Origin of the sequence: Lentibacter sp. (genome assembly GCF_965658795.1) — a bacterium.
Lineage (GTDB): Bacteria > Pseudomonadota > Alphaproteobacteria > Rhodobacterales > Rhodobacteraceae > Lentibacter.
In genome coordinates this window covers 110,713-165,476 of record NZ_CBFHTG010000002.1, presented here as the reverse complement: position 1 = coordinate 165,476, position 54,764 = coordinate 110,713, and the positions used below count along the sequence as shown (strand labels likewise).

Here is a 54,764-nt window from a genome sequence, read left to right as displayed (position 1 = left end):
GATGAGACCGTGCTGGAGCTGCCCGAGGGCAGCGAAGTCACGCTGCGGCTTTATGGGGCTGCTGGCGAAATCACGGTGAACGAAACGGTTTCGGCACAGCTTGACGCGGTGTCGTCGGTGGCTGCGCCTGAGCAGGGCTTTGCTGTGGTGCGCGATGGGGCGCTTGAAATTGCGGGCGCAGGCGGGCGGCGCTGGGATATTGTTGCGCTGCCTGACACTGCGCCGAGGGTTGAGCCGATGGGGCCTGCAGAGACGGCTGCGGCGGGCACGTTCTCGATGCCGTTTGAGGCGCTGGATGACTACGGGGTTGCGGGCGGCGAAGCTGTGATTGCGCTTGATCTGGCGCGGCTGGACCGGCGCTATGGTCTGACGCTCGCCCCTGAGAGCGAAGCCTCTCTCATCGTGCCTCTGCCCTTGCCTGTCACAGGGGCGCGCAATGACTTTGAAGAAACTTTGTTGGAAGATTTCTCCCAGCATCCATGGGCCAACCTGCCTGTGACAATCACCTTCAGCGCCACCGATGAGGCGGGCCAGACGGGCACAAGCGGGCCGGTTGAGATCAGCCTTGCTGCGCGCAAGTTCTTCAATCCGGTGGCTGCAGCTGTGGTCGAGCTGCGCCGTGACCTGCTTTGGAACCGTGACAACGGCCCGCGCATTGCGCAGCTTTTGCGCGCGATTTCCCATGAGCCGGATGATCTGTTCAAGCGCGAGACAGATTATCTGCGCCTGCGGGTGATCTTACGGCGTCTGGAAGCCAAGATCGCCTATGGCGGGCTGGATGATGACACGGTCTCCGAGCTTTCGGCCGCACTTTGGGACTTGGCGCTGAACTTGGAAGACGGCAATCTTTCGGACGCTTTGGAGCGGATGCGCGAAGCGCAAGACAAGCTGGCAGAAGCGCTGCGCAATGGCGCCTCGGAAGAAGAGATTGCCGAGCTGATGCAAGAGCTGCGCGAGGCCACGGACGAGTATATGCAGCAACTGGCCCAACAGCAGCAGCAAGAGGGCCAAGAGGGCGAGCAAGGGGAGCAGGGCGAGACGATGCAGCTCTCCCAGCAAGACCTGCAAGATATGATGGACCGCATTCAGGAGCTGATGGAGCAGGGCCGCATGGCCGAGGCCGAGCAGGCGCTGCGCGAGTTTCAAGAGATGATGGAGAACATGCGCGTCACCCAGAGCCAGAGTGGGCAGGGCGAGGGGCAGCAGGCCATGGAAGGCTTGGCAGACACGCTGCGCGAGCAGCAGGGCCTCTCGGATCAGGCGTTTCGCGATCTGCAAGAACAGTTCAACCCCAACGCCCGCGCGGGCGAAAGTGGTGAGAACGAAGGCCGCAACGGGGGCCAGGGGCGCGGCGAGCAGCACGAAGGCCAAGGCGAGGGCGAGGGCCGTGCGGAGCAAGGGCAGAATGGCTCGGGCGAAGACGACAGCCAAGGCCAAGACGGCGGGTCTGCGCAACAGTCGCTTGCCGAGCGCCAACAGGCGCTGCGCGACGAGCTTTCGCGCCAAGCCCAAGGCTTGCCACAGATGGGGGGCGAAGCTGGCGAGGCGGCCCGCGAGGCGCTTGACAATGCAGGCCGTGCTATGGAGCAGGCCGAGAGCGCTTTGCGCCAGAACGACCTTGCTGAGGCGATTGACCGTCAGGCCGAGGCGATGGAAAACCTGCGTGACGGCATGGACAGCTTGGGCGAGGCCATGGCACAGGCCAATGAGGGCCAGCAGGGCCAAGACGGCCAGAACGCAGAGACGGCGGGTGGGGAGAGCACCGATCCTTTGGGCCGCAACCGCCGCGGGTTCTCATCGGCAGATGAGGGCATGATCGGGGATGAAGATGTCTACCGCCGTGCCCGCGAGCTGCTGGACGAAATTCGCCGCCGCACCGGGGAAGCGGACCGCTCGGACACCGAGCGCAGCTATCTTGAGCGTTTGCTGGACCGCTTCTAAAGCCTTAGCTTACTCGCTCACGGCCTCGGCCGGGGCTGTTTCGGTGGCCATGCCATCAAGCGTGCCCATGAGGCCACGCACCTGCCCGTCAAGCCAGAGGCGGCCCGTATCGACAAAGCCTGTGTAGCTTTCAAGCGCTGGTGCGAGGGCCGGGACGGCCTCGCCGATCTGGGGGGCGAAAATGTATATCCCGATCAGAACCGCTGCCAGAGCCATAACCAGCAAGAAGCCCCGCAAGAAGCCGCTTTGCTTTGGCGCGGCCTCGCGGGAGGCTGCCACTTCGCTGGCGGTTTTGCGGCGTTCGCTGTCTTTGCGCAGGGTCGAGTTGATTTCGTCGATGTCAGGCAGCACATCGCGGCGCGACCCGCTGGCCGCTGTTGCGGCCGCGACCTTGGCGGGCTTGGGGTCTTCTCCGCGCATCCGTGACATGCGCTCGCTTGCTTCGCGTTGGCGGCGGGCGGCCTCGTCATCAGGTTCGCCGATGCCAAGATCAGGCTGTTCTTCCAAGGCGCTGCTTGCCTCACGCTTGCGCGCCGCGGCTTCGCGCGCGGCCTCTTCGCGCAACACATCTGCCACAGAGGGGTCGAGTTCGCGCTTGCGCCCCTCTGGCGCTGCGGGGGGCGTCTGCACCATAGGCTCTTCGTCGGCTTCTGGCTGTTCGGCTTCGGAGGCGTCCACCTCTTGCGTGAGCGCTTCGCCCAGATCCTCGGCCAGGCCGTGGTCGTTGTCGGGGTGGTTCTGGAACCATGTGTCGCCACAATTGGAGCATTGTACATCCCGCCCACCTTGGGGGATGACGTCATCAGGCACTTCGTATTGTGCGCCGCAATTTGGGCAAACCAGTCTCATCTCGCCCCCTATAGTCCCAAAACGATAACATTTATTTACGGCACCATAGGCGGTAACCTTTTGCTCGGAAAGAGCAAAGACGCATCAAAGCGTCAATGGCTCTGAGCGATTGCAACTTTGCCCGTGCTGGGGCATGGTCTGGCGCGTGCCCGGAGCGGTACAGAGCAGGGTGAGGACGAACGGGTGATCGAGCTTAACGATGTGGCCTACAGCTATGGCGACGGGGAGCTTCTGGGCGATTTGAACGTGAGCTTGCCGACGGGCTCGTTTCATTTTCTGACAGGGCCATCAGGCGCAGGAAAGACCACGCTTTTGAAGCTGTGCTACGGCGAGCTTCTGCCCACGGCGGGGCATCTGCGCTTGTTTGATCAGGATGTGCGCAGCCTTGACCGCGACGGGATCGCCGAGTTGCGCCGCCGTATTGGTGTGGTGCATCAGGATTGCCAGTTTCTCGACCATCTCTCGATTGCCGACAATATCGCGCTGCCGCTCACTGTTGCGGGCCACAGCATTGCCAGCGAGCAGGATAACCTTGCGGAGCTGATGAACTGGGTTGGCCTGCGCGACCGTGCAAGCGCTTTGCCGCCCGAGCTGTCAGGCGGGGAGCGGCAGCGCGCGGCTCTTGCGCGGGCTGTGATTATGTCACCCGATGTTATTCTGGCCGATGAGCCAACGGGCAACATTGATTGGGAAATGTCCCAGCGGCTGCTCACGCTTTTGGTGGAGCTGAACCGCATGGGCAAAACTGTCGTTATTGCCACCCATGATCTGGGTCTCATCCGCGCGGCCAAAACGCAGGTGCAGACGCGTGTCTTGCGGATTGCCAACCGCCGCGTGCAGGCTGCGGGGGTAGACCTGTGATGCGGGCGATGTTTGATTTTGACAAGATAACCGGATTTATCATTGGCGATGCACAGGCCGAGCGCGCCGTGCCGCCCACGGGGTTTACAGCGCGGCTCACGGTGTTTGCTGCGGCTGTGATGGCCTTTCTGGCGGTCTTTGCGCTGGCGCTTTCGGTGTCGGCGGGGCGCCTTGCGGAGCGGTGGTCAGACGAGCTGGCCCAGTCTGCCACGGTGCGGATTTCGGCGCCCGCGGGGCAGATGCAGGCCCAGACAGATGCAGCCCTTGAAGTGCTTCAGACCACACCGGGGGTCGCCTCGGCGCGGGTGCTGTCAGATGCGGAGCAACGCAAGCTTCTGGAGCCTTGGTTTGGCCCTGATATGCCGCTTGAGGCGCTGCCCATTCCACAGCTTATCGAGATCGTTGAAAGCCCTGAAGGGCTTGACGCCGAGGCGCTGCGCATCCGCCTGCTGGGCGAAGTGCCGGGCGCTGTGCTGGATGACCATTCGCGCTGGCGCAAGCCTCTGGCTGCGGCGGCCGCGCGGCTTTCGTTCCTTGGCTGGTTCTCGATTGCGCTGATCTTTGCTGTGATGGGCGCGATGATCACACTGGCGGCCAATGCGGCTTTGGCGGCAAATGCCAAGGTTATCAAAGTGATGCGCCTTGTTGGCGCGAAAGACAGCTACATTGCCAGCGCCTTTGTGCGCCGCTTTACCCTGCGCTCCATGTCGGGCGCGGCTGGCGGCATGGTGCTGGGGGTTGTTGCGGTTGTCATGCTGCCCGTCGGGGGCGGTGAGAGCGGCTTTCTCAGCGGGCTTGGCTTTCAGGGGGGCGGCTGGCTCTGGCCTCTGGTGATCCCTGCCTTGGCGGGGCTTGTGGCCTTTATGGCCACGCAAGCGGCGGCGCGCCGCACATTGAAGGAGCTGCGCTGATGTTGGCGATACGCTGGGTTATCTCTCTGGTTTTTGTGCTGCAAAATGCCGTCATGATGCTTGTGATCGGGCTGGTGTTTTTCCCTTGGGCGCTGATCAGCCCCAAGGGCGCGCGGGCAGCCTGTAAGGCCTATTGCATCTGGGTGCTGTGGACGGCGCGCTGGATGATCGGGCTGAAGCACGAGGTGCGTGGCACGCCGCCCAAAGGCGAGATGCTGATTGCCGCCAAGCACCAGTCTTTCCTTGATATCATCATGATTTTCTACGCGAGCCCTGCGGCCAAATTCATCATGAAACGCGAAATACTGTGGATGCCTGTGATCGGGGTTTATGCCTATCGCATTGGCTGTGTGCCTGTGAACCGTGGCAAGCGCGGCGCGGCCATCAAGAAGATGCTGGATGACGTCAAACAAGGGCTGACAGCGGCGGGGCAGCTTGTGATTTATAGCCAGGGCACCCGTGTGAAACCGGGCGAAAAGCGCCCCTACAAGATCGGCACCTATGCGCTTTACGAGCAGATGGGGCAGCCTTGTGTGCCTGTGGCCACCAATGCGGGGCTGTTCTGGCCCAAGGGGACGATCTTGCGCAAGCCGGGCTTGGCTGTGGTCGAGTTTCTCGAGCCGATTGCGCCGGGTGCGGAGCAGCGTGCGTTTATGAGCGCGCTCGAAGCTCAGGTGGAAGGGCGCTCAGATGCGCTCATGCGCGAAGCAGGCTTTGATGTCTGACGCGTATGTCACAGATATCAAGACATTAGAGGCGCTCTATGGTGCGCCCGGATCAGCCTCTCTGCGCAAGGTCGCGCAGGGGCTGACGCCGCTTTACCACAAGTGGATTATGGCCTCGCGCTTTTGCGTGGTCTCGACGGTTGGCCCCGAGGGAACCGACGGCAGCCCGCGCGGGGACACAGGCCCCGTGGTGCAGGTGCTTGATGCGCAGACGCTCCTGTTGCCTGACTGGCGCGGCAACAACCGTATGGATACGCTGCGCAATATCGTGGCGGACGGGCGCATCTCGCTTATGTTTATGGTGGCAGGCTCAAACACGGTTGTGCGGGTGAACGGGCTGGCCAAAGTGAGCGTTGCGCCAGACCTCTGCGCGCGGTTTGACGACAGAGGCCGTTTGCCGCGCTCGGTGATTGTTATCAAGATCGGTGAGCTCTACACGCAATGCGCCCGTGCGCCGATGCGTGCAGCGCTTTGGAGCGGTGCAGATGACAGCGCGGGCTTGCCCACCGCAGGCGACATCCTTGCGGAGCAAACCGCAGGCGAGGAGGGCGGCGCAGCCTATGATGCGGCCTGGCTGGCGCGCGCAGAAAAAACCATGTGGTGAGAGCGGCTTAGCCGAAGAACTCCACTGCCATTTCGTCAATCAGCCCGGAGAAGAACTGCACCACGCGCGGGTTGGGCTGGCGGGCGGCCACGACCTCTGCCATCGGGTCGGGCGCTGTGATCTGGCTGCCTGACATCTCCTCCATCACCGCGTGGCCACAGAAGGGCACATAGGCCTCCGAGTAGCCCCCTTCATGCGACATCATGAGGCGTCCGCCACAGAGGCGCTCGGCGGCCTCGCGCACCTGGCGGGTCATCAGGCGGAAGGTTTCGGCTGTGCAGAGCTGGTGGCCCAGCGGGTCATATGTCCCTGCGTCATAGCCACAGGCCACGATGATCACATCGGGCTTGAAGCGCTCAAAGGCAGGCACAACGAGCTTCTCCATGGCCTCCAGATAGCTCAGGTGGCCCGCCCCGGCAGGCAAGGGGATATTCATGTTGTGGCCAAGCCCTGCGCCGCGGCCCTTGTCGGCGATAAAGCCTGTGTCGGTGGGGTAGTTGTTTTCTTCGTGCAGCGAGATGGTGAGCACATCGTCGCGCTCATAGAAGATATGCTCGGTGCCGTTGCCGTGGTGGACATCCCAGTCGATGACAGCAAAGCGTTTGGCCAGCCCTGCGGTGCGGGCCGCCTCGATTGCGATGGCGAGGTTGTTGAGCAAGCAAAAGCCGTTGGGCCACTCGGGCAGGCAGTGGTGACCGGGGGGGCGCGAGAGGGCGTAGGCGTTTTTGACCTTGCCTGTCAGCACATCGGCAAGGGCTGTGCGGCTGAGGCCCGCAGAGAGCGCGGCCAGCTCGTAGCCGCCCTTGAGAAACGGGGTGCGCAAGCCGAGGTTGCCGCCGTTGTCATCAGAGAGCGCCTTGAATTTCTGCAAGAAATCAAGGGGATGCACCAGTGACAACTCCTCAACCGAACACATGGGCGCGGTTGAGAGCGCAAGCGCGTTGCTAAGGCCTGTCACATCCATCAGGTTCTTGAAGCGGCGCTTTGTTTCGGGGGCTTCGGGCAGGCCACCCGCCACCAAGGGCTGCACAAGGCCGCCGACAGGCAAGGTCAGTGCAAAATTTCCGCCTCCGTGCCAAAAAGTTTTTTCATCAAAATAAAACCCTGTTTTCAACGTCTCGCCCATGCGCTTTGCCCCTCATCTTGTTTGGCGGCATTAGGGCAATCTTCGCCGCAGATGACAAGCGCGAGATGGGTTTAAGCGGTGCGAATTAACAAAGTCTGAGGCGGGCGTCAGGCGCCCTCTTCGGCGCGCACGAGAGAATAGACCCCCTCGGGCAAATCGAGCGCTGCGCCAAGGTCTTGCACCTGGCTGAGCGAGAGGGTGATTTTTTGGGTGTTGCCTGTGCGCGCATCATATTGCTCAAGCGTCACGCAGTCTTCAAAGGCGTTGATCACAACATCCTCAGCCAAAGGCGCGGCCCCCTCATCCACAAGGGTGATCACGGTGCAGTCAAACTCGTGTTCTATTGAAAACATACCCCCAGAATAGGCGGATGCGTGCCACTTGCAAGGATTGCCTTTCGAGCCTCATCAAAGCGGCGTGAAGGGGCTGGCGCGGCTGCGGGTGCGCCGCTATGCTTTAGCGCGTAGACAACAAGGCGGGCGAAGCGATGTCATTCATCAAAAAGGGTTTTCTGGGTTTGGCTTTGCTGGCTTTGGCGGCCTGTGATGTGCCCGTCGAGACAAGCGCGCCGCTGCCTGAGGCCTCAAGCGGGCAAGCGAGCCAAAGCCAGCTCAGCGCCCGCGCGGCGGCCAGGCAATTTGTCGATGTGGTGGAAACGGTCGAGCCTGTGGCCGAGCGCGAGTGTCGCGCCCGTGCGCCGGGCATGAACTGTGATTTCCGCATCGTGATTGATGACCGCCCCGGCCAGCCTGTGAACGCCTACCAGACGCTTGATAAAACAGGCCAACCCATCCTTGCCTTCACAATCGCCATGATTGCCGATGTGCGCAACGCCGACGAGCTTGCCTTTGTCATGGGGCATGAAGCGGCACACCATATCGAAGGCCATATCGCGCGCCAGCAGCGCAATGCGCAGACGGGTGCGCTTGTCTTTGCGGGGCTGGCGGCCCTCACGGGAGCTGATGCGCAAGTGCTTCAAAATGTTGGTGAAATCGGCGCTCAGGTGGGGGCGCGCACCTACTCGAAAGACTATGAGCTTGAGGCCGATATCTTGGGCACGGTCATTACCAAAAAGGCGGGCTACAACCCTGTGCGCGGCGCGGCCTTCTTCAGCCGCATCCCTGACCCGGGCGACCGCTTTCTTGGCACGCATCCGCCCAATGCACAGCGGATCGAAGTTGTGCGCCAGACGGCCTCACAGCTCTAAGCAAGGCTTTGAACCAGCTTGAAAATATCATCAGCGACCGTGGCTCGCGCTACTCTGTTTCGGGCGGGGCTGCGGCCACCCGCCAAGAGGCCGATGCGCTGCTGAAAGCCCTCAAGAAAAACAAGAAATACGCCAAGGCCACCCATAATACATGGGGCATGATCCTGCCTGACGGCACGCCGCTCAAGGGTGATGACGGCGAGTCAGGGGCTGGCATGGTCATTGTGCGGATGCTGGAGCGCGAGGCGCTTTTGGGCCACGTTGTTGTGGTGACGCGCTGGTATGGTGGCAAGCACTTGGGCGGCGACCGTTTTCGCCATGTGCAAGACGCTGTGAGGGCCTATTTGGACGCCTTCCAGCGGGGGCGTTAAGACTTTCGGCACAGCTGAGTCCGGGGGGGTGATATGTGTGCACCGCGCGTGCACCATGCGTGCACCGCCTGCGCCTGTTTTGCAAAACGGGCCAAAACACGCCGATCGTAACCTAAGCGCGCGCTGTATTTGCGTTATGTCAAAGATCGGGGCGGTTTGCGGGCCTAGCCTTGGGCCATGGCATCAGAAGGATCCGCCGTATGACTGTTTACCATCCAGAGCTGCGCGTGCCGCTCGGCAACCCTGCGCTCCACTTTGAGCTGACACGGCTTGCGGCGGCCAACCTTGGCGTTTGCATGACCACAGCTCTCGCCTCTGGCGCGCTGTCAGGCAAGGCGCACGCCGCCATGATCACCCGCTGCCGCGGATGCCCCTTTGCGCAGGACTGTGTGGAGGCGCTGGCCGAAGGCGATGTGCCTGCGGCGTGTGCCAATCGTCCGGTTTTGTGCGGTTTGGCGGGGTAGCGGGCTTGATGGGTTGGCACCGACCCTACGACGGGCTAGTGCGGGGATGGTGGGTTGGCACCCACCCTACAGGTGGCCCCACAAATCATAGTCGCCTGCTTCATCGACTTCGACGCTGACGATCTCGCCGACTTTCAGCCCCTCGGTGCCTTCGTCGATAAACAGGTTGCCGTCGATCTCGGGGGCATCGGCTTTGGTGCGGCAGGTGGCGATGCCGTCTTCGTCGATGTCATCAATGATCACATCAATACGCTGGCCGACTTTGGCTTCGAGTTTGGCCTCGGAAATGGCTTGTGCCTTTTCCATGAAGCGCTCCCAGCGGTCTTGTTTGACCTCTTCGGCCACGTGATCTGGCAGCGCGTTGGAGCGGGCGCCCGCGACGTTTTCATATTTGAAGCAGCCGACACGGTCGAGCTGGGCTTCGTCCATCCAGTCCAGAAGGGTCTGGAACTCTGCCTCTGTTTCGCCGGGGTAGCCGACGATGAAGGTGGAGCGCAGGGTGATATCGGGGCAGAGGCTGCGCCACTCTTGGATACGGTCAAGCGTGCGCTCGGCGTGGGCGGGGCGCGCCATGCGCTTGAGCGTGTCGGGGTGGGCGTGTTGGAAGGGAATATCAAGGTAGGGCAGGATCAGCCCCTCGGCCATAAGCGGGATAATTTCGCGCACCGACGGGTAGGGGTAAACATAGTGCAGGCGCACCCATGCTCCGAGCTGGCCAAGGCCGCGCGCGAGCGTTGTGATGGGCTGCTCGGTGAGCGCGCGGCGGGTTTCATTGGGCCAGTCAGTGCCATAGGCGGAGGTGTCTTGGCTGATCACAAGCAGCTCGCGCACGCCGTTTTCGACCAGCTTTTCGGCCTCGCGCAGCACGGCTTTATGGGGCCGTGACGTCAAGCGCCCGCGCATGTCGGGGATAATGCAAAACTTGCACTTATGGTTGCAACCCTCTGATATCTTTAGATAACTATAGTGTCGCGGCGTGAGGCTGACGCCCGAGGCGGGCAAGAGGTCAATGAAGGGATCAGGGCTTGGCGGCACGACAGCGTGCACAGCGTCAAGCACCTGCTCGTATTGGTGCGGGCCTGTCACCGCGAGGATGCGCGGGTGATGCTCGCGGATATAGTCGGGCTCGGCACCCAAGCAGCCTGTGACGATGACCTTGCCGTTTTCTTTGAGGGCTTCGCCGATGGCATCAAGGCTCTCGGCCTTGGCCGAATCCAGAAAACCGCAGGTGTTTACGATGACCGCGTCAGCGCCGGAATAGTCTGGCGAGATGCCATAGCCCTCGGCGCGCAGGCGCGTGAGGATGCGCTCGCTGTCAACCAGCGCTTTGGGGCAGCCAAGCGACACCATGCCGATGGTCGGCTGGCCTTCACGGCGTGTTTCAGAAAGCGTGGCGCGGGCAAGATCTGGGCGCAGATCGGGAGGATTTTGTGACATGCTGCGCGTATAGCGGCAGATCTGCGCTGGGGGAAGAGGCTCTGTGCTGTAAGATGTTTGCGATCGGGGCGTGGCTGGCTTAGGCCTTGTGCATAAACTTGGAGGTTTCAGTGATGCGGATTTTGCGCGGTCTTTTCTTTGGTGTGGTTGTCTTTTTGGGGTTTGCCGCTTTGGGGCTGTTTTTGCTGCCCAAAGAGCGGATCGCCAAAGTGGCCAGTGCCGAGATATCCAAGGCGCTGGGGCGCGAGGTGAGCATTACGGGCGATATCGGGCTGAGCGTCTGGCCTGTTCTGGGCGTGAAGACGGGGCCTGTTGTGGTGGCGGGGCCTGAGTGGGACGCGGCACCTTTGCTCAAGGCCGAGGGGCTGAGCATCGGGGTGGGCGCTGCGGCGGCGCTGCGCCGCGAGGTCGAGATCCGCCGTGTCGAGCTGGTGAACCCCGAGATCACCCTGATCACCGCCAAAGACGGGCGCGTGAGCTGGGACTTTGGCGCGGGCGCGCCAGCCGAGAGCGCAGATGCGGGGGCGGCTGGTGGTGTGACCCCCTTTAGCCTTGCGCGCGCCAGCGTGACGGGCGGCACGGTGCTGATTGAGGACCGCAGCACAGGCACGCGGGAAAAGATTACGGCGCTGGATGCGGAGCTGAGCCTGCCTGACATGGCGGGGCCTGCGACGCTGTCACTTGGCGCTGTGCGCGGCGGTGCGGCGCTGACGCTTGAGGCGCGGGTGGGCCATGCCGATGACCTTTTGGCAGGGCGGCTGACGCCTGTGACGGCAAGGTTTGCCACAGCGGGCGGCTCACTGGGCTTTGAGGGGCGGGCCACGCAAGCGTTTGAGGCCGAAGGGCAGCTGAGTGTGAGCACATCAAGCACCTCGACCTTTATGCAAAGCCTCGGGCTGGGCGCAGCCGAGCTGCCGCGCGGGCTGGGGCAGGCGATTGACCTCACCGCGAAGATGACGTTTTCGGGGGGCGAGGTGCTGAACCTGCGCGCAATGACACTGAAGCTTGATCAGAACACGCTGACGGGGGATGCCGACATCCGCCTCGGGGGGGGCAAGCCCAAGATCACCGCCAAGCTCGCGGCAGGGGCGCTCGACTTTGCCGCCCTTGCGGCCTCGGGCGGCAGCGGGAGCAGCAGCGACACGGCAAGCGCTGGGACGGGCTGGTCAACCACCGCGATTGACGCCAGCGGCCTTGCGGCTGTGGATGCTGACATGAGCCTTTCGGTGCAATCGCTGGATGCGGGGATGATCAAGCTGGGCGCAAGCCAGATTGGTGTATCGCTCGACACATCGCGGCTGGTGATGAAGCTGCCAAAGGCCACAGGCTACAACGGGCAAATCACGGGCGAGTTTGTGGTGAACAACCGTGGTGGGCTGTCTGTGGGTGGGAATATCAATGTGTTGCAGGCCGATGTGAAGCCTTTGCTGACCGACCTCATGGGCGTGGAGCGGCTTTCGGGCAAGGCAGACGGGTTTGTGAAATTTCTTGGGTCGGGCAGCACCTTGAACGCGATCATGACTTCGCTGTCGGGCAACGGTGGTATTGCCATGGCGGGGGGGACGATCTCGGGATTTGACCTCAACGGGCTGATGGGCACGGGCAATGGCGAGAAAGGCACAACCGTTTTTGACAAGCTCGGCGCGAGCTTTGACATGGCGGGGGGTGTTTTGACCAATGACAACCTCAACATGGCGTTGCCGCGCTTTACGGCGACGGGCAAAGGCCAAATCGGGCTTGGCGCGCAGACGATCGACTATCTCTTTACGCCGGTGGCGCTCAAGGCCAACAGCGGGCAGGACCTTGCCTTTCCTGTGCGGATCAGAGGGCCGTGGAGCAACCCCAGGATTGTGCCCGACCTTTCGGCGGCGATTGACCTGAACTTCAAGGAGAAGAAGGAAGAGGTGAAGCAGAAGGCGGATGCGGCGATCAAGCAGAAGCTGGAGCAGGAGCTCGGCGTCACTGTTGGCGAGGGCGAAAGCGTGGAGGACGCGGTAAAGCAGGGCGTTGAGGACAAGCTGAAGAAAGAGCTCTTCAAGATATTCGAGTGAGATTTTAGCAGGGTCGAATTGCGCTGCGCGCAATCCGACCGTCTGGGGGGCTAGCCCCCCAGACCGCAGGCAAAGCTGGGGGACCAGTCCCCCAGACCCCCTGGGATATTTGGGGCAAAAAGAAAGACAGGACAGGGCGTGTTTTAGCCGCGTGGGAGGGTGAGCTGTGTGACAGTCATTTGCTTGGTGTCGCCGCTGGCGGGCTGGCTGCGCGTGAGCGTGATGCCCCAGTGATTTGGACTATCTTCGGGGGCATCTGTTGTGAAGATGCGGGCGAGGTCGGCGGGAACTGGTGCGGTGGCTTCGCTGAGCGCGGGGAGCTTTTGGGCGATGAGCGCGGTGATGGCTTGGGCCACAGCATCGCGCTGGGTCTCTGTCATGAGGCGGGTTGCGTCTTTTACGGCGCAGCTTGTGCGCTTCTGGATGGCCTGTAGGCCTGCTGCGTCGAGCCGCGTGATGCGCTGGGCATTTTTGGGCAGGTCTGCGTGCGGGTCGGCCCCGCCGCTTTGCACGGTGGCGAGGCGGCTGAGGCAATGGGTTTCAAATAGCGACACGTAGGCGGCGGCAGGCTCGGGCGGATGGGCCGTTTGCCAGAGGGCGCGGCCCGAGAAGGCCGCTCCCATGACAAGGGCCGCTACAAACGCGAGCTGTGTCGGCTTCATCCGCCTTTGCCTCAGGCGTGGATTGCGCCGTCGCCACAGGCGAGGGCGGCTTCGCGCACGGCTTCCGAGTAGGTCGGGTGGGCGTGGCAGGTGAGGGCGATGTCTTCGGCTGAGGCGCCAAATTCCATGGCCACGCAAAGCTCGTGGATGATATCGCCTGCGGCCGGGCCGATGATGGCTGCGCCGAGGATGCGGTCTGTTTCGGCATCGGCGATGATTTTGACGAAGCCTTCGCCTTGGTGCACGGTCTTGGCGCGGGCGTTGCCCATGAAGTTGAACTTGCCGACTTTGACCTTGGTACCGTCTTCTTTGAGCTGGGCTTCTGTCTTGCCCACGGTGGCCACCTCGGGTGTTGTGTAGACAACCCCCGGGATCACGCCGTAGTTGACGTGGCCATGTTTGCCCGCGAGCTCTTCGGCCACGGCCATGCCCTCGTCTTCGGCTTTGTGGGCCAGCATCGGGCCTTCGATCACATCGCCGATGGCGTAGAGGCCTTTGACGCTGGTGGCCCAGCGGGCATCGGTTTTGATCTGGCCACGGGGGGTCATTTCAACGCCGAGGGTGTCAAGGCCGAGGCCTTCGACAAAGGGTTTGCGGCCCGTGGCAACGAGGACGACATCGGCCTCGACTGTGTGCTCGGCCTCATCCTTTTTGGTCTTGTAGGTGACGCTGGCTTTGCCTTTGGCGGCGGTTGCCGACTGAACGGCTGCGCCCATGACAAAGGTGAGCCCCTGCTTCTCGAGGATACGCTTGAAGGTGCGCTGTACGTCGGCGTCCATACCGGGGGTGATGGCGTCCATATATTCGACCACAGTCACCTCTGAGCCAAGGCGGGCGTAGACGGAGCCAAGCTCGAGCCCGATGACGCCTGCGCCGATGACCACGAGCTTTTTGGGGATTTTGGACAGCTCAAGCGCGCCTGTGCTGGAGACGATTGTCTTCTCGTCAATCTCGACACCCGGAAGCGTGGCGGGCGCTGAGCCTGAGGCGATGACGATGTGCTTTGCCTCATGGGTCTCGTCGCCGACTTTGACTTTGCCTGCCTCGGGGATGCTGCCCCAGCCTTTGAGCCAGTCGATTTTGTTTTTCTTGAAGAGAAACTCGATGCCGCCTGTGTTCTGGCCGATGGTCTCGTCTTTGAAGGTGAGCATCTGCTTCCAGTCGACAGAGGGGCTTTTGCCCTTGAGGCCCATGGAGGCAAAGTTGTGCTCGGCTTCGTGGAGCATGTGGGTGGCGTGCAGCAGCGCCTTTGACGGGATACAGCCCACGTTGAGGCAGGTGCCGCCGAGCGTGTCGCGGCCTTCGACCACGGCTGTTTTGAGGCCGAGCTGGGCGCAGCGGATGGCCGAGACATAGCCGCCGGGGCCTGCGCCGATGATGATTACGTCATATGATGCCATGGGGTGGCTCCTTTGTGGGCTGATGCGCGGCTCAGACGAGCGCTGCAAGGATCATGAGAAGAGTTGCGAAGAAACCGACGCCCCAGACGATGCTGCGCCCGGGGCGCATATCGTAGGCGTAGGCGGGGATATAGGCGATGCGGGCGGCCAGATAGGCCCAGGCGCAGGCGGCTGTGAAGCCTGTGGCCTGATTGCCGAGTGTCACGACCAGAACGGCGATGGTGAAGAGGATGAGCCCTTCAAAATGGTTGTCCAGCGCGCGGCCCAAGCGGGCGGTGCGCGCCGACATTTCGCGGCTTGGCGGGCGGTCACGGGCGGACATGGTGTAGCCTGGCCCCAACTCGCGGTTGGCCGGCACAGCGTAGAGCACAAACTGAAGCGCTTGCAGAAGGGCCGCAAGGGCGAGAACTGTGAGTTCTGGGGTCATAGCTTGCTCTGAGCCTTTGTCTGCGGCGTGGCTATCAGGTGCGGTGAGCTTGTGTGGCGTGATGCTCGGCTGCCTGTCGGCCCGCTTTTGGGGTGGGGCGCGCAGCTTGTGCGCACCCCGGTCTTATATCGCTCTGGTCTATCAGAGATCCATCAACAGGCGCTGTGGGTCTTCGAGGGCTTCTTTGACACGCACGAGGAATGTCACAGCGCCTTTGCCATCGACGATGCGGTGGTCATAGGAGAGCGCCAGATACATCATCGGGCGGATCACAACCTCGCCGTTGATCGCCACGGGGCGATCCTGGATTTTGTGCATCCCGAGGATGCCCGACTGTGGCGGGTTGAGGATGGGCGAAGACATGAGCGAGCCATAGACACCACCGTTGGAGATGGTGAAGGTGCCGCCTTGCATTTCGGCCATGGAGAGCTTGCCGTCGCGGGCGCGGCGGCCTTTCTCGCCGATGGCTTTTTCGATGCCTGCAAAGCTCATCTGGTCGACATCACGGATGACAGGCACAACGAGGCCTGTGGGCGTGCCAGCGGCGATGCCCATGTGGACGAAGTTTTTATAGACCACATCGGTGCCGTCGATCTCGGCGTTGACTTCGGGCACCTCTTTGAGGGCGTGGATACATGCCTTGGTGAAGAAGGACATGAAGCCGAGGCGCACACCGTGCTTTTTCTCGAATTCGTCTTTGTACTGGTTGCGCAGGGCCATCACGGCGGACATGTCGACTTCGTTATAGGTCGTCAGCATGGCGGCGGTGTTTTGCGCCTCTTTGAGGCGGCGGGCGATGGTCTGGCGCAGGCGTGTCATCTTCACGCGCTCTTCGCGGGCAGCATCATCGGCAGAGACCGGCGCGCGGGGCGCTTGGGCGGCCGGGGCAGGCGCTGCGGCGGCGGTTGCGCCAGCGGAGGCGGCGGCTTTCATAACGTCTTCTTTCATGATCCGTCCGTCTTTGCCTGTGCCTGTTACGGCGGCGGCGCTGAGGCCTTTCTCGGCCATCATTTTCTCGGCTGAGGGGGCGTTTTTCGCGCCAGCGGCTGCGGCTGCGGCGGGCGCTGGTGCGGCTTCGGCTGCCTTGGCTGGCGCGGCTGCTGCGGCGTCGCCCGAGCTGATCACGGCGAGTTTGGCTGTGGCATCGACTGTGCTGCCTTCGGCGGCCACGATCTCGGTGAGAACGCCAGCGGCAGGGCTGGGCACTTCGACGCTGACTTTGTCTGTCTCGAGCTCGCAGAGCATTTCGTCTTGGGCGACAGTCTCGCCGACTTGCTTGAACCATGTCGAGACAGTCGCTTCGGTGACGCTTTCGCCCAGTGTGGGCACCATCACATCAACGCTTGCGCCTGTGCTCTCGGCCGCTTTGGCGGCGGCTTTGGGCGCGGGGGCTGCGGCTTCGCCTGCGTTGATTGTGGCGAGGAGCGCATCAACGCCCACTGTTTCGCCTTCGGCGGCAACGATCTCGCCCAATGTGCCCGAGGTGGGCGCAGGGACTTCGACTGTCACTTTGTCTGTTTCAAGCTCACAGAGCATCTCATCGGCTTGCACCGCATCGCCCGGCTTTTTGAACCATGTGGCAACGGTGGCTTCGGTGACGGATTCACCCAGTGTTGGAACGCGAACTTCGGTCATGGGTTATTTCCCTTTTTTCAGTGTGAGCGCTTCGTCGATGAGAGCGGCTTGTTGTGCTTTGTGTGCGGAGGCGAGGCCTGTCGCAGGTGAGGCGCTGGCAGCGCGGCCTGCGTAGACAGGGCGCTGGTGCTTGGCTTTGATACGGCCCAAGACCCATTCGATGTTGGGCTCGATGAAGCTCCACGCCCCTTGGTTCTTTGGCTCTTCCTGACACCAGACCACCTCGGCGTTGGGGAAACGCGACATTTCCTTCACAACCGATTGGGCGGGGAACGGGTAGAACTGTTCAACGCGCATGAGATAAACATCCTCAATGCCGCGGGCATCGCGCTCTTCGAGCAGGTCGTAGTAGACCTTGCCTGAGCACATCACCACGCGCTTGATCTTGTCATCGGCCACAAGCGTTGTGTCGGAGTTGCCGTATTGGGCGTCATCCCAGAGGATGCGGTGGAAGCTTGAGCCTGTTGTGAACTCTTCTGTTTTGCTCACTGCGAGCTTGTGGCGCAGAAGCGACTTCGGCGTCATCAGGATCAGCGGTTTGCGGAAGGTGCGGTGCAGCTGGCGGCGCAGGATGTGGAAGTAGTTGGCCGGTGTGGTGCAGTTGGCCACGATCCAGTTGTCTTGCCCACATTGCTGCAAGAAGCGCTCAAGGCGGGCTGAGGAGTGCTCGGGGCCCTGGCCTTCGTAGCCGTGGGGCAGAAGGCAAACGAGGCCAGACATGCGCAGCCATTTGCTTTCACCAGAGCTGATGAACTGGTCAAACATGATCTGTGCGCCGTTGGCAAAGTCGCCGAACTGGGCTTCCCAGAGCGTCAGCGCGTTTGGCTCGGCGAGGCTGTAGCCATATTCAAACCCGAGCACGGCATATTCCGACAGCATGGAGTCGATGACTTCATATTGGGACTGGCCTGCGCGGATGTTGTTGAGCGGGTAGTAGCGCTCTTCGGTGTCTTGGTTGATGATACCGGAGTGGCGCTGGGAGAAGGTGCCACGGGTCGCATCCTGACCCGAGAGGCGCACGGGGTAGCCCTCGGTGAGAAGCGAGCCGAACGCCAGCGCTTCGCCTGTGGCCCAGTCGATGCCTTCGCCTGTTTCAAACATCTGCGCCTTGCTTTCGAGCAGGCGCGAGACTGTTTTGTGGATGGGCATCCCGTCGGGCGCGGTTGAGAGGCCACGGCCGATTTCGGCGAATGTCTCGGGCGCGATGGCGGTTTCGCCGCGCTGGTAGTCTTCCTTGTCGCGGTTGAGGTGCGCCCATTTGCCATCAAGCCAGTCGGCTTTGTTTGGCTTGTAGTCTTTGCCTGCCTCGAACTCTTCGCCCAGATGGGCCTGGAACGCGGCTTTCATATCTTCGATCTCGCCCTCGGGGATGAGGCCGTCTTTGACCAGCTCGGATGTGTAGAGGCTGAGAGTGGTCTTTTGCTTTTTGATCTTTTTGTACATCAGCGGGTTGGTGAACATGGGCTCGTCGCCCTCGTTGTGACCAAACCTGCGGTAGCAGAAAATATCGAGCACCACGTCTTTGCCAAACTTCTGGCGGAACTCTGTCGCGACGCGCGCGGCGTGCACCACGGCCTCGGGATCATCGCCGTTGACGTGGAAGATCGGCGCTTCGACCATCAGAGCGATGTCTGTGGGGTAGGGCGAGGAGCGGGAGAAGTGTGGCGCGGTTGTGAAGCCGATCTGGTTGTTCACAACGATGTGCATGGTGCCGCCTGTGCGGTGGCCTTTGAGGCCCGAGAGGCCAAAGCCCTCGGCCACGACGCCCTGACCTGCAAAGGCGGCATCGCCGTGCAGCAGGATGCCCATGACTTGCTTGCGCGCGCTGTCGCCGAGCTGGTCTTGCTTGGCGCGCACTTTCCCGAGCACAACAGGGTTGACCGCCTCGAGGTGTGAGGGGTTGGCTGTGAGCGAGAGGTGCACAGAGTTGCCATCAAAGCTGCGGTCGGAGCTGGCGCCAAGGTGATATTTCACATCGCCCGAGCCGTCGACATCTTCGGGTTTGAAGCTGCCGCCCTGAAACTCGTTGAAGATCGCGCGGTAGGGCTTGCCCATGACGTTGGCAAGAATGTTCAGGCGGCCACGGTGGGGCATGCCGATCACGATCTCTTTCACGCCAAGTGCGCCGCCGCGTTTGATGATCTGTTCCATCGCAGGGATCAGCGCTTCACCGCCATCAAGGCCGAAGCGCTTGGTGCCCATGTATTTCACATGGAGGAATTTCTCAAAGCCCTCGGCTTCAACCATTTTGTTGAGGATGGCCTTGCGGCCTTCGCGGGTGAATTTGATCTCTTTGTCGTAGCCTTCAATACGCTCTTTCAGCCAGCCTGCTTCTTCGGGGTTGCTGATGTGCATGTATTGCAGCGCAAATGTGCCGCAGTAGGTGCGGCGCACGAGATCAAGGATCTGGCGCATATTGGCAAAGTCGAGGCCCAGCACCTTGTCGATGAAGATCGGGCGATCCATGTCGGCGTCGGTGAAGCCGTATGACTTTGGGTCAAGCTCGGGGTGCGGTGTCTGCTCGATCATGCCCAGCGGGTCAAGATTGGCAACGAGGTGGCCGCGAATACGGTAGGCGCGGATGATCATCAGCGCGCGGATGCTGTCAAGCACGGCCTGACGCACGGCGGCATCGGTGGCGTCAACGCCTGCTTTGGCGGCGCCTGCCTTGATCTTGCCTGTCGCGGCCTTGGCCTCGGGCTCGCTCCACTCGCCTGTCAGCGCTTGGGTGAGGTCGTCTGCGGGCACAGGTGGCCAGTCGGGGCGGGCCCAGCTCGGGCCTTTGGCCTCGGCCTTCACATCCATCTCGGCATCGCCAAGCGCGGCAAAGAACGCGCGCCACGCCTCATCGACCGAATTCGGATCGGACGCATATTGGCCGTAGAGCTGCTCCAGATACTCGGCATTGTGGCCTTGCATGAAGGAGGAGGCGTGAAACTGGTCGTTGGAGGACTGGTCGGTCATGAGGACACCTATGCGTTCGAGCCTGATGGGTTGCGCGTTTCCGGCTCGTGACGGGATTGAGGGGCAGCGGCGCGCTTGCGCCGCTGCAGTTTGGTTTATTTGCCGATCGCTTCGATCACGGCTTCGCCAAGGCTGGCGGGGCTTTCGGCAACAACGATGCCTGCTTTGCGCATGGCTTCGATCTTGTCTTCAGCACCACCTTTGCCGCCAGCGACGATTGCGCCAGCGTGGCCCATGCGGCGGCCGGGAGGGGCCGTGCGGCCCGCGATGAAACCAGCTGTTGGCTTCCAGCGGCCCTTTTTCTTCTGGGCTGCGAGGAATTCGGCTGCTTCTTCTTCGGCGGAGCCGCCGATTTCGCCGATCATGATCATGCTGTGGGTCTCGTCGTCATCAAGGAACATGTTCAGAACGTCGATGTGCTCTGTGCCTTTGATGGGGTCACCGCCGATGCCGACAGCTGACGACTGGCCAAGGCCAAGATCCGTTGTTTGCTTGACCGCTTCATAGGTGAGCGTGCCCGAGCGGGACACAACACCGCAGGAGCCGCGCATGTGGATGTGACCTGGCATGATGCCGATTTTGCAGGCACCGGGCGTGATGACGCCGGGGCAGTTTGGCCCGATGAGGCGGGATTTGCTGCCCTCAAGCGCGCGCTGGACGCGCATCATGTCAAGCACAGGGATGCCTTCGGTGATGCAAACGATGAGGGGCATGCCCGCATCGATGGCTTCAAGGATAGAATCTGCCGCAAAGGGGGGAGGCACGTAGATAACGGAGGCGTTGGCCTCTGTGACATGCATGGCCTCATGCACGGAGTTGTAAACCGGCAGGTCAAGATGCGTGGTGCCGCCCTTGCCCGGTGTCACGCCGCCAACCATCTTGGTGCCGTAAGCAATCGCCTGTTCGGTGTGGAATGTGCCTTGCGAGCCTGTGAGGCCTTGGCAAATGACTTTGGTGTTTTCGTCTACGAGGACTGCCATTTTGGCGTTCTCCTATAAATGTGTCGTTGGGGAGGTGGGTTGTCACCCACCCTACGATTAGCCTTTGACGGCCTTTACGATTTTCTGGGCGCCGTCTTTGAGATCGTCGGCTGCGATGACGTCGAGGCCGGAGTTGTTGATGATGGCTTTGCCCTCATCCACGTTTGTGCCCTCAAGGCGCACAACAAGCGGAACCTTGAGGCCCACTTCCTTGACCGCGGCCACAACGCCCTCGGCGATCACATCACAGCGCATGATACCGCCGAAGATGTTGACCAAGATGCCTTTGACCTGTGGGTCTGACGTGATGATTTTGAAAGCTTCTGTCACTTTCTCTTTGGTTGCGCCGCCGCCGACATCGAGGAAGTTGGCAGGCTCGGCACCGTAGAGTTTGATGATGTCCATCGTGGCCATAGCAAGGCCTGCGCCGTTGACCATGCAGCCGATTTCACCGTCAAGCGCGATGTAGTTGAGGTCATACTTGGAGGCCTCGAGCTCTTTGGGGTCTTCTTCTGTGGTGTCGCGCAGCTCGGCGATGTCGGCGTGGCGGTAGATCGCGTTGCCGTCAAAGCTGACTTTTGCGTCGAGCACTTTCAGATCGCCGCCATCGGTCACGATGAGCGGGTTGATTTCGAGCATCTCCATATCCTTCTCCATGAAGGCTTTGTAGAGCTGGCCCATCAGCGTCACGCACTGCTTGATCTGCACGCCCTTGAGGCCGAGCGAGAAGGCGATGCGGCGGCCGTGGAAGGCCTGGTAGCCTGTGGCCGGATCAACAGAGAAGCTGAGGATTTTTTCTGGTGTGGCTTCGGCCACTTCTTCGATGTCCATGCCGCCCTCGGTGGAGCAGACGAACGACACGCGGCTTGTCTGGCGGTCAACGAGCAGAGCAAGGTAAAGCTCTGTTTCAATGCCTGAGCCGTCTTCGATGTAGATACGGTTGACTTGTTTGCCAGCCGGGCCTGTCTGGTGTGTGACAAGCGTGCGGCCAAGCATGCGCTTGGCTTCTTCGGCAGCTTCTTCAACAGAGCGGGCAAGGCGCACGCCGCCAGCTTCGCCAGCGTCGGCTTCTTTGAACTTGCCTTTGCCGCGGCCGCCCGCGTGAATCTGGGCTTTGACGACCCAGAGAGGTCCGTCCATTTCGCCTGCGGCTGTTTTGGCATTTTCGGCTTTGAGGACCACGCGGCCTTCTGAAACCGGTGCGCCGTATGAGCGAAGCAAGGCCTTCGCTTGGTATTCATGGATGTTCATGAAGCTTTCCCGTCTGGTTGCTGCTGTTATGCTTCTACTCGCACAAGCTTTCGCAAAACCTAAGACTATTCTGCCTGATTTGAAGGCAGGGAGGGATATTTCTGCATTTTGTGATCACAGGAATTATTTGTGTGATCACAAATATGGCCTCTCAAGCGTGCGTAGAATCACTTTGCGACTTTGTGACGCGTTTGGCCTGTGATGCGTCGCAGTTCGGGGGCTGCGGCGATGCTGCGCAGCAGCATCAAAAAAGCGCGCCTTGCGAAAAGGCGCGCTTCTGGTTTTGCGCGGTCAAGCGACAGGCGTGGCTTAGGCCAGTGAGCCGTCGATTTCTTTGCAAGCTTTGACAAGACCTTTGACCGCATCGACAGATTTGTCGAACATGGCCTTCTCGTCTTTGTTCATCTTGATTTCGACAACACGCTCAACGCCACCAGCGCCGATCACTGTGGGGACACCCACATAGAAGCCTTCAAGGCCGTAGGCGTTGTCAACATGGGCTGCGCAGGGCAGCACGCGCTTCTGGTCTTTGAGGTAGGCTTCGGCCATTTCGATGGCTGAGGCGGCTGGCGCGTAATAGGCTGAGCCTGTTTTCAGCAAACCGACGATCTCGGCACCACCGTCGCGCGTGCGCTGTACGATTGCGTCGAGCTTCTCTTGCGTTGTCCAGCCCATCTCGACGAGATCGGGGAGGGGGATGCCGCCAACTGTGGAGTAGCGTGTGAGGGGCACCATTGTGTCGCCGTGGCCGCCCAGAACGAAGGCCGAAACGTCGCGCATGGAGACGTTGAACTCTTCTGACAGGAAGTGACGGAAGCGCGCTGAGTCAAGCACACCAGCCATGCCGCAAACTTTATGTGCGGGCAGGCCCGAGAACTGCTGAAGCGCCCAAACCATCGCATCAAGCGGGTTTGTGATACAGATGACGAACGCGTCGGGCGCGTGGGCTGCGATGCCTTCGCCAACAGATTTCATCACTTTGAGGTTGATGCCAAGAAGGTCATCACGGCTCATGCCGGGCTTGCGCGCAACACCGGCTGTCACGATGCAGACATCTGCGCCTGCGATGTCGGCGTAGTCTGTTGTGCCTGACAATGCGGCGTCAAAGCCTTCAACGGGGCCGCTCTCGGCGATGTCGAGGGCTTTGCCTTGTGGGATGCCGTCGGCAATGTCGAACAACACGATGTCGCCGAGCTCTTTGAGGGCGGCGAGGTGGGCGAGCGTGCCGCCGATCATGCCTGAGCCGATGAGGGCGATTTTGGGTCTGGCCATGAGGGATCTCCAAATGAGAGTTGAATTTGGCGCATGGCCTAGGCTTTTATTTGCTTCAGCGCAAGGGTGCTGCGCTGCGGCATCGGATAGGCTCTGCTTGTTTGTGGGGCGCAGTTAACGCTAAACCGATTGAGAAACCGTAACTTTAGGGGCGCTGCTTTGGATTTTGCATTTTTTGCCATTGCGGGCGCGGCCGTGACTTTTGCGGGGATTTCCAAGGGGGGTTTTGGCTCTGGCGCGGCCTTTGCGGCGGCGGCGATTCTGGCGCTGGTGGTTGAGCCGGCCATGGCGCTGGGGATCATGCTGCCGCTTCTGATGCTGATCGATGTGGCCACCTTGCGGCCCTATTGGAAGAAGTGGCGCTGGCCTGAAGCGCGGCTTTTGGTGCTGGCGGGGGTGCCGGGTGTGGTGCTGGGCGCGGTGTTTTACCGCTGGGCCGATGCCCAGACGCTGAAGCTTCTGATCGGGGCGATCGCGGTTTTGTTTGTGCTCTGGCAGCTTGTCGGGCGCAGGCTTGTGGCGGCGCGGGTGCACGCGCAGCAACAGCGCAGCGCTGGCGGCAGCGGCGCGCTTTGGGGCGGTGTTCTGGCGGGTGTGGCGGTTGGCTTTACCAGCTTTGTGAGCCATGCGGGCGGGCCGCCTGCGGCGGTTTACTTGCTGTCGCGCAAGCTCTCAAAGACCGAATATCAGGCGACCTCGGTGCTGGTGTTCTGGCTGATCAACATGGTCAAGGTCGTGCCTTACAGCTTCATGGGGATCTTCACACTGGAGACGCTGAAGCTTGATCTGATGCTCGCGCCCTTTGCGCTGTTTGGGGCGTGGCTCGGTGTGAAGGCGCATTTCCTGATCAGTGAGCGCGCATTTTTTGTGCTCACCTATGTCTTGCTCACGGTGACGGGCGCAAAGCTGATCTGGGATGGCTTGGCCTAAGTGTCACTGTCGCTGGCGGGCAGGGCCTCGGCGAGGGTTTCAAAGGCTTGGCCCGAGGCCACAAGGCAGGTGAGGCCTCTGGGCGTGGTGACTGTGATTGTCCATGTGCCGCTCTCGGCGCTGGCGAAAACCTCGACCATGGCGTTGTTGGCACCAAGGCCGACAGATTGGCGGGTTTCACCGTAGGATTGCGCGAGGCGCGCCACAACTTTGTCGCGTGTGGCGCAGTTGGCGGCTTGCTGAGAGAGGGCTGTTTGCGGCGCGAGGGCCGCGAGCGCGAGGAGAAGTGCAGATGGTTTCAAGATCATGGCAGTCACCTTTCGGGTTGGTGGTGTCCTCGGTCTGTGGTGGCGGTTGGCCGCTCTGAGCTGTGTAAATCTTGCCGAAAAAGCCTTAAAGAAAGGGTTAACGCGCCGCGCGAGCGCGGGAAAATACTGTAGATTTGCGGGAAATTCTGCAGTGCAGCAGGTTTGGGCTTGAAGTTTTTGCGCAAAAAATGCCACATCTGCGCAAGATTATTACTGGAGAAGCTCATGGACATGCCCCGCCCTTACCGCTCGGTTCTGTATATTCCTGCCTCAAAGGAGCGCGCGCTCGACAAAGCCCGCGGGTTGGATGTGGACGCGATCATCTTTGATCTGGAGGATGCGGTGACCCCTGATGCCAAAGTCGAGGCGCGTGACACTCTGAAAGCGGCGCTCAAAGAGGGCGGCTATGGCGCACGGGCGCGGATCATCCGCCTCAACGGGCTGGACAGCGCTTGGGGCCGTGACGATGCCGCGGCGATGAAAGACGCCGAGGCAGACGCATTTCTTCTGCCCAAGGTCGGCTCTGCTGCCGATGTGGACGCGCTGGCAGAGATCATTGGCCGCGACAAGGATATCTGGGCGATGATCGAGACACCCATGGGGGTGATGAAAGCCGAAGAGATTGCGGCGCATCCGCAGATGAAAGGCTTTGTGGCGGGCACCAACGACCTTGCCAAAGAGCTCAACTGCCGCTTTCGCGCCGACCGCCTGCCGATGATCACCAGCCTGTCGATGCTGCTTCTGGCCGCCAAGGCGCACGGGATTGTGGCCATTGATGGTGTTTACAACCAGTTCAAGGATGATGTGGGCCTCGCAGGTGAGTGCGCACAGGGCCGCGACATGGGCTTTGACGGCAAGACGCTCATTCACCCCGCGCAAGTTGCGGTGTGCAACGAAGCCTTCTCGCCCTCCGAGGCAGAGATCGACCTTGCGCGCCGCCAGATTGCGGCCTTTGAAGAGACCGAGGCCAGCGGGCAGGGTGTTGCAGTTGTCGATGGTAAAATCGTTGAAAATCTGCATGTTGAGACGGCGCGCAAAATCCTCGCACTCGCTGAGGCGGTCAGCGCGCGCTAATTGGAGGCTTTTATGCTTATACTTATACTCGGCGTCGCGCTTTGGGCGGGTGCACATCTCTTCAAGGGGCTTGCCCCGGCAAAACGCGCCGCGCTGGGCGTTAAGGGGAAGGGGCTTGTCGCCGTGGCGCTGGTGGTCTCGATCGTCTTGATGGTGATTGGCTATAAAGCGGCTGATGGCGCTGTCTTGTGGGGCCGGAGCTCAGCCCTTGTCGGGATCAACAACCTGTTGATGCTGCTGGCCTTTTATATCTATGCAGCCTCTGTGCGCGGAACGCGGATCACCCGCTGGATCCGCCACGCGCAGCTCACGGCTGTTCTTGTCTGGTCTTTTGCGCACATCTTGGTCAATGGCGATACGCCGTCGTTTGTTTTGTTCGGCGGGCTGGCGGTCTGGGCTGTTGTGCAAATGCTTGTGATCAACCGCGTCGAAGGCGCGCGCGCGCCCTATGTTGCCCCTGCGATGAAATCAGAGATTCTCGCCGCTGTGATCAGCCTTGTGGCCTTTACCATTGTCGCGCTGATTCACCTCTGGCTGGGCGTAAACCCTTTTGGATGAGACACCTATGAAACTTTACCGACTGCTAACAGAAGAAGATACATCGGCCTTTTGCCACAAGGTGAGTGAGGCGCTCAGCAAAGGCTGGGAGCTTTACGGCTCGCCCACCTATGCGTGGGATCAGGCCGCTGGCGTGATGCGTTGCGGTCAGGCTGTGACCAAAGACGTGGATGTGGAGTATACACCCGAGATGAAACTGGGAGCGCAATAATATGGCGAAGACGAAGACAAACGCGGGCCGCTTCTTTGAAGATTATACGCTCGGTGAGGTGATCGAACACGCTGTGCCGCGTACGGTGGGCGAGGGCGAACGCGCTTTGTATCATGCGCTCTACCCTGCGCGCCACGCGCTTTACTCTTCTGATGTGTTCGCGGCCCGGAGCGGGCTGGAAGGTTCGCCCATTGATGATCTGGCGGCGTTTCATGTGGTGTTTGGCAAGACTGTGCCTGACATTTCGCTCAATGCGGTGGCCAACCTTGGCTATGCCGAGGGGCGCTGGCTCATGCCTGTCTACCCCGGTGATACGCTGCGCGCGGTCTCCGAGGTGATCGGCCTCAAGCAGAACTCCAACGGCAAGACAGGTGTTGTCTGGGTGCGCACGACGGGGCTTAACCAGATGGATGAGCCTGTGCTCAGCTATGTGCGCTGGGTTATGGTGCGCAAGGGCAATGTGGACGCCCCTGCGCCTGAAACACATGTGCCCGAGCTGGCGGATGTGATTGCGCCTGAAGACCTCATCATCCCCGAGGGGCTTGATTTTACGGGCTATGACTTTGCGCTGGCAGGCGAGGCGCACCGCTGGGGCGACTATACTGTGGGCGAGACGATCGACCATGTTGATGGTGTGACCATTGAAGAGGCCGAGCATATGCTGGCCACGCGGCTCTGGCAGAACACAGCCAAGGTGCATTTTGATGCGACTTTCCGCCCTGACGGGCAGCGGCTGATCTATGGCGGGCATATCATTTCGATGGCGCGCGCGCTCAGCTTCAACGGCCTTGCGAATGCGCAGATGATTGTGGGCCTCAACGGCGGCGCCCATGCCAACCCCTGCTTCAGCGGGCTGACTGTAAAGGCCTGGTCGCAGGTCTTGGACAAGGCCGAAACCAGCGCGCCGGGTGTGGGCGCTGTGCGCCTGCGGCTGGTTGCGACAAGCGGCGGCGAGGCGGGCACGCTCAAGGGCGAAGACGGCAAATATCTGCCGCATGTGCTGCTTGATCTGGATTATTGGGCGCTGATGCCGCTCTAAACAGACGAATCCGCCTCCGCTTTGTGCGGGGGTGGATTGAACGGCTGTTTTTGTGATCACGCTTTGTATTTGTGTGATCACAAAGTCAACTTTCAGCGCAATTGTGACAAAAAAGCAGGGCAGAAGGCCCTCAGAACGCGTGACTCTGCAAACAAAACCGTTATCAAAGAGGTAACGCGTCGGGGGTAAACCCTTGTCGCTCATGAGAAGAGGACCTGTTCATGGCCAATGGAAAACCCGTAGAGCGCCCGCTTTCACCGCACCTGTCGATTTATCGACCGCAGCTCACATCTATCACATCGATCCTCACACGGATCACAGGCAACGCGCTGATTATCTCGGCGCTGCTCGTTGTTTGGTGGCTTCTGGCCGCAGCAACCGGGCCAGCCTATTACGCGATCGCCAACTCGGTTCTGACCTCATGGTTCGGCGATATCGTCATGAGTCTCTCGGTTCTGGGCGTCTGGTATCACTATCTCGCAGGTCTGCGTCACCTCTATTTCGATGCGGGGCACGGCCTTGACATCGAGACAGCCGAAAAGCTCGGTTGGGGATGTCTGATCGGATCGGTCGTTCTGACCGTAATCACTTTGATCATCGTATAAGGGAGCGAGACATGCGGTATTTGACAGCTCGCAAGCGTGCCGAAGGCAAGGGCTCGGCCCACCACGGCGCAGAACATCACTGGTCAATGCAGGTCAGCTCGGTGGGCCTCGCGCTCGTTGTGCCTGCTTTTCTTTTCATCATTGGCCGCGCGCTGGGCGCAAGCCACGCTGATGTGCTGGCCACGTTCCAGAGCCCCTTTGTTGTGATCATCGTGGGGCTTACGCTCTTTATCGGCCTCAATCATGCGCGCAAAGGGGCGCAGATCATGATCGAGGATTACACGCAGGGCACGACACGCAAAGGTCTCGTGATCTTTGTGACGGCTCTGACATATCTGATGACGGCGACGGCGCTTTATGCGCTGGCCAAACTCGCGCTTTGAGGACCAATTAACCATGGCTGAATACGAATACGAAACACACGAATATGACGTTGTTGTCGTGGGTGCTGGCGGTGCGGGCTTGCGCGCGACGCTGGGCATGGCCGAACAAGGCTTGCGCACCGCTTGCGTCACCAAGGTTTTCCCCACGCGCTCCCACACGGTTGCGGCGCAAGGCGGCATTGCGGCTTCGCTCTCCAACATGGGCCCGGACCACTGGCAGTGGCACATGTATGACACCGTCAAAGGCTCTGACTGGCTGGGCGACACCGATGCGATGGAATATCTCGCACGCGAAGCGCCCAAAGCGGTTTACGAGCTTGAGCACTACGGCGTGCCGTTCTCGCGCACCGAAGAGGGCAAGATCTATCAGCGCCCCTTTGGCGGCCACACCACCGAGTTTGGCGAAGGCCCCGCTGTGCAGCGCACCTGTGCTGCCGCTGACCGCACCGGCCACGCCATTTTGCACACGCTCTATGGCCAGTCGCTGAAAAACAACGCCGAATTCTACATCGAATATTTCGCGATCGACCTCGTGATGTCGGAAGACGGGCAGTGCCAAGGCGTTGTCTGCTGGAAGCTTGATGACGGCACGATGCATGTGTTCAACGCCAAGATGGTTGTTCTGGCGACAGGCGGCTACGGGCGCGCCTATTTCTCGGCCACATCGGCGCACACCTGCACAGGTGATGGCGGCGGCATGGTGGCCCGTGCGGGCCTTGGCCTGCAAGATATGGAGTTTGTCCAGTTCCACCCCACAGGTATCTACGGCTCAGGCTGCCTGATCACCGAAGGTGCACGCGGCGAAGGCGGCTACCTCACCAATTCCGAGGGCGAACGCTTTATGGAGCGCTATGCGCCCCAGTATAAAGACCTTGCGCCACGCGACTATGTTTCGCGCTGCATGACCATGGAAGTGCGCGAGGGCCGTGGTGTGGGCGCTGAGGGCGACCACATTCACCTCAACCTGTCGCATCTGCCCGCCGAGGCCCTTGCCGAGCGCCTGCCAGGTATCTCGGAAAGTGCCAAGATTTTTGCAGGTGTTGACGTGACCAAAGAGCCGATCCCTGTGATCCCGACGGTTCACTACAACATGGGCGGCGTGCCGACGAACTACTGGGGCGAGGTGATCAACCCGACGAAGACAGACGCAAACGCGATCGTTCCGGGCCTTATGGCTGTGGGCGAGGCGGGCTGTGCGAGTGTGCACGGGGCCAACCGCCTTGGCTCCAACTCACTGATCGACCTTGTTGTCTTTGGCCGCGCCGCGGCCATTCGCGCAGGCCAGATCGTGGATGCTGACGCGCCGAACCCAGAGCTCAACAAAGCCTCTGTCGATGCGGCCTTTGCCCGCTTTGACGGGCTGCGCCACGCCAAGGGCACTGTCGGCACAGCCGAGCTGCGCCTTGAGATGCAGAAAACCATGCAGTCAGATGCGGCGGTGTTCCGCGCTTCCAAGACCCTCTCTGAGGGTGTTGAGAAGATGGCGGCGATTGCGGCCAAGCAGGACGACCTCAAAGTCACCGACCGCAGCCTTGTCTGGAACAGCGACCTGATGGAAACGCTGGAGCTGACCAACCTTATGCCCAACGCATTGGCCACGATTGCCGGTGCCGAGGCCCGTAAGGAAAGCCGTGGGGCCCACGCCCACGAAGACTTCAGCACGCGTGATGACGAAAACTGGCGCGTGCACACCATTGCCCACCTTGAGGGCAATGATGTGAAGCTCAGCTACCGTGGTGTTGGCACAGAGCCTCTCACCACCGAGGCCGAAGGCGGGATCAGCATGAAGCGCATTGCACCAAAAGAGCGTACGTTCTGATGAGGCTTCGCGCGGCATATCTGGCAGGGGCGCTTGCGCTTCTTGCGGGCTGTGACACGGCAGAAAAAGCGGTGGATGATGCCGCACGGGTGACGGCGAAGGCCACTGTGGAGAAGGTTCTGACGGCGCATTTGCCGGATAGCATTCCGCAAAAGCTGGTGACGCCCTATTCGAGCTGCATCATCGACAACGCAGGCGCCAAAGAGCTTTTCACGCTCAGCCGCGCATCAATCACGGGTGTTGAGCCCAGCACAATCGGCTTGGTGACGGATATTATCCAACGCCCCGCCACAACCACATGTATTGCCAAGGCCACCACTGGTCTTTTGGCCTCCTGAAGGAGAAACGAGATGGCAGAGTTCAGACTTCCGGTAAACAGCCGTATCACGACGGGCAAAACATGGCCCAAGCCCGAGGGTGCAACGAACCTGCGCCAGTTCGATATTTATCGCTGGAGCCCTGATGACGACAAAAACCCCGCTGTGGACACATATTTTGTAGATATGGACACCTGCGGCCCGATGATCCTTGATGCGCTCATCAAGATCAAAAACGAGATCGACCCGACACTGACGTTCCGCCGCTCGTGCCGCGAAGGCATCTGTGGCTCCTGCGCCATGAACATTGACGGCGTGAACACGCTGGCCTGTATCTACGGTATGGACGAAGTCAAAGACGGCACGGTTGTGAAGGTCTATCCGCTTCCGCACATGCCTGTTGTGAAAGATCTTATTCCTGATCTGACGCATTTCTACGCCCAGCACGCCAGCATCATGCCTTGGCTTGAAACCAAGACAAACCGCCCGCAGAAAGAGTGGAAACAGTCTATCGGCGACCGCAAGAAACTGGATGGCTTGTATGAGTGTGTTATGTGCGCCTGCTGCTCCACATCCTGCCCGAGCTACTGGTGGAACTCGGACAAATACCTTGGCCCGGCCGCGCTTTTGCATGCGTATCGCTGGATCATCGACAGCCGTGATGAGGCCACAGGCGAGCGTCTGGACGATCTGGAAGATCCGTTCAAGCTGTACCGCTGCCACACCATCATGAACTGCACAAAGACCTGCCCCAAGGGCCTCAACCCCGCCAAGGCGATTGCCGAGATCAAGCGGATGCAGGTCAACCGCGTCGTTTAACACAACTTGCTACAATTTTAAGCGGGCAGCTCTGCGGGGCTGCCCGTTTTTTATGCTGCAATGCAGCGAAGGCATGGCTGCCATTCTCTTTTTGGCGCTACTCAAGCACTGCGTGGCGGGTATGGTAAGAGCGTGGGAGGAGTTTGACATTAGATGGAACAAACTCATGCAGAACCAAGCAACACAAACACCTGACGAGAAACGCGCCGCCCTTGCTGCTCTTGAGCAAGCCTTCGAATATTGGAGTGGCGATGTTCTCAAACCGAGCGCCTCAGATCATTACGAGGACGTGCCCCAAGCGGCATGAGCGCTAGACAAGCGCTGCACCTGCTTCTAGCCTCCGGCCAAATGGAGCGGGCGAGGCGCAGTGCAGACAGACGATCATTTCTCAGACGGTTTCCCTGTGATTGCGGCGCAGGGGGCTGGCGTTGTGCCCCAAGAGCACTTTGTCTTTGGAGAGCGTAACTCCGGCACCAATCTGGCCCATGCGCTGCTCACCACGAATATCCCCGCTCTGGCCGAAAGTGCGGGCGACCGTATCGGGCCACACGGCTTTCGCTATGGCTGGAAACACGGCTTTCCACAGATGGTGGCCGCGCCTGCAAGCTGCTTGGCGATTGTCCTGTTTCGTGCGCCCGACACATGGCTGCGCTCGATGCATGCGCGCCCGTGGCACGCCGCGCCCGAGCTGGCCGCACTGCCTTTTTCAGAATTTTTGCGCGCTCAATGGCACAGCCGTGTCGATGAGCAGAACTTTGGCGTGGCGCGTGGGGGCCTGCGGTGGGGCGGCGAGCTGCACTATGACCGCCACCCGCTGACGGGGCAGCGCTTTGAGAATATTCTGGCGCTCAGGCGGGCCAAAGCTGCCGGGTTTCTGAGCCTTGCAGCGCGCTTTGAGAGCTGTTTGATGCTGCGTCATGAAGATGTGAGCCGCGACCCTGAAGGGTTTGTGCGCTTCGTGTCCGAGCGCTACGGGCTGGCGCGCTACAAGCGCTTCCGCCCTGTTGAGGCGCGGCGTGGCCGTATCCGTGAAGGCAAGTTTCTGCCAACAGACTATGCACCGCTTGATCCTGAAGATCACCAGTTTGTCTGGGCAGAGCTGGATCGGGCGCAAGAACACCGGCTTGGATACGAGCCAGAGGGAGACACCCATGACTGAGCCCAAAGATGCCGCCGCGCGCCGCGCGGTGAAACCTGTGATCTGCTACCCCAACGACACGTTGCCAACCCCGCCCATGGCGCTCTACCGCGCCGCGCGGGCAGGGGCGAGGAAGGTGGCCGAAGCCGTGGCTGCGCCGCGCGAGGCCTGCACCTTTGAAGTGCCGCAAGGGTCGTTCTTTCGTATCTCTTCGGTCGAGGGGCCGCAGGTGGGTGATTTGAACCTGTGGAACCGCAACGACCTCAGCGAGCGCTTTTACTCGGGCAAAACCCGCGCGCTGCATGGCACGCATATAACGGCGGGGGAGCGGATGTGGTCTTCCTTTCCGCATCTGCGCCCGATGGCGACGATCGTGGAAGACACGCTCGGCTGGTATGGCATGGATGCCTTTGGCGGCTCGGTGCATGATGTGATCGGCACACGCTGTGACCCTTACACAGGCAATCTTCTATCGGGCGCGCAGTATCACCACTGCTGCCACTCGAACCTGACGCGTGCTTTGGCGGATCATCTGGGCGTGAGCCCCGCTGAGGCCGAGCCGCATGTGCATGATGTGCTCAATGTGTTCATGTGCACAGGCTTTACCCGCGACACAGGGCAGTATTTCATGAAGGCCAGCCCCGTGCGCGAGGGGGACTATCTGGAGTTTTTTGCCGAGGTTGATCTGCTGGGGGCCTTGTCGGCCTGCCCGGGCGGTGACTGCTCAAGTGAACACACCTCGGATACCGCGGCCTGCTACCCTTTGCTTGTGGAGGTGTTCGAACCTGCGGCTGGCGCGCTGGAAGGCTGGGAGGCACCTTTGCCAAACGCCTATGACCAAAGCCACGGGCGGTAACCCGGTGTCGAATTTGCCTTTGGCAAATCCGACCCGCTGGGGGCGCTGCCCCCAGACCCCCGGGATATTTCGGGCAAAAAGAAAGGCTTAGGCGGGAAAGGCTGCTTTGAGCGCGATTTGGACCATATCGCCAAAGCTGCTCTGCCGCTCGGAGCTGGGCAGGGCTTCGCCTGTTTGCAGATGGTCTGAGACTGTGAGCACGGCCAGCGCGCGCGCGCCGAAGCGGGCGGCAACGGTGTAAAGCTCGGCGGCCTCCATTTCGACGGCGAGAATACCGTGGCGGGTCATTTGCTCGGTCAGGTCGGGGCGTTCGTCATAGAAGACATCGGAGGAATAGATCCCGCCCACATGCGGTGTTGTGCCCATGGCTTCGGCGGCTGTCACGGCGGCGCGCAGCAGAGACCAATCGGCCGTGGGTGCGTAGTTCACTTCGCGGAAAAGGCCCATGGAGGGCGTGTTGAGGGATGTGGCGCTCATGGCGAGGATGACATCGCGGATTTTGACGTGGGGCTGCATGCCGCCACAGGAGCCGATGCGCACAAGGGTCTTGGCGCCAAAGTCGCGGATGAGCTCGTTGGCGTAGATCGAGAGGCTGGGCATCCCCATGCCCGAGCCGTGGATTGTGACGGGCTGGCCCTTGTAGGTGCCTGTGTAGCCAAGCATTCCGCGCACGTCGTTGACGAGGCGGGGGGCGTCGAGAAAGGTTTCGGCGGCCCATTTGGCGCGCAGGGGGTCACCCGGCATGAGAACGGTTTCGGCTATATCGCCAGGGTTTGCACCGATGTGGACTGTCATGTTGCGGGCCTTTCGCTTGAGCTTTGGTTAACTATCGCCAAAGCGGGCGGCACTGCAACGTGATAGGCACCCTCTGGGCTATTCGGCGGCCGCGGCCTTCGGGTCTGCCAGCATGATGACATCTTTCATGATGGTGTTGAGCTCGAAGTCTTTGGGTGTATAGACCCGTGCAACCCCCAGTGCATGCAGGCGCTTGCCGTCTTCATCGGGGATGATGCCGCCGACGATCACAGGGATATGTGTGAGGCCAGCGGCTTCCATGCGCTGCATCAGCTCTTCGACCAGCGGAATGTGACTGCCCGACAGGATCGAGAGGCCGACAACATGGGAGCCTTGCTCTTGCGCCGTGCGCACCAGCTCTTCGGGGGTGAGGCGGATGCCATCATAGGTGATGCTCATGCCACAGTCGCGCGCGCGATAGGCGATCTGCTCGGCCCCGTTGGAGTGGCCGTCAAGGCCGGGCTTGCCGATGAGAAAGGCAAGGCGGCGGCCCAGCTTGTCGGAGACATGGTCCACAGCGGCGCGCAGCTCGTCCAGTCCCTCGGTCTTGTTGGAGGGGGAGGGCGACACGCCTGTTGGGCCACGGTATTCGCCATGTACGGCGCGCATCTGGGTGGCCCATTCGCCTGTGGTTGCGCCTGCTTTGGCGGCAGCAATGGAGGCGGGCATGATGTTTTCGCCCATGGCGGCGGCTTCGCGCAGCGCTGTGAGGGCCGATTGCACTGCGGCCTCGTCGCGTGCGCCGCGCCAGTCGTTCAGGCGGCTGATCTGCTCGGCCTCTGTGGCGGGGTCTACGGTCATGATGCCGCCATCGGCGCTCATCAGCGGGCTTGGCTCGGTCTGGGTGTATTTGTTCACGCCGACAACCACGGTTTCGCCTGCTTCGATCCGGCCCAAGCGCTCGGCGTTGGAGGTGACGAGCTGGGATTTCATATAGTCAATCGCGGCCACGGCGCCGCCCATGCCATCCAGCAAGCTCAATTCATGGCGCGCACCGTCTTTGAGCGCCTCGACCTTGGCGTCAACGGCGGGGTTGCCATCAAACAGATCGTCATATTCCAGAAGATCGGTTTCAAAGGCCATGATCTGCTGCATCCGCATCGACCATTGCTGGTCCCATGGGCGCGGCAGGCCGAGGGCCTCGTTCCAGGCGGGGAGTTGCACGGCGCGGGCGCGGGCTTTTTTGCTCAGCGTCACGGCGAGCATTTCGATCAGGATGCGGTAGACGTTGTTTTCGGGTTGCTGCTCGGTGAGGCCCAGAGAGTTGACCTGCACACCATAGCGGAAGCGGCGGAACTTGGCGTCTGTCACGCCGTAGCGCTCTTGCAGGATTTCATCCCACAGGTCGACAAAGGCGCGCATTTTGCACATTTCGGTGACAAAGCGGATGCCTGCGTTGACGAAGAACGAGATCCGCCCGCAGAGCGCGGGAAAGTCCTCGGCAGGGACGCGGGGGCGCAGCTCGTCGAGCACGGCGATGGCGGTGGCCAGCGCAAAGGCAAGCTCTTGCTCGGGTGTCGCGCCTGCTTCTTGCAGGTGGTAGGAACAGACATTCATCGGGTTCCACTTGGGAACATGGGTGTAGCAATACTCGGCCACATCCCCGATCATCTTGAGGCTGGGCGCGGGGGGGCACACATAGGTGCCGCGGCTGAGGTATTCTTTGATGAGGTCGTTCTGCACCGTGCCTTGCAGCTTCTTGACATCGGCCCCTTGCTCTTCGGCCACGGCAATATAGAGCGCCAGAAGCCAGGGGGCTGTGGCGTTGATGGTCATGGAGGTGTTCATCTGCTCCAGCGGAATATCGGCAAAGAGCGCGCGCATATCGCCCAAGTGGCAGACGGGCACACCCACTTTGCCCACTTCGCCACGGCTCAGAACATGGTCGCTGTCATAGCCCGTTTGGGTGGGCAGGTCGAAGGCCACAGAGAGGCCTGTTTGCCCCTTGGCAAGGTTGGAGCGGTAAAGCGCATTGGAGGCCGCAGCGGTGGAGTGGCCCGCATAGGTCCGGATGAGCCATGGGCGGTCGGCCTTGCGGTCAGTGTGGGGGGGTGTTTGCGCTTGGGACATCTCGGCCTCGTGAATCATCTTGGGTAATTATCTTACGTAATAAGATTGTTACTTGGAATTTTATGGCGCGTCAATTCGCTGCGTTGCGGCGAGCGTTTTGTGCGATCTGGCAATCTACTTGCAACGCGCGCCCTTTGTGGCAAAGGTGGATCATGTTTCATGTCGTTGAAATTCCGCTTTGGCTGTTGGTGGTGATCCTGCTGTTTGCGGCGGTCACATTTGCCTCGCATTTTCTCTTTCCATCGGTGCGCTGGTTTTTCAGACGGCGGATGGAGAAGGCTGTGGCAAAGCTCAACGCGCGGCTGACGCGGCCGATAGAGCCGTTCAAGCTGGCGCGACGCCACGATATGATCCAGCGGCTGATTTATGACCGTGAGGTCTGGGAGGCCATTTCGCAGCACGCCCATAAAGAGGGTGTGCCCGAGAACGTGGCCTTTGAAAGGGCCAAGCGCTACGCACGCGAGATTGTGCCCTCCTTCAGCGCCACGATGTATTACGGCTTTGCCATCCGGCTGGCGCGGTTTCTGAGCCGCCGGCTGTATCGCGTGCGCCTTGGTGAATATGCGCAGGAGACGCTGGCGGCCGTGGATCGCGACGCGACCGTTGTCTTTGTGATGAACCACCGCAGCAATATGGATTATGTGCTGGTCACCTATCTGGCGGCCGAGCAAAGCACGCTGTCTTATGCGGTGGGAGAATGGGCGCGCGTCTGGCCGCTGAGCCGCCTGATCCGCGCGATGGGCGCATACTTTATCCGCCGCAAATCACGTGGTGAGCTGTATCGCCGTGTGCTTGGGCGCTATGTGGCGCTGGCCACAGAGGGCGGCGTGACGCAGGCTGTCTTCCCCGAAGGGGGGCTTTCGCTGGATGGCGCGCTGGCCAAGCCCAAGCTGGGCATTTTGAGCTATATTGTCAGCGGCTATGATGCTGTTGCGCGCGATGTGGTGTTTGTGCCTGTTGCGATCAATTATGACCGTGTGTTTGAAGACAAGATCCTGGTTGCCGCTGCGGCGCGGGGCGACAGGCGCTTTGGCGCGCGGATCTCTGTTGTGGCGAAATATGCCTGCCGCCTGACATGGCGCTGGCTGCGCGGGCGCTACCACCGCTTTGGCTATGCGGCTGTGAGCTTTGGTGCGCCCTTGTCGCTGCGCGACTTTGCGGGGCAGGGCACAATTGATGTGGACAAGCTTGGCGAAGACTTAATGCAGCGGATTGGCGCGGTTGTGCCTGTCTTGCCTGTGCCGCTGGCGGCCACTGTTTTTGTGCAGGCAGAGGGTGCTCTGACCAAAGACGCCTTTGGTGCGGCTTTTGCCAAGCTCGTTGACAGTATGCCCGAGGCCCACATTCATGCGCCGCGCGAGGATATGGCCTACGCCATCGACTACGGTCTGCGCAATCTTGAGGCGCGCGGCTTTATCGCGCTTCAGGAGGGGGCCTACCGTGTCACCCGCGAGGGCGCACCGCTTGTGCGCTATTATGCCAGTTCCATTGCACATTTGCTGCGGTAGCGAAGGCTTTTCTGCATCTGCTGGGTTATAAAATTACAAAATATGGCCAAATGACGTTGCAAAGTTGCGCAGGCAAAGCTATCTCTTGGGGAGTTAATGCGATTCTGCAGTGCGGCGGAGCCTCGCCTCAGACAATGGAGAAGATAGATGGCCTTGGACACAGACACAGGTATTGCCCCCTACGATGCGCCCGAAAAAGACCTTTATGAAGTTGGCGAGATGCCTCCGCTCGGCTATGTGCCAAAGCAGATGTATGCTTGGGCGATCCGCCGTGAACGCCACGGCGAGCCTGACAAGAGCTTTCAGGTCGAGGTCGTTGACACCCCTATCCTTGACAGCCACGAAGTGCTGGTTCTCGTGATGGCCGCCGGGGTCAACTACAATGGCGTCTGGGCGGGGCTTGGTGTGCCGATCAGCCCGTTTGACAGCCACGGTGCTGATTACCACATCGCAGGCTCTGACGCCTCGGGCATCGTTTGGGCTGTTGGCTCTGCTGTGAAAAACTGGAAAGTCGGCGACGAAGTTGTGATCCATTGCAACCAGGACGATGGCGACGATGAAGAGTGCAACGGCGGCGACCCGATGTATTCTCCCAGCCAGCGCATCTGGGGCTATGAAACGCCCGATGGCTCCTTTGCCCAGTTTACAAATGTACAGGCGCAGCAGCTTTTGCCACGCCCCAAGCACCTCACATGGGAAGAAAGCGCCTGCTATACGCTCACGCTGGCCACAGCCTACCGTATGCTTTTTGGCCACCACCCACACGAGCTGAAGCCGGGCCAGAATGTTCTGGTCTGGGGCGCATCAGGTGGCCTTGGCTCCTATGCGATCCAGCTTATCAATGCCGCTGGCGGCAACGCGATCGGTGTTATCTCTGATGAAGACAAGCGCGAGTTTGTCATGGGGCTGGGCGCCAAAGGCGTGATCAACCGCAAAGACTTTAACTGCTGGGGCCAGCTGCCCACCGTGAACACGCCCGAGTATAACGACTGGTTCAAAGAGGTGCGCAAGTTTGGCAAGGCGATCTGGGATATCACGGGCAAGGGCAACAACGTTGACATCGTGTTTGAACACCCCGGCGAGGCGACCTTTCCTGTCTCGACATTCGTGTGCAAAAAGGGCGGTATGATCGTGATTTGCGCAGGCACCTCCGGCTTCAACTGTACCTTTGATGTGCGCTACCTCTGGATGCACCAGAAGCGCATTCAGGGCAGCCACTTCGCCCACCTCAAGCAAGCGGCGTCTGCCAACCGCCTGATGATCGAGCGCCGCCTTGATCCGTGCATGTCCGAGGTTTTCCCGTGGAAGGATATTCCTGCCGCGCACATCAAGATGATGCGCAACGAGCATAAGCCCGGCAATATGTCGGTGCTTGTTCAGGCCCCCAAAACGGGCTTGCGCACACTTGAAGATGTGGTGGCATCCGGCAAATAAGCCTGTTTTGCAACGGCATTTGCCCCGCGTCTGGCTGGTTCAGGCGCGGGGTTTTTCTTTTGGGGCAAGGGCTGTGGCTGCCTCACCACTATAGGGGAAGGAATACTCGCGAATAGCTCACAAATACAACCTATGGTAGGGTTACATTAACTGTTCGTTAACCCTCCAAAGGTGAGTATTATGATGAAGAATGATTGGATTCTGGACGTTCTGACGGATCTGCGCAGTGTTGCCGCGGCCCATGGCCTGCCAAAACTTGCCGATCAGTTGGACGACGCGGTGCTTCTGGCAGCGTGTGAGCTGGCATCCTCACCTGAGGGGGGAGACGCGCGTGGCGCGAATGAAGGACGGGTCAGAATTCATCGCGATATTGGAGGCTTTGGAGCAGGCCTCTGATCTGAGAGGGCTGCAAGCTGTCTCGGAGCGGATGCGCGACTATTTCAAGGTGGATCACCTGATCTACCATTGGGTGAGTGGCGGGGGCGATCAATACGGCTGCGGCACATATGACCAAAGCTGGGTGCAGCGCTATGTGGAGCAGGACTATCTGCGGGTCGATCCTGTTATTCTGGGCTGCTATCAGCGCTTTCACCCCGTTGACTGGAAGGCGCTCAACTGGAGCAGCAAAGCCGCACAGGCCTTTCGCGCCGAAGCCATCGCTTATGGCGTTGGCAATCAGGGGTTCTCCGTGCCCATCCGTGGGCCGAGCGGGCAGTTTGCCTTGTTTACCGTCAGCCACCATTGCAGCGATGAGGCTTGGGCCGACTTTGTCGAGATCAACCGCCGCGAGCTGATCCTGACGGCCCATTACTTCAACGAAAAAGCGCTGGAGTTCGAGCCAGACCGCGCGCCCGAAACCTCCCGCGCCCTCTCGCCGCGCGAAGTTGATGCGATGACCTTTCTGGCAATGGGCTATAGCCGTGCCCAAGTGGCGGATACGCTGTCTATCTCCGAGCACACACTCAGGGTCTACATCGAGTCTGCGCGCTTCAAGCTGGGCGCCGCAAATACAACCCACGCGGTTGCGAGAGCATTGCAACACGGCCTCATAATTGTTTAACGCCACCGTACGCTGCCCTTAACGGATGTTAACACTTCGTTCATATTTCCATCCTGTCGTTTCAGGAGGAAGTTTAATGATCAGATTTTTATACGCCGACCAACTCACAGCTCACGAAAAACTGGCCCATGCCATGTTTGTGGACCGTGCCAAGCAGTTTAAAGAGCGGCTTGGCTGGGATGTGAGCGTGGACAGCACAGGCGAGGAGCGCGACCAATATGATGCGCTCAACCCGCTCTATGTGATTTGGGAAGACCCCGATGGCAGCCACGGTGGCTCCATGCGGTTTTTGCCCACAACAGGGCGCACCATGACCAATGAGCACTTTTTGCACCTCACAGATGGTGTGCAAATTCAAAGCCCGCTTATCTGGGAGTGTACGCGTTTCTGCCTCACCACAGGTGCGCGTCCGCAGATCGCGGCGGCTCTCATGCTGGCTGGCTCCGAGCTGATGCGCGGCCACGGGGTGGAGCATTTCCTCGGGGTGTTTGATGCGGCCATGGAGCGTGTCTACCGCCACATTGGTGCAAGCCCCGAGGTGCTCGGCAGCGCCGGCAAAGGCCGTGAGAAGACCAGCGTGGGCCTTTGGGCCTATACGCCCGAGGCCAAGGCCAAACTTCTGGCCAAAGCCGAGATCCCGCAGGAGGCGATGCGCCATTGGTACGAGCGTGCCTTCGGGGCGCGACCAAAAGCAAAATCAGCCGTCGCCTGAGGCTTTTGCCCATTCAAAGCGCGGCAGAAAGGCACTACTGTCGCGCTTATGAACACCCAAATCACCCAGCTCTCCGAAGATCAGGCCGAGGCCTTTGACCGCGTCGCCGAAGTGCTGCGCCCCGCCGGCATTGATATTGTGGAGGGGGTGCTCAACCCGCCCCAGGCCAGCGCCAACAAAACCTTGGCCATCACAGGCAAGGCAGGCTCTGGTAAAACGCTGCTTCTGGCCGCGCTCTACCGTGCGATGGAAGACGCCGGGCTTGATGTTGTCTCGGCCGATTACGAGGGCAAGCGGCGCAAAGACCGCCGCACGCTCGCCATTCTTGCGCCCACCAACAAAGCGGCGTCTGTCTTGCGGATGCGCGGTGTGCCCGCCACCACCATTCACCGTATTCTCTATTCGCCTGTCTATGACCCCGACTATGAGCGCATCGCCGAGTGGCTCACAGGGCAGGGCGAAAAGCCCGAGATCGAGGGCTTGCCCGAAGTCAGCCTTGAGCGCGCCTATGCGTTTTACCAGACCAACAAGTCGATCCCTGCGGCTTTGGCCGCTGCGGGTCTGCGTGGCTCTGACTTTATCACAGGCTGGAAGCGCCGCGACGAGCCGCTGGATGTGGGCATGATCGATGAAGCCTCCATGCTCGATGACAAGCAGTTTGAAGACCTCAAAGAAATCTTCCCGACGCTGATCCTGTTTGGCGATCCTGCCCAGCTGGCCCCTGTAAACCAGTCAGGCACGATGGTGTTTGAAAAGCTGCCAGCCCCCTCTGTGCTCAACCTGAGCCGCATTCACCGACAGGACGCGACCAACCCGATCCTTGATCTGGCCCATGCGCTGGCCGATCCGCAGCTCAGCTTTGAAAGCTTTGAGCGTATGGTGGAAGAGGCCGCAGCCAAGGATGAACGCGTGGTTTGGAGCCAGCGTGTTGAGGTCGATCTGATGGCGCGCAGCCCGGTGCTGGTCTGGCGCAATGCCACGCGCATCCGGCTGATCAACGCTTTCCGCCGTGTCTATGACGCGCCGGAAGATGCGCTGCTTGAGGGCGAACCGCTCATCTGCGACGGGCTGGAACTGCCGCTGAAACACCGCAAAAAGCGGCTTGATCTGGAGGCGCGCGGCCTCATCAAAGGCGCGCAGGTCATCTACCTTGGGCCAGGGCGCAAGCCCGGGTTTTCGCGCTTGCATGTGGTGGGGGCCGAAGACCCGCAGGTCTCTGCCGCCTCGATTGTCAAAATCGAAAAGCCCGATGAAGAAGAGCCGTTCATCCCCTTTGCAGCCCGCATGGGCGCGGCCTTTTTGCACGGGGCGGCGGTCACGATCCACAAGGCTCAAGGCAGCCAGTGGCGCGATGTGCAGGTCTTTGCACCCGATCTTTACGCCGCAGCCCGTATGGGGCGCTCGGAGGCGGGGCAACCCTTGTGGAAACGGCTGGCCTATGTGGCGATCACACGGGCCGAAGAACGGCTCTTGTGGGTGGTGCGCAACCGCCTCTCCAAGCCGTCCGGCCCGCTCACGACCTCGGATCTGGTCGTTCCCAAACCCAAGCTTGAACTCGAGGCAGAAGAGCTATGAAAACCATCCTCATCACAGGCGCCAGCGCTGGCATTGGCCGCGCAACAGCCAAGCTTTTTCTTGAAAAAGGCTGGCAGGTAGGCCTCTTGGCGCGCAGCGCCGACACGCTCACCCAGATCGCCGCAGGGCAGGCCAACGCCGTGGCTTTGCCCTGTGATGTGACCGATCCTGTCGCAGTTGAGGCGGCAGTGCAGCGCTTTGCCAAACAGACAGGGCGGCTGGATGTGCTCTTTAACAACGCAGGCAGCTTTGGCACGGCTGCGCCGATTGACGAGCTCTCGCTAGAGGCGTGGACACAGGCGATTGATGTGAACCTCAACGGGATGTTCTATGCCGCCCGCGCGGCTTTTGCGCAGATGCGCCGCCAAAGCCCCCAAGGTGGGCGGATCATCAACAACGGCTCTGTCTCGGCCCATGCGCCGCGTGAAAATGCGGTGAGCTATACGGTGACAAAACACGCCATTACAGGCCTCACCAAAAGCCTGTCCCTGGACGGGCGCGCCTATGATATTGCCTGCGGGCAGATCGACATTGGCAACGCCCGCACAGCGCTTCTGGAGGAGGTGGCCGCCAAAACACCCGACAACCCGCCGCCCATGATGGACGTGTCCCATGTGGCCGACGCGGTGCTGAATATGGCAAGCCTGCCGCCTGAGGCGAATGTGCAATTCATGACCCTGATGGCCACCAAGATGCCCTATATCGGGCGCGGCTAGGCGGCTCAGTTGCGCTGGAAAATACGGAAGACGGCAGAGGCGCCCCAGCCTGCAAAAATGGCAATCGCCAGCGAGAGCAGGCCATAAAGCAGCGGCTCCTGACGGCTGAGGTTGAAAAGATAGCGCTCAAGCCCGACTTTCTTCACCTCGATCACGGTGTTGAAATCAGACACAACATCGCCCCCGCGCGTGAGCAGGATGCGGGTTTGATAGTCGCCCTCGGTGAGGTTGGCCGGCAGGGCAATAGAGGTGCGGAAGAGGGTTTGTTCTGTGACTTCCACAGTGTTTTCGAGCAGTTGATAGAGGTTGTCGTCTTGGCGAATGCGGATCACGGCAGTGACAAACTCGCTGGCGTTTTCAACATCCATCGGTGCGCCGACAGAGCGGATCGCACGGTGGATGGATATACGGTGGCGCAAGTCTTCGGTGTCTGACAGCGCATCGCCAAAGGGCGCAGATGTTGCCACCGCGTAAAAGGCGGGCGCGCTGTCGACTTCGATTTCGTCGGTGTTGATCCAGATCCCGAAGCGGCGGTCTTTGCGGCGCACCGTCAAAGGCTGGTTTGGCCCCGCGATGGTCATCACAACCTCCAGCGGCGGGCCAGACGGAATGGCTTCTTCGCGTTTGATCGCCCCGAAGATGAGGATCTCGGAGCCATCAAAATTGGTGGTGATGGAAACACTCTTCTGGCTGAGGCCAAGCACGACATTTTCAGCCGCGGCCATAGGGGCCATCAGAAGGCAGAGGAGGGTGAGGGCCGCGCGCATCAGAGGCTCTCCGCTGTCGTGACAGAGTAAAGCTCGGCGGGCTGGAGCAAAAGCTCAAGCCCGAGCTTGCCGCAGACAATCAGCACCAAAAGCGCCAGCAAGACCCGCAGCTGCTCGGCCTTCATCTTCACACCGATCCGCGCGCCAACTTGGGCGCCAAACACCCCGCCCACCAGCAACAGAACGGCGAGTATGATATCAACCGTGAAGTTCGTTGTGGCGTGCAGAAGGGTGGTGAACGCCGTCACAAAAATGATCTGGAACAGCGATGTGCCCACGACAACTTTTGTGGGCATCCCGAGAATATAGATCATCGCAGGCACCATGATAAACCCGCCGCCCACACCCATCACAGCGGCCAGAATCCCCACGAGAATTCCCACCAGAACAGGCGGGATCACCGAGATATACAGCCCCGAGGTCTGAAACCTCAGCTTGAGCGGCAGCCGCGAAATCCAGCCACGGCTGCGGCGGCGCTTGGGGGGCACAATACCGCCTCTGGCGCGGCGCATCGCCGTGAGGCTCTCGGCAAACATAAGCGCGCCGACAATGCCCAGAAAGACAACATAACAAAGCTTCACAAACAGATCGACCTGTCCGAGCGCCTTGAGATAGTTGAACAGAAAGACACCCACGGCCGCGCCGATCAGCCCGCCAATCAGCAAGACAGTGCCCATCTTCAGATCAACGGTCTTGCGCTTCAGATGTGCCAGCACACCTGAAAAAGAGGCCGCAACAATCTGGTTTGCGCCCGTGGCCACAGCCACAGCAGGCGGAATGCCGATGAAAAACAAAAGCGGCGTGATCAGAAATCCGCCGCCCACACCGAACATGCCTGACAATATGCCCACAATCCCGCCCAGCCCCAGAAGGACAAAGGCGTTGACCGAAACTTCGGCGATGGGCAGATAGATCATCATGGCGTGTCCTGCGTGCCGTGTCGTTTGCTTGAAAGTGGCAAACCACAAAAAGAATGAAGAGCGCGTTTTTAAGCAGCATACCCTTAGGCAAGCCCTTAGCGCCACCCATGTTCTCTTTGCAAGGTGTCGCCGCACAGAAAGAGCAGCTGGCGACACCTGTTTGTGCAAGCTGGCGCTAAAAGCGTCAGCGTTCTTTCACATAGGGCTCCCCACCCGCGCGCGGCGGGATGGCCTTGCCCACAAACCCTGCCAGAATAACCACTGTGAGAATATAGGGCAGCGCCTCCATAAACTGCACGGGGATGGTGAACTCCCCCACATCAATGCTCTGAAAGCGCACGGCAATCGCTTGTAGCAGCCCGAAGAGCAGGCAGGCATAGAGCGCCTGAATGGGCCGCCATTTGGCAAAGATCAGCGCCGCCAGCGCGATAAAGCCGCGCCCGGCTGTCATCTCTTTGACAAACTGCGCTTGCAAGGCCGTCGCAAGGTAGGCCCCCGCAATGCCGCAAAGCACACCGCAGATCATCACCGCCGCAAAGCGCAGCCCCTTCACAGAGACGCCGGCTGTGTCCACAGCCGCAGGGTTTTCGCCCACAGCGCGCAGGCGCAGGCCAAAGCGCGTGCGAAACAGCACCCACCATGTCAGCGGCACGAGCAGAAGCGACAGATAGACAATAATGGTATGGCCAGAGATCAGCTCGGAATAGACCTGCATCAGCGGGCCGGCGTCGGCCACCTCGCGCACACTTGTCAAAGCGCCGGGCAGGTGGATGGGCTCAAACCGCGCCGCCCCGACAAGCGAGGGCGTGCGCCCGCCCTGGCGGAACCAGTCCTGCGCTATCAGCACGGTCAGCCCCGAGGCCAGAAAGTTGATCGCCACACCCGAAATCAGCTGGTTGCCGCGAAAGGTGATCGAGGCGATGCCGTGGATCAGCGAGAGCACAAGCGATGCGCCAATGCCCGCCAGCATCCCGACCCAGACGTTGCCCGACGTAAAGGCCACTGCGGCTGACAAAAGCGCCGCCGCCAGCATCTTGCCTTCAAGGCCGATGTCAAAGATCCCCGCGCGCTCCGAGTACAGCCCCGCAAGACAGGCCAGCAGAAGAGGGGTGGCCAAGCGCATGGTGCTGTCCAGCACCTGAATGATCGTGAGAAACTCCATCACAGGGCCTCCTCTTTCTTTTTGGCCATCGCAATGAAAACCCGTTCAAGCGGCGCGCGCACCATATGGTCAAGCGCCCCCGTAAAGAGAATAACCAGCGCCTGAATAACGGTGATCAGCTCACGGGGGATTTTCGTCCAGAGCGCCAGCTCGGCCCCGCCTTGGTAGAGAAAGCCAAACAGAAGTGCCGCCAGCAGCACCCCAAAGGGGTGGTTGCGCCCCATCAGCGCAACAGCGATGCCGATAAAGCCCGCGCCTTCTGTCGAGTTCAAAATCAGCCGCTCGGCCTCGCCCTGTGTGGTGTTGACAGCCATAAGCCCCGCCAACGCCCCCGAGATGAGCATGGCAATAATCGTGATCCGCACCGCCGATGTGCCCGCGTAGTTGGCGGCGGTTTCGGAAAATCCGAAATGGCGGATCTCATAGCCCAAGCGCGTGCGCCAGATCAGCAGATAGACAAAGACACAGGCCGCCAGCGCCAGAAAGAAGCTCACATTCGCAGGTGCGCTGCGAAAAAGCTGTGTGGCCTCTGTCGAGAACATGTCCTGAAAGGTGGGCAGATGCGTTGCTTCAGGAAAGCGCGCGCTGGCAGGGTCGCCCGCGCCTTTGGGGCGCAGCACGTTGACCAGCATGTAACCCAGAACCGAAAAGGCAATGTAGTTGAACATGATCGTGGTGATCACAATGTGGCTGCCGCGCTTGGCCTGCAAATAAGCGGGAATAAAGGCCCAGGCCGCGCCAAACAGCCCCGCAAAAGCAGCCGACCCCGCCAGCGCCAGTGTCCAGTGCGGCCACGGGATGTAAAGGCAGCAGAGCGCCACGCCAAGGCCTGCAAACATGGCCTGACCTTCGCCGCCGATGTTGAAGAGCCGCGCATGAAACGCCACCGAGACAGCAAGGCCCGTGAAGATAAAGTTGGTGGCATAATAGAGCGTATAGCCCCAGCCGGACGAGCGCATGAGCGCGCCCTGAACCATGAGCTTGAAGGCGGCAATGGGGTCTTCCCCGATCGCCAAAATCACCAGCGCCGAGATCAGCGCCGCGAGCAAAAGCGAGATCAGCGGAACCAGCGTGGCATCCGCCCATTTTGGCATTTTCTCCATCAGCTGCGTGCTCCGTTTGTGTCTGCGCTGTCCATACCCGCCATCAACATGCCAAGCTCTGTCTCGTTTGTCTCCGTGGGCAGGCGCTCGCCCATGATCTGGCCATCAAACATCACAGCGATGCGGTCAGAGAGGCTCATGATTTCGTCAAGCTCCACACTCACCAGCAAGATAGCCTTGCCCGCGTCGCGCAGCTCGATGATGCGTTGGTGGATAAATTCGATCGCGCCAATGTCCACGCCTCGCGTGGGCTGGCCGATGAGCAAAAGGTCGGGGTTGCGCTCGATCTCGCGGGCCAGCACCAGCTTTTGCTGGTTGCCGCCCGAAAAGTTCTTGGCGGCGAGCTTGGCATCGGGCGGGCGCACATCAAAGCGCTCGATCTTGCCTTGGGCATCTTCGATGATCTTGGCATGGTCCATAAACGGGCCGTTCTGAAACACCGGGTCGCGGTGATAGCCGAAGATGGTGTTTTCCCATGCGGAAAACTCCATAATCAGCCCCTCGCGCTGGCGGTCTTCGGGCACATGGGCAATGCCACGCGCGCGCCGCGACTGGCCATCAGAGAAGCGCCCCGTGAGGTCGATCTCTTCACCGTTCATCAGCACACGGCCCGTGCCGTTTTGCATCCCGCCGAGCACTTGCAACAGCTCGCTCTGCCCGTTGCCCGAAACCCCCGCAATACCGAGGATTTCGCCGGCGCGTACGTTGAGCGAAACCCCCTTGAGGCGGGCAACGCCCTTCTCATCGGTGACGCTCAGGTCTTGCACATCCAGCACCGTATCGCGCGGCTGGGCGGGCTTTTTATCGACTTGCAGCAAGACCTTACGCCCCACCATCAGCTCGGCGAGCTGCTCGGGGCTGGTCTCGGCTGTCTTGACAGTGGCTGTCATCTGCCCGCGCCGCATCACGCTCACAGTGTCGGTGATATCCATGATCTCGCGCAGCTTGTGGGTGATCAGGATGATGGTTTTGCCTTCTTCGCGCAGACGGTTGAGGATGCGAAAGAGCTGGTCGGCCTCCGCAGGGGTGAGCACGCCTGTTGGCTCGTCCAGAATGAGAATGTCGGCCTTGCGGTAGAGCGCCTTGAGGATTTCCACGCGCTGCTGGCGGCCCACGCCGATATCCTGAACGAGCGCATCGGGGTCAACGTGCAGCTCGTATTCGGCTTCAAGCGCCTTGAGCGTCTTGCGCGCTTTGGCCAGTGAGGGGCGCAACAGGCCACCATCTTCTGCGCCAAGGATCACATTCTCCAGCACAGTGAAGTTTTCCACCAGCTTGAAGTGCTGGAACACCATGCCAATGCCCGCCGCGATGGCGGCTTGGCTGTCGTTGATCTGGGTTTTTTTGCCATGAATGAAAATGTCGCCCTTGTCGGCTTTGTAAAAGCCGAAGAGGATCGACATCAGCGTCGACTTGCCCGCGCCATTCTCGCCGATAATGCCGTGGATGGTGCCGGGCATCACCTTGATGGAGATGTCTTTGTTGGCCTGCACAGGCCCGAACGCTTTGGAGATACCTTGCAGCTCGATCGCTGGGTCTGTCATGTCTCGCCCTTCTGTGCCTTGGCCCGTCCGTTGCAAAAGGCCGCGCAGCTCTGTGCGCGGCCCCCTGCTTTATATGCGCCGCCGATCAGAAGTTGATCGCGGGGCAGCTGTCGTTTTCGTAGTAGCTGACAACATTCAGCTCGCCCGCGATGATCTTGGCACGTGCATCCGCAACAGCCGCTGTCATCTCTTCGGTCACGAGGGCCGCGTTGTGCTCGTCCATCGCCACGCCAACACCGTCTTCGGCGAGGCCCAGAACGGTCATGCCACCTGTTTCCAGATCAGCGCCAGCTTTCATCGCGTTGTAAACGGCGACGTCTACACGCTTGAGCATGGAGGTCAGAACCTTGCCTGAGTGCAGGTGGTTCTGGTTGCTGTCCACACCGATCGAGAGGATGCCCTCATCTGCCGCTGTCTGCAGAACGCCCACACCTGTGCCGCCTGCCGCAGCATAGATCACGTCAGCACCCTGGCTGATTTGGGCTTTGGCCAGCTCGGAGCCTTTGACGGGGTCGTTCCAGGCTGTTGGCGTTGTGCCTGTCATGTTGGCAACGATGTTGATATCCGCGTTCACGGCCTTTGCACCCTGTGCAAAGCCACAGCCGAAGTGGCGGATGAGCGGGACATCCATACCGCCGATAAAGCCGACAGTGCCTGTTTTGGAGGCCATGGCCGCCATCATACCGACAAGGTAGGAGCCCTGGTGCTCCTGAAAGGCAATCAACTGTACGTTGGCAGGGATGTTCTCGATCCAGCCGTCAATGTTGATGAACTTGGTGTCAGGGTAGTCTTTCGCAACTTCTTCAAGAGAAGAGGCGATGGCGAAGCCCGTTGTCACAACAGGGTTCGAGCCGGCTTCTGCAAAGCGGCGCAGAGCTTGCTCGCGCTGTGCTTCTGATTGCAGTTCGATCTCGCGGTATGTGCCGCCTGTTTCTTCAGCCCATTTTTCGGCGCCTGTGAAGGCCGCTTCGTTGAACGATTTGTCGAATTTGCCGCCAAGATCATAGATCAGGGCTGGCTCGGCGAGCGCTGCACCAGCGCTGAGGGCAAGCGCAGCTGCGCCCCCGAGGAATTTTTGCATGAGGGTCATTGGTTTCTCCCAGTTTTATTGCGCAGGCGCATGGGTTGCGCTGCGGATATCGAGCAGATCGGGTGATCGCGGTTATTAAGGGCTTTTTAACGCGCGAGGGTCAACCGATTCTTGCAGTGTGACCTTGGGGCAAAGAAGCAGGAATTTGCACTTATGCACCAAGCTCCAAGGCCAGCACGAGCGCATCAACAGCAGGGGCTGCCTGCCGTGGGTAATAGCCGCGGCGGCGGCCCACCTCTGCAAAGCCTGCGCGCGCATAAAGCGCGCGGGCAGGGGCGTTGTCGGTGGCCACCTCCAGAAAGAGCTTGGCCACAGAACGGGTGCGCAGCTCCAAGGCCAGCTGCTCCAAAAGTGCTGCGCCAAGCCCTTTGCCCTGTGCGCTCGGGGCCACGGCAATTGTCAGCAACTCGGCTTCATCCAGCGTCACCCGCGCCAAGGCAAAGCCCGTGTCTTGGGCCACACAGATCACACCGTCTTGGTCAAGAAGCGCAGCCAGCTCTGCCGCGCTCCACGGGCGCGCGGGAAAGCAGAGCGCATGAAGCGCGGCAAGCGCGTCAGGCGTCATCAAGGAGTCTGGGGGGCTGGTCAGAGGCAGGGGCCGCATCGGCTGCACGGCTGTACAGCGGGGCAGGTGGCGGGGCGCTGGCCGTGGCCTGCGCAATCCGGGCGATCCGCAGAACAAGCTCTTCTGGAGCAGGCAAGCCAAGCGCTTGGCCTGCGCCCGAGGCGGCAAGCAGCTCAGAGCTGTCGCCTTGGGCCGCGTAATATACCTGCTCCCGCGGGGCGGGGAGCGCCACGGGCGTGTCGTCAGGCAGACCAAAGCGCGCGGCGGCAAAGTTGCTCACGCCAACAGCAGGCACCCCGAGCGACATCGCCAGACCGCGCGCCGCCGATACCGCAATGCGGATGCCCGTAAAATTCCCTGGCCCCACGCCAACGCCAATTTTGCCAATGTCTTGCCAGCCTGCGCCATGCTCTGTGAGCAGCTCTTCCAACAGGGTAAACAGCCGCTCGGACTGGCCGCGCTTCATCGGCTCATAGGCCGTGCCCAGCAAGCGCTCCCCCCGCAACAAAGCGGCCGCGCAATGCGCGGCCGATGTGTCAAACGCCAGTATGAGAGGCTCAGACGGCAACAGGGCGTACCTCTGTCACCTCGGGAATATAGTGGCGCAGCAGGTTCTCGATCCCCATTTTCAGGGTGATGGTGGACGAGGGGCAACCCGCGCAAGCGCCTTGCATGTGCAGATAGACCACGCCTTTTTCAAAGCCGTAAAATGTGATGTCGCCACCGTCTTGGGCGACAGCAGGGCGCACGCGCGTGTCGAGCAGCTCTTTGATCTGGGTGACGATCTCGCCATCTTCGCCCGTGTGCTCGGCATGGCCGCCAGCCGCCTCGGCGCCACCGCTTGCAAGGGCCGGATCCCCTGACTGGAAGTGCTCCATGATCGCGCCAAGCACAGAGGGCTTGATGTGATCCCAGTCAACCGCCTCACCCTTGGTCACGGTCACAAAATCTGTGCCCAGAAACACGCCTGTCACACCTTCAACACCGTAGATGCGGCTTGCAAGCGGAGAGGACCCGGCGCTTTCCGCACTCGGAAAATCAGCCGTGCCTGTCGCCAGAACGGTCTGGCCGGGCAAGAACTTGAGCGTGGCTGGGTTTGGGGTGGATTCTGTCTGGATAAACATGGCGCGGGTTCCTTATCTCTTTGCTCAGATATGAGCTTTGCGGGGGGTAAAGTCAAGATTTGGAATGATTCTAAACTGGCCCGCGCGTGAGTTTGAACGATACCAGCCATCTGCACAGTTTTCTTGAGGGGCGGGTGTGCGGACTTTGCTGCCGTTTGCTGCATCAGCGACGTACAGGGCGGAGATCGGACGCCCCGCAAGGCCTGCTCACTTGATCTGCAGAAATGATTGACCGATACTGAATTTGACGCGCTAAAGGAAGGATTATTTCGTGCCATTCAACACCATGGTGTCCGCAAAGCTTGCGGCTTACGTCTATGCACTTGCCGACCCCCGCAAAAAAGGGGCGCTCAAGGACCGGATTTTCTACATCGGGAAAGGGAACGGAAATCGCTGTTTTAGCCATGCCCAGATTGAGATGGGCGGCACGCCCCTCAATGAAGGTGAGCATAAACTTGCTAAGATTCGCGAAATTCATAGCGCGCGGAAGGACGTCGAAGTCCTCATCATCAGTCATGGGTTGACGGACCCAGAAGCTCACTCCCTCGAAACGGCATTAATCCCGCTGCTAGGCGACACCAATAAGGTCGCTGGTCACGGTGATCGAGGGTTCTGGCTGACTGAAAATCAAGTCAAGGAGATCCACGACAGGCCTATCGAACGGGGCGATATCGACCTGCTCCGCGGGAATGTGCTTTTTGTGAGCTTGAACCAGCAGGACACTACTAAGCTCTTAAATGGCGTTGAAGACGAGGTCGCACAGGCCACACTGGGGAACTGGAACCTAAACGTTCGGGACTCCCGCCGTGTGGATTGCGTTGTTGGCGTCAAGAACAGCCTGATCCTATCGATCATTGAGACCGAGAAGACCCCCGACAACATCACGCGGTTCGAACGGCTTTCGGCCCCAACGAAAGGAGCGCATGGTCGTTCTCGGTTTTTCGGAACAAGACGTCATGACCTCGAGCAGCAGCTGAGAGGCCGGACAGTTTGCCAAGAAGGGCAGGTGCTCTCGAAGATCAGACCAGGCGCAGGCTGCCAGTTTTTTCTTGCGATGGCATAATCACGCGCTCTGGCTCCGATGGCCGAGAAGGCCTTCCATGCGGCGGCATGCTTGAATGTCGCTGATGGGCTCGAAGCAGTCTTTCGTTGCGGCTGGCGCGAAGGGCCGCTGTGGGGATGCAACCCGGATTTTGCAGACGCCACGCCCTGCGAACGGCCTGTTAAGTTAATTCGCGTTTACTTTTTCTGCACTGCGGCGGTGCACATGGGGTGCACGCATGGTGCACGGATATCACCCCCCTGTTTCCAGCGGGGTTTGAAGAGGTTAACAGCCCTGACCGCAGGGTAGAGCGAGGGCGCTTGCGTACAAAAAAGGCCCGCGCAAGGCGGGCCGATTTCAAGGCTGTTTGAGCGGCTTAGGACAGCTCGGAGACCTGTGTGATCACCTTTGAAAGGATGCCGTATTCCATGGCTTCTTTCGTATCCATCCAGTGGTCACGTTCGATATCTTTCATAACCTTTTCAAGCTTTTGGCCGGTTTGCTCGGAGATGATCCGTGCCAGACGGGCGCGCATGATCTCGATCTGTTCGGCCTGAATGGCGATATCTGTCACCTTGCCACCCACGCCGCCGGAGGGCTGGTGGATCAGGAAGCGGGTGTTGGGCAGGCACATGCGGTCTTCTTTATCCACGGCCAAGAAGATATGCGTCCCCGCCGAAGCCACCCAGCCGGTCCCGATAATCCGCACCCGCGGCTTGATGAAGCGTATGATATCATGGATAGAATCGCCTGCCTCGACGTGTCCGCCTTGGGAGTTGAGGAACAATGTGATGTCATCATCACTGTCGGCGGCAAGGGCCAGAAGCTGCGCCACAACGCGGCTCGCCATTTTCTGGTCGATCGCTTCACAGATCAGGATTTCGCGGGCTTCAAAAAGCTTTTGTGCGATGCCACCGTTCTTTTTATCGTCGTCTTTTTTATCTGTATCGCTCATGGGATATCCTGTTTTTTCAGTATGTTATGTGATTGCTTCGAGGCGTTCTTTGGAAAGCTCGCCCGGCACAATCGTGATGGGAATTTCAAGGCTGCCTGCCGCGCGGGTCAGCTGTGTGACCAGAGGGCCGGGGCCTTTCTTGTCCGAGCTTGCACCCAACACAAGAACGCCTATTTCTTTGTCGTCTTTGACCTGTTCCAGAATTTCAGAGATCGGCTCGCCCTCACGGATGACAAGCTCGGGGTCCACGTCCTGACGGTCACGCATCCATTTGGCGAAGACTTCAAAATGGGCATGGATCCGCTCGCGCGCTTCTTCGCGCATGATGTCTCCAACCCCGATCCAGTGATTGAATTCTTCCGGCGGAATAACCGCAAGAATTTCAACGCCACCGCCTGTTTTGGCCGCACGCATGGCCGCAAAGCGCATTGCGTTGAGGCATTCACGGCTGTCATCGAGCACAACTAGAAACTTACGCATACCTGGTCTCCCTGATCAGAACAGAGAATGACCCAAGCGGGCCAGAGGTGCAATGGGGCACGGACATGGGGCGTCATGCTGTCGACGCAGCCCAATCCCAATAAAGCTCCCGCACGCGGCGTGTGACAGGGCCGATCTGGTAGCTTGTGTCATCAAAGGCGGTCACAGGGGTGACTTTGGACATATTGCCCGACAAGAAAATCTCGTCAGCTTCGTGGAAGTCTTCAAAGCTCAGCACGGCTTCATGCACCTTCGTGCCGTCGGCTGTCAGATTTGACATGTGCCGCGCACGGGTGATCCCCGAGAGGAAGGTGCCGTTGGCGATGGGCGTGAAGACTTCACCGTCTTTCACCATAAAGACATTGGCCGTAGCCGTTTCGGCGACATTGCCCATGGCATCCGCGACAAGCGCATTGCCAAAGCCTTTGGCGCGCGCCTCGCTCAACATTCTTGCGTTATTCGGGTAAAGGCAGCCAGCCTTGGCATTGACCACTGCGCTCTCCAGCACAGGGCGGCGGAAGCGCGTGCGTGTAAGTGTCGTGCTCGCCGTGTCGGGTGCAAAGGGGATCTCCTCAAGGCAGATCGCAAAGCCTGTTTCTTCACGGCTCGGCACAATCGCTGTGATGTCGCCGCCAATGCCCCAATACATGGGGCGTATATAGACAGCGGCGCCCGTGGGGTAGCTGGCCAGCCCCTCACGCACGATGGCGACCATATCTTCTGTGCTCACAGTCGGGTTCAGCATAAGAGCTTCTGCGGAGCGGTTGACGCGGGCGCAGTGCAGGTCAAGATCAGGCATCAAGCCGTTCACAAAGCGTGCACCGTCAAAGACGGTGCTGCCGAGCCATGCGCCATGGTCGGCAGCGTTGATCACAGGGGCATTGCCCGCATGCCACGCTCCGTTGAAATAGGTTTTTATGTTCGTTCCGACTGCCATGCACTGGTCC

At 60.4% G+C, this 54,764-nt stretch carries 57 protein-coding genes (1 of these 57 running past the window's edge); 30 read left to right on the top strand and 27 right to left on the bottom strand.

Annotation, left to right across the window (positions count from 1 at the left end):
• Positions 1 to 1,941, top strand: the 3' portion of a protein-coding gene (locus ACTG3X_RS02240) for a TIGR02302 family protein (RefSeq protein ID WP_439109603.1). It extends 648 nt beyond the left edge of the window; the window shows 1,941 of its 2,589 coding nt (coding positions 649–2,589); its start codon lies off the left edge, out of view; it ends in the stop codon at positions 1,939 to 1,941.
• Positions 1,942 to 1,950: 9 nt separating this feature from the next.
• Here ACTG3X_RS02240 and ACTG3X_RS02235 read toward each other — a convergent pair whose 3' ends face one another.
• Positions 1,951 to 2,790, bottom strand: coding sequence for a zinc-ribbon domain-containing protein (locus ACTG3X_RS02235; RefSeq protein WP_439109602.1), 840 nt, complete (start codon positions 2,788 to 2,790; stop codon positions 1,951 to 1,953).
• 183 nt (positions 2,791 to 2,973) lie between these two features.
• On the opposite strand from ACTG3X_RS02235, the gene ACTG3X_RS02230 reads away from it, so the two are divergent.
• From ACTG3X_RS02230 to ACTG3X_RS02215, 4 genes are read left to right on the top strand one after another with little or no spacing between them, the layout of a single operon-like run.
• A complete protein-coding gene (locus ACTG3X_RS02230) occupies positions 2,974 to 3,651 on the top strand; it encodes a cell division ATP-binding protein FtsE (RefSeq protein WP_439109601.1) in 678 nt (225 codons plus the stop codon).
• An 8-nt stretch (positions 3,652 to 3,659) separates the two neighbouring features.
• A complete protein-coding gene (locus tag ACTG3X_RS02225) occupies positions 3,660 to 4,562 on the top strand; it encodes a cell division protein FtsX (RefSeq protein WP_439109600.1) in 903 nt (300 codons plus the stop codon).
• Entirely contained in the window at positions 4,562 to 5,287 is a 726-nt protein-coding gene (locus tag ACTG3X_RS02220; protein ID WP_439109599.1) for a lysophospholipid acyltransferase family protein, read from the top strand. Before ACTG3X_RS02225 ends, ACTG3X_RS02220 begins: the two co-directional genes overlap by 1 nt.
• Positions 5,280 to 5,891: a pyridoxamine 5'-phosphate oxidase family protein gene (locus ACTG3X_RS02215; RefSeq protein WP_439109598.1), complete on the top strand. Its 612-nt coding sequence runs from the start codon at positions 5,280 to 5,282 to the stop codon at positions 5,889 to 5,891. The genes ACTG3X_RS02220 and ACTG3X_RS02215 overlap by 8 nt, the downstream gene beginning before the upstream one ends.
• A gap of 7 nt (positions 5,892 to 5,898) precedes the next feature.
• Here the strand turns inward: ACTG3X_RS02215 and ACTG3X_RS02210 are convergent, their stop codons facing one another.
• Together ACTG3X_RS02210 and ACTG3X_RS02205 are read right to left on the bottom strand one after the other, a co-directional pair.
• Positions 5,899 to 7,005: a class II histone deacetylase gene (locus tag ACTG3X_RS02210; protein WP_439109678.1), complete on the bottom strand. Its 1,107-nt coding sequence runs from the start codon at positions 7,003 to 7,005 to the stop codon at positions 5,899 to 5,901.
• A gap of 119 nt (positions 7,006 to 7,124) precedes the next feature.
• The gene (locus tag ACTG3X_RS02205) at positions 7,125 to 7,370 is read right to left on the bottom strand and encodes a hypothetical protein (RefSeq protein WP_439109597.1); all 246 of its coding nucleotides are present in this window, start codon (positions 7,368 to 7,370) and stop codon (positions 7,125 to 7,127) included.
• A gap of 134 nt (positions 7,371 to 7,504) precedes the next feature.
• Between ACTG3X_RS02205 and ACTG3X_RS02200 the strand changes: the two genes are divergently transcribed.
• The 3 genes from ACTG3X_RS02200 to ACTG3X_RS02190 all read left to right on the top strand — a co-directional run bounded on the left by ACTG3X_RS02200 (position 7,505) and on the right by ACTG3X_RS02190 (position 9,059).
• On the top strand, positions 7,505 to 8,224 hold the full coding sequence (locus ACTG3X_RS02200; protein ID WP_439109596.1) for a M48 family metallopeptidase: 720 nt from the start codon (positions 7,505 to 7,507) through the stop codon (positions 8,222 to 8,224).
• Positions 8,225 to 8,232: 8 nt separating this feature from the next.
• Complete coding sequence (locus tag ACTG3X_RS02195) at positions 8,233 to 8,595, top strand: YigZ family protein (RefSeq protein ID WP_439109595.1); 363 nt, start codon at positions 8,233 to 8,235, stop codon at positions 8,593 to 8,595.
• A gap of 200 nt (positions 8,596 to 8,795) precedes the next feature.
• A complete protein-coding gene (locus ACTG3X_RS02190) occupies positions 8,796 to 9,059 on the top strand; it encodes a DUF6455 family protein (RefSeq protein WP_439109594.1) in 264 nt (87 codons plus the stop codon).
• 66 nt (positions 9,060 to 9,125) lie between these two features.
• Here ACTG3X_RS02190 and rimO read toward each other — a convergent pair whose 3' ends face one another.
• Positions 9,126 to 10,496 (bottom strand): 30S ribosomal protein S12 methylthiotransferase RimO, encoded by a 1,371-nt coding sequence (gene rimO, locus ACTG3X_RS02185; protein WP_439109593.1) that lies wholly within the window; start codon positions 10,494 to 10,496, stop codon positions 9,126 to 9,128.
• Positions 10,497 to 10,609: 113 nt separating this feature from the next.
• Here rimO and ACTG3X_RS02180 point away from each other — a divergent pair, with 113 nt between their 5' ends.
• Positions 10,610 to 12,547, top strand: a complete 1,938-nt coding sequence (locus tag ACTG3X_RS02180) for an AsmA family protein (RefSeq protein WP_439109592.1) — start codon at positions 10,610 to 10,612, stop codon at positions 12,545 to 12,547.
• 143 nt (positions 12,548 to 12,690) lie between these two features.
• Here the strand turns inward: ACTG3X_RS02180 and ACTG3X_RS02175 are convergent, their stop codons facing one another.
• The 8 genes from ACTG3X_RS02175 to mdh all read right to left on the bottom strand — a co-directional run bounded on the left by ACTG3X_RS02175 (position 12,691) and on the right by mdh (position 23,138).
• Positions 12,691 to 13,209, bottom strand: coding sequence for a hypothetical protein (locus ACTG3X_RS02175; protein WP_439109591.1), 519 nt, complete (start codon positions 13,207 to 13,209; stop codon positions 12,691 to 12,693).
• Between the two features lie 11 nt (positions 13,210 to 13,220).
• Positions 13,221 to 14,609, bottom strand: a complete 1,389-nt coding sequence (lpdA, locus tag ACTG3X_RS02170; protein WP_439109590.1) for a dihydrolipoyl dehydrogenase — start codon at positions 14,607 to 14,609, stop codon at positions 13,221 to 13,223.
• A 31-nt stretch (positions 14,610 to 14,640) separates the two neighbouring features.
• On the bottom strand, positions 14,641 to 15,036 hold the full coding sequence (locus ACTG3X_RS02165; RefSeq protein WP_439109589.1) for an MAPEG family protein: 396 nt from the start codon (positions 15,034 to 15,036) through the stop codon (positions 14,641 to 14,643).
• Positions 15,037 to 15,177: 141 nt separating this feature from the next.
• Entirely contained in the window at positions 15,178 to 16,671 is a 1,494-nt protein-coding gene (gene odhB / locus ACTG3X_RS02160) for a 2-oxoglutarate dehydrogenase complex dihydrolipoyllysine-residue succinyltransferase (protein ID WP_439109588.1), read from the bottom strand.
• A gap of 3 nt (positions 16,672 to 16,674) precedes the next feature.
• Positions 16,675 to 19,635, bottom strand: a complete 2,961-nt coding sequence (locus tag ACTG3X_RS02155) for a 2-oxoglutarate dehydrogenase E1 component (protein WP_439109587.1) — start codon at positions 19,633 to 19,635, stop codon at positions 16,675 to 16,677.
• 95 nt (positions 19,636 to 19,730) lie between these two features.
• Positions 19,731 to 20,615 (bottom strand): succinate--CoA ligase subunit alpha, encoded by an 885-nt coding sequence (gene sucD, locus ACTG3X_RS02150; protein WP_439109586.1) that lies wholly within the window; start codon positions 20,613 to 20,615, stop codon positions 19,731 to 19,733.
• Between the two features lie 57 nt (positions 20,616 to 20,672).
• Complete coding sequence (sucC, locus tag ACTG3X_RS02145) at positions 20,673 to 21,866, bottom strand: ADP-forming succinate--CoA ligase subunit beta (RefSeq protein ID WP_439109585.1); 1,194 nt, start codon at positions 21,864 to 21,866, stop codon at positions 20,673 to 20,675.
• Positions 21,867 to 22,175: 309 nt separating this feature from the next.
• Positions 22,176 to 23,138 (bottom strand): malate dehydrogenase, encoded by a 963-nt coding sequence (mdh, locus tag ACTG3X_RS02140; protein WP_439109584.1) that lies wholly within the window; start codon positions 23,136 to 23,138, stop codon positions 22,176 to 22,178.
• A 159-nt stretch (positions 23,139 to 23,297) separates the two neighbouring features.
• Between mdh and ACTG3X_RS02135 the strand changes: the two genes are divergently transcribed.
• Positions 23,298 to 24,068 carry a sulfite exporter TauE/SafE family protein gene (locus ACTG3X_RS02135; protein WP_439109583.1) on the top strand — a complete coding sequence of 257 codons (771 nt, stop codon included), beginning with the start codon at positions 23,298 to 23,300 and terminating at the stop codon, positions 24,066 to 24,068.
• Here ACTG3X_RS02135 and ACTG3X_RS02130 read toward each other — a convergent pair.
• Positions 24,065 to 24,376 (bottom strand): hypothetical protein, encoded by a 312-nt coding sequence (locus ACTG3X_RS02130; protein WP_439109581.1) that lies wholly within the window; start codon positions 24,374 to 24,376, stop codon positions 24,065 to 24,067. The two genes, ACTG3X_RS02135 and ACTG3X_RS02130, sit on opposite strands and share 4 nt — an antisense overlap.
• Before the next feature lie 225 nt (positions 24,377 to 24,601).
• On the opposite strand from ACTG3X_RS02130, the gene ACTG3X_RS02125 reads away from it, so the two are divergent.
• From ACTG3X_RS02125 to ACTG3X_RS02070, 12 genes are all read left to right on the top strand, one after another.
• A complete protein-coding gene (locus ACTG3X_RS02125; RefSeq protein WP_439109580.1) occupies positions 24,602 to 25,450 on the top strand; it encodes an HpcH/HpaI aldolase/citrate lyase family protein in 849 nt (282 codons plus the stop codon).
• Between the two features lie 12 nt (positions 25,451 to 25,462).
• Positions 25,463 to 26,008, top strand: coding sequence for an NnrU family protein (locus tag ACTG3X_RS02120; protein WP_439109579.1), 546 nt, complete (start codon positions 25,463 to 25,465; stop codon positions 26,006 to 26,008).
• Between the two features lie 7 nt (positions 26,009 to 26,015).
• Entirely contained in the window at positions 26,016 to 26,219 is a 204-nt protein-coding gene (locus ACTG3X_RS02115) for a DUF1737 domain-containing protein (protein ID WP_439109578.1), read from the top strand.
• Position 26,220: 1 nt separating this feature from the next.
• Complete coding sequence (locus ACTG3X_RS02110) at positions 26,221 to 27,258, top strand: MaoC family dehydratase (RefSeq protein ID WP_439109577.1); 1,038 nt, start codon at positions 26,221 to 26,223, stop codon at positions 27,256 to 27,258.
• 221 nt (positions 27,259 to 27,479) lie between these two features.
• Positions 27,480 to 27,863 (top strand): succinate dehydrogenase, cytochrome b556 subunit, encoded by a 384-nt coding sequence (gene sdhC, locus ACTG3X_RS02105; protein WP_439109576.1) that lies wholly within the window; start codon positions 27,480 to 27,482, stop codon positions 27,861 to 27,863.
• An 11-nt stretch (positions 27,864 to 27,874) separates the two neighbouring features.
• A complete protein-coding gene (gene sdhD / locus ACTG3X_RS02100) occupies positions 27,875 to 28,246 on the top strand; it encodes a succinate dehydrogenase, hydrophobic membrane anchor protein (RefSeq protein WP_439109575.1) in 372 nt (123 codons plus the stop codon).
• 13 nt (positions 28,247 to 28,259) lie between these two features.
• A complete protein-coding gene (gene sdhA / locus ACTG3X_RS02095; RefSeq protein WP_439109574.1) occupies positions 28,260 to 30,065 on the top strand; it encodes a succinate dehydrogenase flavoprotein subunit in 1,806 nt (601 codons plus the stop codon).
• Entirely contained in the window at positions 30,065 to 30,403 is a 339-nt protein-coding gene (locus ACTG3X_RS02090) for a hypothetical protein (protein WP_439109573.1), read from the top strand. The genes sdhA and ACTG3X_RS02090 overlap by 1 nt, the downstream gene beginning before the upstream one ends.
• Positions 30,404 to 30,415: 12 nt before the next feature.
• Positions 30,416 to 31,201 carry a succinate dehydrogenase iron-sulfur subunit gene (locus ACTG3X_RS02085; protein WP_439109572.1) on the top strand — a complete coding sequence of 262 codons (786 nt, stop codon included), beginning with the start codon at positions 30,416 to 30,418 and terminating at the stop codon, positions 31,199 to 31,201.
• Between the two features lie 73 nt (positions 31,202 to 31,274).
• Positions 31,275 to 31,508, top strand: a complete 234-nt coding sequence (locus ACTG3X_RS02080) for a hypothetical protein (protein WP_439109571.1) — start codon at positions 31,275 to 31,277, stop codon at positions 31,506 to 31,508.
• A gap of 60 nt (positions 31,509 to 31,568) precedes the next feature.
• Complete coding sequence (locus ACTG3X_RS02075) at positions 31,569 to 32,360, top strand: hypothetical protein (RefSeq protein ID WP_439109570.1); 792 nt, start codon at positions 31,569 to 31,571, stop codon at positions 32,358 to 32,360.
• On the top strand, positions 32,353 to 33,195 hold the full coding sequence (locus tag ACTG3X_RS02070; RefSeq protein WP_439109569.1) for an urea carboxylase-associated family protein: 843 nt from the start codon (positions 32,353 to 32,355) through the stop codon (positions 33,193 to 33,195). Before ACTG3X_RS02075 ends, ACTG3X_RS02070 begins: the two co-directional genes overlap by 8 nt.
• Positions 33,196 to 33,282: 87 nt before the next feature.
• On the opposite strand, the gene deoD is transcribed toward ACTG3X_RS02070, so the two are convergent.
• Together deoD and ACTG3X_RS02060 are read right to left on the bottom strand one after the other, a co-directional pair.
• Positions 33,283 to 33,990: a purine-nucleoside phosphorylase gene (gene deoD, locus ACTG3X_RS02065; protein ID WP_439109568.1), complete on the bottom strand. Its 708-nt coding sequence runs from the start codon at positions 33,988 to 33,990 to the stop codon at positions 33,283 to 33,285.
• Positions 33,991 to 34,068: 78 nt separating this feature from the next.
• Entirely contained in the window at positions 34,069 to 36,060 is a 1,992-nt protein-coding gene (locus tag ACTG3X_RS02060; protein ID WP_439109567.1) for a methylmalonyl-CoA mutase family protein, read from the bottom strand.
• Positions 36,061 to 36,212: 152 nt separating this feature from the next.
• On the opposite strand from ACTG3X_RS02060, the gene ACTG3X_RS02055 reads away from it, so the two are divergent.
• The 7 genes from ACTG3X_RS02055 (at position 36,213) to ACTG3X_RS02025 (ending at position 43,065) form a co-directional block, all read left to right on the top strand.
• Complete coding sequence (locus ACTG3X_RS02055; RefSeq protein ID WP_439109566.1) at positions 36,213 to 37,568, top strand: 1-acyl-sn-glycerol-3-phosphate acyltransferase; 1,356 nt, start codon at positions 36,213 to 36,215, stop codon at positions 37,566 to 37,568.
• Positions 37,569 to 37,715: 147 nt separating this feature from the next.
• Positions 37,716 to 39,002, top strand: coding sequence for a crotonyl-CoA carboxylase/reductase (gene ccrA / locus ACTG3X_RS02050; RefSeq protein WP_439109565.1), 1,287 nt, complete (start codon positions 37,716 to 37,718; stop codon positions 39,000 to 39,002).
• Between the two features lie 180 nt (positions 39,003 to 39,182).
• The gene (locus tag ACTG3X_RS02045) at positions 39,183 to 39,398 is read left to right on the top strand and encodes a hypothetical protein (protein WP_439109564.1); all 216 of its coding nucleotides are present in this window, start codon (positions 39,183 to 39,185) and stop codon (positions 39,396 to 39,398) included.
• Complete coding sequence (locus ACTG3X_RS02040; protein ID WP_439109562.1) at positions 39,343 to 40,062, top strand: helix-turn-helix transcriptional regulator; 720 nt, start codon at positions 39,343 to 39,345, stop codon at positions 40,060 to 40,062. The genes ACTG3X_RS02045 and ACTG3X_RS02040 overlap by 56 nt, the downstream gene beginning before the upstream one ends.
• 76 nt (positions 40,063 to 40,138) lie before the next feature.
• Entirely contained in the window at positions 40,139 to 40,774 is a 636-nt protein-coding gene (locus ACTG3X_RS02035; protein ID WP_439109561.1) for an acyl-homoserine-lactone synthase, read from the top strand.
• Positions 40,775 to 40,822: 48 nt separating this feature from the next.
• The gene (locus ACTG3X_RS02030; RefSeq protein ID WP_439109560.1) at positions 40,823 to 42,349 is read left to right on the top strand and encodes an ATP-dependent DNA helicase; all 1,527 of its coding nucleotides are present in this window, start codon (positions 40,823 to 40,825) and stop codon (positions 42,347 to 42,349) included.
• The gene (locus ACTG3X_RS02025; protein ID WP_439109559.1) at positions 42,346 to 43,065 is read left to right on the top strand and encodes an SDR family oxidoreductase; all 720 of its coding nucleotides are present in this window, start codon (positions 42,346 to 42,348) and stop codon (positions 43,063 to 43,065) included. The genes ACTG3X_RS02030 and ACTG3X_RS02025 overlap by 4 nt, the downstream gene beginning before the upstream one ends.
• A gap of 5 nt (positions 43,066 to 43,070) precedes the next feature.
• On the opposite strand, the gene ACTG3X_RS02020 is transcribed toward ACTG3X_RS02025, so the two are convergent.
• From ACTG3X_RS02020 to ACTG3X_RS01980, 9 genes are all read right to left on the bottom strand, one after another.
• The gene (locus ACTG3X_RS02020) at positions 43,071 to 43,832 is read right to left on the bottom strand and encodes a TIGR02186 family protein (protein WP_439109558.1); all 762 of its coding nucleotides are present in this window, start codon (positions 43,830 to 43,832) and stop codon (positions 43,071 to 43,073) included.
• Positions 43,832 to 44,752: a sulfite exporter TauE/SafE family protein gene (locus tag ACTG3X_RS02015; protein WP_439109557.1), complete on the bottom strand. Its 921-nt coding sequence runs from the start codon at positions 44,750 to 44,752 to the stop codon at positions 43,832 to 43,834. The genes ACTG3X_RS02020 and ACTG3X_RS02015 overlap by 1 nt, the downstream gene beginning before the upstream one ends.
• 184 nt (positions 44,753 to 44,936) lie before the next feature.
• Positions 44,937 to 45,914 carry an ABC transporter permease gene (locus ACTG3X_RS02010; protein WP_439109556.1) on the bottom strand — a complete coding sequence of 326 codons (978 nt, stop codon included), beginning with the start codon at positions 45,912 to 45,914 and terminating at the stop codon, positions 44,937 to 44,939.
• A complete protein-coding gene (locus ACTG3X_RS02005; RefSeq protein ID WP_439109555.1) occupies positions 45,914 to 47,017 on the bottom strand; it encodes an ABC transporter permease in 1,104 nt (367 codons plus the stop codon). Before ACTG3X_RS02005 ends, ACTG3X_RS02010 begins: the two co-directional genes overlap by 1 nt.
• On the bottom strand, positions 47,017 to 48,561 hold the full coding sequence (locus ACTG3X_RS02000; protein ID WP_439109554.1) for an ABC transporter ATP-binding protein: 1,545 nt from the start codon (positions 48,559 to 48,561) through the stop codon (positions 47,017 to 47,019). Before ACTG3X_RS02000 ends, ACTG3X_RS02005 begins: the two co-directional genes overlap by 1 nt.
• 85 nt (positions 48,562 to 48,646) lie before the next feature.
• Positions 48,647 to 49,651: a BMP family lipoprotein gene (locus ACTG3X_RS01995; protein WP_439109553.1), complete on the bottom strand. Its 1,005-nt coding sequence runs from the start codon at positions 49,649 to 49,651 to the stop codon at positions 48,647 to 48,649.
• Positions 49,652 to 49,802: 151 nt separating this feature from the next.
• Positions 49,803 to 50,216, bottom strand: coding sequence for a ribosomal protein S18-alanine N-acetyltransferase (gene rimI, locus ACTG3X_RS01990; protein WP_439109552.1), 414 nt, complete (start codon positions 50,214 to 50,216; stop codon positions 49,803 to 49,805).
• On the bottom strand, positions 50,206 to 50,784 hold the full coding sequence (gene tsaB, locus ACTG3X_RS01985) for a tRNA (adenosine(37)-N6)-threonylcarbamoyltransferase complex dimerization subunit type 1 TsaB (RefSeq protein WP_439109551.1): 579 nt from the start codon (positions 50,782 to 50,784) through the stop codon (positions 50,206 to 50,208). Before tsaB ends, rimI begins: the two co-directional genes overlap by 11 nt.
• The gene (locus ACTG3X_RS01980) at positions 50,774 to 51,340 is read right to left on the bottom strand and encodes a NifU family protein (protein ID WP_439109550.1); all 567 of its coding nucleotides are present in this window, start codon (positions 51,338 to 51,340) and stop codon (positions 50,774 to 50,776) included. Before ACTG3X_RS01980 ends, tsaB begins: the two co-directional genes overlap by 11 nt.
• 271 nt (positions 51,341 to 51,611) lie before the next feature.
• Between ACTG3X_RS01980 and ACTG3X_RS01975 the strand changes: the two genes are divergently transcribed.
• The gene (locus tag ACTG3X_RS01975; protein ID WP_439109549.1) at positions 51,612 to 52,403 is read left to right on the top strand and encodes an LEM-3-like GIY-YIG domain-containing protein; all 792 of its coding nucleotides are present in this window, start codon (positions 51,612 to 51,614) and stop codon (positions 52,401 to 52,403) included.
• Positions 52,404 to 52,758: 355 nt separating this feature from the next.
• Here ACTG3X_RS01975 and ACTG3X_RS01970 read toward each other — a convergent pair whose 3' ends face one another.
• The 3 genes from ACTG3X_RS01970 to ACTG3X_RS01960 all read right to left on the bottom strand — a co-directional run bounded on the left by ACTG3X_RS01970 (position 52,759) and on the right by ACTG3X_RS01960 (position 54,754).
• The gene (locus tag ACTG3X_RS01970; RefSeq protein WP_439109548.1) at positions 52,759 to 53,337 is read right to left on the bottom strand and encodes an ATP-dependent Clp protease proteolytic subunit; all 579 of its coding nucleotides are present in this window, start codon (positions 53,335 to 53,337) and stop codon (positions 52,759 to 52,761) included.
• A gap of 24 nt (positions 53,338 to 53,361) precedes the next feature.
• A complete protein-coding gene (locus ACTG3X_RS01965; RefSeq protein ID WP_439109547.1) occupies positions 53,362 to 53,817 on the bottom strand; it encodes a universal stress protein in 456 nt (151 codons plus the stop codon).
• A 73-nt stretch (positions 53,818 to 53,890) separates the two neighbouring features.
• Positions 53,891 to 54,754, bottom strand: a complete 864-nt coding sequence (locus ACTG3X_RS01960) for a branched-chain amino acid aminotransferase (RefSeq protein ID WP_439109546.1) — start codon at positions 54,752 to 54,754, stop codon at positions 53,891 to 53,893.
• Positions 54,755 to 54,764: the final 10 nt, after the last annotated feature.

Coding starts and splice junctions, on each gene's coding strand:
- ACTG3X_RS02030 (WP_439109560.1), top strand. CDS start 40,823: ATGAACACCCAAATCACCCAGCTCTCCGAAGATCAGGCCGAGGCCTTT.
- sdhC (WP_439109576.1), top strand. CDS start 27,480: ATGGCCAATGGAAAACCCGTAGAGCGCCCGCTTTCACCGCACCTGTCG.
- deoD (WP_439109568.1), bottom strand. CDS start 33,990: ATGACAGTCCACATCGGTGCAAACCCTGGCGATATAGCCGAAACCGTT.
- ACTG3X_RS02120 (WP_439109579.1), top strand. CDS start 25,463: ATGCTTATACTTATACTCGGCGTCGCGCTTTGGGCGGGTGCACATCTC.
- mdh (WP_439109584.1), bottom strand. CDS start 23,138: ATGGCCAGACCCAAAATCGCCCTCATCGGCTCAGGCATGATCGGCGGC.
- sucC (WP_439109585.1), bottom strand. CDS start 21,866: ATGAACATCCATGAATACCAAGCGAAGGCCTTGCTTCGCTCATACGGC.
- ACTG3X_RS02080 (WP_439109571.1), top strand. CDS start 31,275: ATGGCTGCCATTCTCTTTTTGGCGCTACTCAAGCACTGCGTGGCGGGT.
- odhB (WP_439109588.1), bottom strand. CDS start 16,671: ATGACCGAAGTTCGCGTTCCAACACTGGGTGAATCCGTCACCGAAGCC.
- ACTG3X_RS02175 (WP_439109591.1), bottom strand. CDS start 13,209: ATGAAGCCGACACAGCTCGCGTTTGTAGCGGCCCTTGTCATGGGAGCG.
- ACTG3X_RS02015 (WP_439109557.1), bottom strand. CDS start 44,752: ATGATGATCTATCTGCCCATCGCCGAAGTTTCGGTCAACGCCTTTGTC.
- rimI (WP_439109552.1), bottom strand. CDS start 50,216: ATGACGCCTGACGCGCTTGCCGCGCTTCATGCGCTCTGCTTTCCCGCG.
- ACTG3X_RS02045 (WP_439109564.1), top strand. CDS start 39,183: ATGATGAAGAATGATTGGATTCTGGACGTTCTGACGGATCTGCGCAGT.
- ACTG3X_RS02010 (WP_439109556.1), bottom strand. CDS start 45,914: ATGGAGTTTCTCACGATCATTCAGGTGCTGGACAGCACCATGCGCTTG.
- ACTG3X_RS01965 (WP_439109547.1), bottom strand. CDS start 53,817: ATGCGTAAGTTTCTAGTTGTGCTCGATGACAGCCGTGAATGCCTCAAC.
- ACTG3X_RS02180 (WP_439109592.1), top strand. CDS start 10,610: ATGCGGATTTTGCGCGGTCTTTTCTTTGGTGTGGTTGTCTTTTTGGGG.
- ACTG3X_RS02020 (WP_439109558.1), bottom strand. CDS start 43,832: ATGCGCGCGGCCCTCACCCTCCTCTGCCTTCTGATGGCCCCTATGGCC.
- ACTG3X_RS02225 (WP_439109600.1), top strand. CDS start 3,660: ATGTTTGATTTTGACAAGATAACCGGATTTATCATTGGCGATGCACAG.
- ACTG3X_RS02205 (WP_439109597.1), bottom strand. CDS start 7,370: ATGTTTTCAATAGAACACGAGTTTGACTGCACCGTGATCACCCTTGTG.
- ACTG3X_RS01995 (WP_439109553.1), bottom strand. CDS start 49,651: ATGACCCTCATGCAAAAATTCCTCGGGGGCGCAGCTGCGCTTGCCCTC.
- ACTG3X_RS01960 (WP_439109546.1), bottom strand. CDS start 54,754: ATGGCAGTCGGAACGAACATAAAAACCTATTTCAACGGAGCGTGGCAT.
- ACTG3X_RS02200 (WP_439109596.1), top strand. CDS start 7,505: ATGTCATTCATCAAAAAGGGTTTTCTGGGTTTGGCTTTGCTGGCTTTG.
- ACTG3X_RS02040 (WP_439109562.1), top strand. CDS start 39,343: ATGAAGGACGGGTCAGAATTCATCGCGATATTGGAGGCTTTGGAGCAG.
- ACTG3X_RS02090 (WP_439109573.1), top strand. CDS start 30,065: ATGAGGCTTCGCGCGGCATATCTGGCAGGGGCGCTTGCGCTTCTTGCG.
- ACTG3X_RS02115 (WP_439109578.1), top strand. CDS start 26,016: ATGAAACTTTACCGACTGCTAACAGAAGAAGATACATCGGCCTTTTGC.
- ACTG3X_RS02130 (WP_439109581.1), bottom strand. CDS start 24,376: ATGATCTTGAAACCATCTGCACTTCTCCTCGCGCTCGCGGCCCTCGCG.
- ACTG3X_RS02085 (WP_439109572.1), top strand. CDS start 30,416: ATGGCAGAGTTCAGACTTCCGGTAAACAGCCGTATCACGACGGGCAAA.
- ACTG3X_RS02110 (WP_439109577.1), top strand. CDS start 26,221: ATGGCGAAGACGAAGACAAACGCGGGCCGCTTCTTTGAAGATTATACG.
- sucD (WP_439109586.1), bottom strand. CDS start 20,615: ATGGCAGTCCTCGTAGACGAAAACACCAAAGTCATTTGCCAAGGCCTC.
- ACTG3X_RS02000 (WP_439109554.1), bottom strand. CDS start 48,561: ATGACAGACCCAGCGATCGAGCTGCAAGGTATCTCCAAAGCGTTCGGG.
- ACTG3X_RS02070 (WP_439109569.1), top strand. CDS start 32,353: ATGACTGAGCCCAAAGATGCCGCCGCGCGCCGCGCGGTGAAACCTGTG.
- ACTG3X_RS02025 (WP_439109559.1), top strand. CDS start 42,346: ATGAAAACCATCCTCATCACAGGCGCCAGCGCTGGCATTGGCCGCGCA.
- ACTG3X_RS02035 (WP_439109561.1), top strand. CDS start 40,139: ATGATCAGATTTTTATACGCCGACCAACTCACAGCTCACGAAAAACTG.
- ACTG3X_RS02190 (WP_439109594.1), top strand. CDS start 8,796: ATGACTGTTTACCATCCAGAGCTGCGCGTGCCGCTCGGCAACCCTGCG.
- ACTG3X_RS01980 (WP_439109550.1), bottom strand. CDS start 51,340: ATGTTTATCCAGACAGAATCCACCCCAAACCCAGCCACGCTCAAGTTC.
- ACTG3X_RS02235 (WP_439109602.1), bottom strand. CDS start 2,790: ATGAGACTGGTTTGCCCAAATTGCGGCGCACAATACGAAGTGCCTGAT.
- sdhD (WP_439109575.1), top strand. CDS start 27,875: ATGCGGTATTTGACAGCTCGCAAGCGTGCCGAAGGCAAGGGCTCGGCC.
- sdhA (WP_439109574.1), top strand. CDS start 28,260: ATGGCTGAATACGAATACGAAACACACGAATATGACGTTGTTGTCGTG.
- rimO (WP_439109593.1), bottom strand. CDS start 10,496: ATGTCACAAAATCCTCCCGATCTGCGCCCAGATCTTGCCCGCGCCACG.
- ACTG3X_RS02220 (WP_439109599.1), top strand. CDS start 4,562: ATGTTGGCGATACGCTGGGTTATCTCTCTGGTTTTTGTGCTGCAAAAT.
- ACTG3X_RS01970 (WP_439109548.1), bottom strand. CDS start 53,337: ATGAGCGATACAGATAAAAAAGACGACGATAAAAAGAACGGTGGCATC.
- ACTG3X_RS02125 (WP_439109580.1), top strand. CDS start 24,602: ATGGACATGCCCCGCCCTTACCGCTCGGTTCTGTATATTCCTGCCTCA.
- ACTG3X_RS02165 (WP_439109589.1), bottom strand. CDS start 15,036: ATGACCCCAGAACTCACAGTTCTCGCCCTTGCGGCCCTTCTGCAAGCG.
- ACTG3X_RS02060 (WP_439109567.1), bottom strand. CDS start 36,060: ATGTCCCAAGCGCAAACACCCCCCCACACTGACCGCAAGGCCGACCGC.
- ccrA (WP_439109565.1), top strand. CDS start 37,716: ATGGCCTTGGACACAGACACAGGTATTGCCCCCTACGATGCGCCCGAA.
- ACTG3X_RS02055 (WP_439109566.1), top strand. CDS start 36,213: ATGTTTCATGTCGTTGAAATTCCGCTTTGGCTGTTGGTGGTGATCCTG.
- lpdA (WP_439109590.1), bottom strand. CDS start 14,609: ATGGCATCATATGACGTAATCATCATCGGCGCAGGCCCCGGCGGCTAT.
- ACTG3X_RS02215 (WP_439109598.1), top strand. CDS start 5,280: ATGTCTGACGCGTATGTCACAGATATCAAGACATTAGAGGCGCTCTAT.
- ACTG3X_RS02155 (WP_439109587.1), bottom strand. CDS start 19,635: ATGACCGACCAGTCCTCCAACGACCAGTTTCACGCCTCCTCCTTCATG.
- ACTG3X_RS02005 (WP_439109555.1), bottom strand. CDS start 47,017: ATGGAGAAAATGCCAAAATGGGCGGATGCCACGCTGGTTCCGCTGATC.